Source organism: Bacillus sp. RC51 (assembly GCF_044908115.1).
GTDB lineage: Bacteria > Bacillota > Bacilli > Bacillales > Bacillaceae_G > Bacillus_A > Bacillus_A mycoides.
The window spans coordinates 455,099-512,769 of sequence record NZ_JBIYCW010000002.1; the positions used below are offsets into that span (position 1 = coordinate 455,099).

The following is a 57,671-nucleotide window of genomic DNA, read 5'->3' on the forward strand; positions in this document are numbered from 1 at the left end:
ATTTATATTATTGTTAGCAGTCATTCAAGTTATATTTCAGTTATATTATTTCATGCATATGAGTCATAAAGGGCATGAAGCGGCGAGTTTCTTCTTATACTCTGGATTGTTAATTGGTTTATTAACAATATTAGCCTTTATGACAATTGTGTGGATTTAAACAGTGATAGTAGGGGGCTCTGATTTATCATAGCCCTCTTTGTATATGAAATATAAGGATTTTGAAAAGGTAGGTGTGGAAATGGAAAACTTATGGGTATTTGGTTTTCAAGCTTTATGGAGTCCGATTTTTTTATTATTTATGATCTCGATTCTTATTAGTTATTTTTTAGTTATTGGACCATATAGAACGCGATTTGAAAATGCGACGAAGGTAAGTAAGAAGCAAATTTTTTATTTTACGACCGGGATTGTTCTTTTGTATTTTGTAAAGGGAGGACCTATTGATTTAATTGGTCATATTATATTTAGTGCACATATGCTTGAGATGGCAGTAATGTATATTGCGGTGCCTCCGTTATTACTGCTTGGTATACCCGTATGGTTATATCAATATATTACTTCTTTTAAGTTCGTTCAAATTGTGCTAAAGGTTTTTGGAAAGCCACTTATTGCGTTGTTGGTATTTAACGGTCTGTTTTCCTTTTATCATTTTCCAGTTGTTTTTGATACAGTAAAACAAAGTCAAATAGCGCATCCTATTTGCCTTGCTATATTGTTTTTTGCAGCAATGATGATGTGGTGGCCGATGTTAAATCCGCTACCAGAATATCAAACTTTAAGTGATATTAAGAAGCTTGGTTATATGTTTGCTAATGGTATTTTATTAACGCCAGCTTGTGCGTTAATAATTTTTGCGACTGCACCATTATTTGCAACATATACAGATCCGGCCGCTTGGATGAAGGCAATGGAGCTCTGTGTACCGGCGGGGACTTTATCAGATTTAAATATAACTGGACCAGAATTTTTACATTGGATGCCGGTAGTAGAAGACCAACAAACAGGCGGTATCATTATGAAAATTGTCCAGGAAATAGTGTACGGTACGATTATCGGTTATGTGTTCTTTAAATGGGCACGTAGAGAGCGTGAAAAGGATAAAGAGCAGTTGCAACAATTGCCGCCGTATTTACAGACCAAGTAAAAAAGTGTGTGGGATTCCATACACTTTTTTCTTCTTTGGTTTTAGCTAATTATAAAAGATTGAATTTTCAAACTTTTCATGTTAAGTTAGTGTAGGCATGTACTAAAGTGGATATAAAACTTACTACTAGCTTTAATACGTAATAATTCCATATGTAGTGCAAGTTTTTTAGAGAATTACAAATTTATCCCGCATTAAGGGGCAGTAAGACTCCCACCTCGAAATTTGGCGACTGCGAGGGAGTTAGGCGGGAGATCAACTCCCCGTAAAAGCCCGATTGGTGTAGGCTAATAATCAGTGGGGGATGGACAAAACCCCCACTGATTAAAGTTTCACTTTATATTGTTATCTTTAATAAACATGAACTATTTTAAGGGGGAATTTAAATGGGTAGTAGTGGAAGCATGGTAAAGCCGATTAGTGGTTTTTTAACAGCGTTAATTCAATATCCAGTACCGGTAGTAGAGTCGCGTGCAGACATTGATAAACAAATTAAACAGATCATAAAAACAATTCATTCAACGAAATCAGGTTATCCTGGATTAGAATTGATAGTATTTCCCGAATATAGTACACAGGGGCTCAATACAAAAAAATGGACTACAGAAGAGTTTTTATGTACAGTTCCTGGACCAGAAACAGACTTATTTGCTGAGGCATGTAAAGAATCTGAAGTATATGGTGTTTTTTCTATAATGGAAAGAAATCCTGATGGTGGAGAACCGTATAATACAGCAATTATTATTGATCCACAGGGTGAAATGATTTTGAAGTATCGTAAGTTAAATCCTTGGGTGCCAGTCGAGCCTTGGAAAGCTGGAGATTTAGGCTTACCTGTTTGTGATGGACCTGGAGGAAGTAAATTAGCTGTTTGTATTTGTCATGATGGTATGTTCCCTGAAGTAGCCCGTGAAGCGGCCTATAAAGGTGCAAATGTCTTGATTCGTATTTCCGGATATAGCACACAAGTTAGTGAACAATGGATGTTAACTAATCGTTCAAATGCATGGCAAAATTTAATGTATACATTGTCAGTGAACTTAGCGGGTTATGATGGTGTATTTTATTACTTTGGTGAAGGACAAGTATGTAATTTTGATGGGACTACTTTAGTGCAGGGACACCGAAACCCTTGGGAGATTGTTACTGCCGAAGTATATCCGGAGCTAGCAGATCAGGCTAGATTAGGATGGGGTCTCGAAAATAATATATATAATTTAGGTTCAAGGGGATATGTAGCGACTCCTGGTGGGGTGAAAGAAAACCCGTATACGTTTGTAAAAGATTTAGCTGAAGGTAAATATAAGGTTCCTTGGGAAGATGAGATTAAAGTAAAAGATGGATCCATTTATGGGTATCCAGTCAAAAAGACGATTCATTCTTAGGTAAGAGAAATAGAACAAGCGCATCGATATGATGCGCTTGTTCTATTTACTCAATAATTTGAAATTCTTTCAACTCTTTTTCAATATTTTGTAGGAGTTGTTCGCTTTTTTGAAGTACATTCGTTGGGAAAATCTCATCATCTCCATATTCAACGCCATGAGGATAATAATGTTTTCCTAATAAGGGTGGCAATAGTTTTACTTGAGCGTGTCTGCCGCCGATGTCACCTTCAACAGCAAATCCTTGTACACGTAAATAATAAATATCCTTTAATATTTCAAATTTATAATCATATGTAACGCGTTCGTAATCCCATTGTCCAGCAAGTACAAAATGATTGTTTTCCATAATCTCAGTTAAAAGAGTTAGATCAACGACTGCATCATTAAAGTTTGTATTTGTAAATTGCATAGAATACCTCCTTATTTTAATGTTAGTACACTATTTTTATAATAGTACGAATAATAAGAAAGTGCAATTCGTATTGCGAGAAAAGGGATAATCCAGACTTTTTTCGTGAAAATATGATATAGTGAAAAGAGTACGGTACACACAAAAAAGGAAAAAAAAGGATTTGTGTATATCTCGATTTTATGCTTTGTTCAGGAGGTATATCGTTTGAAGAAATTATTGCGTATCGTAATGATTACATTTTTAATTTTAGCTGTTGATTTATACGGGAAGTTACTCGTGTCACAATATATATTAACTCCATCTCACTCTAAGCAAGAAAATAAAATTGTGAAAAAGAAGAAGCAAGTAAATGAAGAATCCACAGACACTGTATTAAATATGATTGGTGGGGACTCTGAGAATTTATTAGCGAAGTGGGGCGAACCATCTCGAATAGAGCCTTCTGCTTATGGATATGAATGGTGGGTGTATAATCAAGATTTAGCTCAGTATGTTCAATTTGGAGTTGCTGAACGTAAAGTTGTAACGGCGTATGTTGCTGGTGAGCAAGTTAAGGTGGCTCCCTATCATATAAATGAAAAGTATGAAGAGGTATATAAAAAGAATCCACTTTCACATGAGATTTCATTAAAAAGAGGAAAGAATAGTTATCAATTTGAGTTATCTGATACGGAAGTAATGGAACAACCGCTAGTACCTGTAGAAGATGGATGGGCACAATTATACTTTGATCACTTTACACATGAGCTTGTTGGTCTTCGTTATATGGATGATGAAACGTTATTACGACAAAGACCATATCAACTTGTTTATTCAGGTGAATTAATAGCGGAACAGCCGCTGACACCAGAAAAAATGAAGCAAGTAGAAAATGGAAATATGCAACAAATTCTCGATTTAACAAATGTTATTCGAAGTCGTCATCAATTACCGTTGTTAACATTTGACCAACAAACTGCAGATGTTGCATTAGGCCATAGTAAAGATATGAAGGATAATAATTATTTTTCACACGATTCACCTACTTTTGGTACGTTAGGAGATCGCTTGCAAAGTGGGCAAGTGGCTTTTCAACTTGCTGGTGAGAATATAGCGGCGCAACATAGTGATGGAATTGCGGCGGTACAGGGTTGGTTAAATAGTGAGGGTCATAGAAAGAATTTATTAAATGAACAATTTACTGGATTAGGTGTTGGGGTATATGATAAATTTTATACTCAAAACTTTATCCGAAAATAAAATGAAACTTTAATCAGTGGGGGCATCCTTCACTGATTATTAGTCTTCACCAATCGGGCTTTAACGGGCAGTAAGACTCCCGCCTAACTTCTGCGTATTCGTAGAAGTTTAAGGTGGGAGTCTTACTGTCCACAAATAGGGAGATAAAAAGGTGCATGAATCGTCTAAAAATAGGCGAACCATGTGCCTTTTTTTTCTTACAATATAGTAGATATACATGAAGAGGTGAGGATTATGCCAACAACAAAAGGGCCGTTACATCCATCGGTTCAACAGTTTAAAGAGTTTGTAAACCATCACCCTAAAATGGTTCATGAGGTTAGAAGTGGTCAAAAAACTTGGCAGCAATTTTATGAAGAATGGTACTTACTTGGTGAAGAAGATCAAATATGGATAGCGTATAGACCTGATGGAGCACCTGCTTTTTCTTCGGTAAAAGAAAATAAAGAAGAAAAAGAAAATCGAACAGAAGAGGAAAAAACTGCTGATGTGATGGGGCAAATGCTTTCTTTCTTTAAAAAGCTAGACGTAGAACAAATGCAACATCATTTAGCAAATGTAACGAGTGCGATTGGTAGTGTGCAACAAGTTATCCAACAATTTCAAGGGAACCGTGCGCAGCAAGAACAAAGTACTTCTGAAAATAATCCTTTTTTCTTTCAAAAGGATTAGGGGGAAAGAGAATGAGAGCAGAGCTTATGGAGTTTATAAAAGCTGATGAGGATTTAGCTCGCTATATTCGGGAACAGCCATACTGGTACCGGAAATTGACGCGTAACCCAGAAGAAAAAGAAGCTTTTGAGTTAGCTGCCATGCAGCATTTCAAAAAAACGATACCAGATAAAGTGGAAAAATTTCAAAATCAATTGGCCGTTGCTTCAATTATGATTGATATGTTCCAGTATATGAAGCAGCAAAATACGACGTAATTGGAAGGGAAAACTATGTCCGTTATGCAAAACTTTTGTTACAATAGAATCGGATTATTTAAAAAAGGAGTTGCAGCATGACGGAAATTTGTTTAGTACGACATGGACAAACTGATTGGAACTTTCAAGAGATTATTCAAGGGCGCGAAGATATTCCACTTAACGAAGTTGGGAAGAAGCAAGCGAGTCAAAGTGCAGCTACCCTGCAAGCGGAATCGTGGGATATAATTATAAGTAGTCCGTTAATTAGAGCGCAAGAAACAGCTAAGGAAATTGCTGGGGCTATTGGATTACCATCTATTTTATTAGATGAGCGATTTATGGAACGTAATTTTGGGGAAGCTTCTGGGAAACCAGTTGCGGCCGTTAGAGAGTTAATTGCAGAAGGTAATATAGAAGGAATGGAGCAGGATGAAGAAATTGTAGAGCGCTGTTTTACGGCTTTACAAGAGGTTGCAGCAGCACATGGAGATAAACGTATTATCATTGTTGCGCATTCACATGCAATAAAAGCTATTTTACACGCAATTGCACCAGATGAAATTACATTTAAAACGCCGTTAAAAAACGCATGTATTAGCTACGTGAAAGAGAATAGCGGGAAATGGGATGTTCTTAAATATAATATTGCGGAGCATATTATTGTATAAGAGTGCAAGGGGATTGTATGAAAAGTAGTTAGAATTATATCTTTCTTTTAGGTGAGACACTTCAATTAGTAGTTCTGTTCCAAATGTGTTATGATGAATACTCGGAGGTGTCTCTCATGATTGTAGCGACGCTGGAAAGCGTATTGATTTTAGATAAGGCAGAGCAGCTTGCAAAAGCGATCATCTGTTCAGATATAGCAGAAGATTACCGTAAGTATTATAAGGATTTACAAGAAGATATAGAAGTCCAGACGCTAATTCAGCAATTTACAACGATGAAAGAGCGATACGAAGAAGTGCAACGTTTTGGTAAATATCATCCTGATTATACTTTCGTTTCGACGAAAATGAGGGAATTAAAGCGTTCTGTAGATATGCATGATAAGGTTGCAACCTTTAAAAGAGCAGAAACTGCTTTACAAAAGTTATTAGATGAAGTTAGTGTAGCAATTGGTTCTGAGGTGTCTTCTTCCGTTAAAGTTCCAACAGGAAATCCGTTTTTTGATGCGGGTGGCTGTGGCGGTGGGTGTGGTACCGGAGGCGGTTGTGGTTGTAAAAAAACAGGGTAATTTACCCTGTTTTTTAGAATATAGAAGAAAACGTATACAGAGTTTGTCCTTTAATGTCATAAATTTTTGATTGGTTTTCATAAAATATAAGAATATAAGTTTTTAAAAGGAGAAGATGGAGAAGATTATGTTCGGGCAACGACAAAGTATGATTGTTTATTTACATTCATTGAAACATGCCAAGATTTTAAGGAAATATGGTAACATTCATTACATATCAAAACGTTTGAAATATGCCGTTGTATATTGTGATATGGAACAAATTGAGCATATGATGCAAAAATTGAATAAACTTCCTTTTGTAAAAAAAGTAGAACAGTCGTATCGCCCATTTTTAAAAACGGAATTCGAAAATTCGCGTCCTGATCGGGCAAAAGAATACGATTATAGCTAAGTAAAAAAATCCCCTGCTAAATTTAGCAGGGGATTTTTTTACTTGAAATAACGTGTTATTTCATTGGAGGAATGAAATTGTTCATTCGTAAAATACCAATTAGATGATTAAAAAATAGTTCTTTTTCAGGGAAAGTTGTTGATGGTTTTACAGTAAAGGGAGTAACTTTTTTCCCTATTTGTTCCGCCATTTCTTCAAATAAAACGACACGTTTACTTTTTTTATTTTCAAGTACAGGAATGCCTTCACGACATATGTATAATGGTTGGAAATCACCAGTAGTTGTCGGTTTTAGTATTACAACAAGTGAACACACTTTTTTTTCGTTTTTTACAGTTTCGAATTGTAACATATGTGTTACACGTTCTTGGTTTGTTTTGGCAATTTCAAGTAATTCATATAAGTCAGAGTAGCCTTCTCCGAGTTCTATAAAGCGTTGAATCATATTTTTTTCCTCCTCTTTCTTTTACTGTACCACCTCACTTTTTAAATGAAAAGTAGACAAATAAAAAAACCCTGCAAAGCAGGGCCCTTCTAATACTAGTATGTACTACTAGTAAGAAGGCAAAGGGAGAGGAGAAACCGGAGGAAGAACTTATGGGGAAACGTAAGTCTTCTCCGCGGTTGGCAACAACATCGAAAATGATGTTGTTATATTTATTTATGTCCAATCTAAAATGAAGATATACATAATGAAATTAAAATTTATGTTAGGCTTTTTATTTTTCTTTTTTTTATTTTATGATAGGATAAAAAAGGTAAAGTGGAACTGATGTACATAGAGGGGTTTTGTTCGCAAATAGTGAGATGAACATGCAAGAAATAGCGAACGGTTATTTTAACTAAAGTTCTCTATAGGTTAAGTAACGAATTAGTGAAGAATTGTATGGTTTGGTAGCGGTTACCGACTTGAGATGCATTTACAGTAATCGCTCGATAGATTGAAATAAAGGTAGTGACAACAGATGAGAGTAGTTTCAGGAAAATGTAAAGGGCACCCACTTAAAGCGGTACCTGGTAATACAACACGTCCAACGACAGATAAAGTGAAAGAATCTATTTTTAATATGATAGGTCCTTATTATGATGGTGGTATCGCTCTTGACTTATTTGGTGGTAGTGGTGGTCTTGGAATTGAGGCCATAAGTAGAGGGATTGATAAAGCGATTTTTGTTGACCGAGATAGTAAAGCGATAAAAGTCATTCATCAAAATTTAGAAAGCTGTAGAATACAAGAACAAGCTGAAGTGTATCGAAATGATGCGGAACGTGCGGTAAAGGCGCTTATAAAGCGTGAAATATCATTCGATCTTATACTAATAGACCCTCCATATAAAGGTCAAAAAATTGTGTCTTTAATTAGTGTGATCGATCAACATGGATTGTTAAATAAAGATGGCATCATTATGGCAGAGCATGGGGATGACGTGGTTTTACCTGATTCAATAGGAGAACTTGTAAAAGTACGGGCAGAAAACTACGGGATTACAGCAATTTCGATTTATAAGTATGAAGGTGAGGGGACAGAATGACAAGTATAGCTATTTCTTCAGGGAGTTTTGATCCAATTACCCTTGGACATTTGGATATTATTAAAAGGGGAGCAAAAGTATTTGATGAAGTATATGTAGTTGTTTTAAACAATTCATCAAAAAAACCATTCTTTTCGGTAGAAGAACGCCTAGAGTTAATTCGAGAGGCGACAAAGGATATTCCGAATGTAAAAGTTGATTCACATAGTGGATTATTGGTGGAATATGCAAAAATGCGTAATGCAAATGCAATATTACGTGGTTTGCGAGCAGTTTCTGATTTTGAATATGAGATGCAAATTACTTCAATGAATCGAAAATTAGACGAAAGTATCGAAACCTTCTTCATTATGACAAATAATCAATATTCATTTTTAAGTTCAAGTATTGTGAAAGAAGTTGCGAGATATGGGGGAAGTGTAGTAGACCTTGTTCCTCCGATTGTAGAGCGTGCTTTAAAAGAAAAGTTTCAAACCCCGTTAAAGTGAACGGGGTTTTTCTTTATGAATGCGTAAAAACAATAAGATAACATATAAATATAAACAAAATAAGGTGAAGATTGGTCCGTAGTGTATAAATGATGTCCAAATATCAGTTAGTGTGTAAGAATGATTCAATAAAAATACGGGAAGATCTTCTTGCGTAGGCGAGAAAGAATGAACTTTTTCATAAAATGGCCCCCAAAATATAAAAGTGAGAATAGGAGCGAGAATACTTTGGATAATTCGAGCTAAAAAATAAGGTTTAAAGCGGATATCTGTCTCCGCTAATATGCTTGCTACTTGTGCCTGAATAGAAAGGCCGCTAAATGCTAGAATGAAGCTTGTTACCATCGCTTGTTGAAGAAGTGTTGATTCATTAATTTGACTAATCATTTGGCTTCCAAGCGTCATTTCAAAAATACCGGATAATATCGGAATATTAAATTGGGATGTAAGTTGGAAGAATGATAAAATATGTTGCATAATAAAAGAAAGCGCTTCTGTAATTTCGAAAACAGTAATCATTTTATTTAAAACAGAGAATAAAATAATAAACCCACCAATCATGAGCAATGTTTGAATAGAAGAAACGATAGCGTCACCGAGTAGTTTTCCAATCGGTCTTTTTTCTTGCATACGTGTTTGGTGGAGGATGGAAAAAGGGTTTTGAAAGGCACGCTTTTGATTCGTATGTTTGTCTTTTATGTAAGTATCGTTATTACCATAAAAGCGCATAAGTAATCCGACGATAAAGTTACTTATATAATGTGCTGCTGCTAATACGAGCCCTAATTTCGGATTATTGAAAAAACCAATAGAAACCGCTCCGAAAATAAAAAGTGGATTAGAAGAATTTGTGAAAGATACGAGTCGTTCCGCTTCGATTTGTGTTAGTTGATTGCTCTTGCGTAGTCTAGCGCTTAATTTGGCGCCGGCGGGGAATCCTGAAGCCATTCCCATTGCCCAAACAAATCCGCCTATCCCTGGAACACGAAACAGTGGACGCATTAGTGGTTCTAATATAACACCGATAAATTTTACAATACCAATACTGATTAGAAGTTCCGCAATGATGAAAAACGGTAGTAGTGAAGGGAATACAACTTCCCACCATATATTTAACCCGCGAATTGAAGCTTGCAAAGCATCTTGGGGGTGAAGTACAAGAGAAAAGGTTAAAAATAACATTGATATGGTAAGAAAAGCAGTTTTCCATTTTTCGTACATGTAAGAAAATCCCCCTTTGTCCCAAAAACGTTCATTTCAGTATACGTGGATATGTGGTGAATTTAGACCATAAGTATGAAAAAGGAATGAAAAAAATTAAAGGGTGAGAAAAATGAAGGAACCAAAAATCGGTTTAGCGCTTGGATCCGGAGGTGCAAAAGGTTTTGCTCACATAGGGGTAATAAAAGTGTTAAGGGAAGCTGGCATCCCTATTCACATGATAGCAGGTAGTAGTATAGGAGCATTAATTGGTACATTTTATGCAGCGAGTTGTGACGTTGAAAGACTGTATAGATTGGCCGCTGTTTTTAAAAGGAAATATTATTTGGATTTTACAGTTCCTAAAATGGGATTTATTGCTGGAAAACGTATCAAAGATATGATTAAAATGTTTACATATAATAAAAATTTAGAAGAGTTAGATATCCCGACGGCTGTTGTGGCTACTGACATTTTGAAGGGGGAAAAAGTTGTTTTTACAAGCGGTCCGATTGCGGAGGCGGTTCGAGCTAGTATATCTGTGCCGGGGGTGTTTGTTCCAGAGAAAATAGATGGGCGCTTATTAGTGGATGGAGGGGTAATTGACCGTATTCCCGTATCGGTTGTAAAAGATTTAGGGGCTGATATTGTTATTGCTGTTGATGTATCTCCAATTAAGGTGAATGGAGAGGTTACATCGATTTATGATGTGATTATGCAAAGTATTGAAATTATGCAACATGAACTCGTGATGAATCGGCAAATAGCATCAGATTTAATGATGCGGCCAGCAGTAGAACAATTTAGTTCGCGTGCTTTTACACATATTGAAGATATCATTCGGGTCGGAGAAGTGGAAGCAGAAAAACACATTTCAAACATTTATTTACTAATTGAGCAGTGGAAGGAGAAACATAATGTTTAAGCGTTTTCGGTTTATATATGCAATTTTAATAGGGGTTATATTGGCGATGCTACTTGTTTATGTGCGTTTGCCGTATTATGTGACAAAACCAGGTATGGCGGCGAAATTAGCGCCATACGTTCAAGTAGATGGTGGAACGAAAGAGTCTGGTGATTTCATGCTTGTCACTGTCTCAATGGGACCTGCCAATGTGGTGAACTTAATAGCCGCGCAATTTAATAAATATACACACGTTTCAAAGGCGGAAGAAATATTGCAAAAAGGCGAGAGTGATGAAGAATATCAATTTCGCCAAAATTATGCAATGAAAGATTCGCAAAATGCAGCGATCTATAATGCTTATAAACGTGCAAATCGCTCTGTTTCTTTTGAAAATAAAGGTGTACTAGTTGCTGGTGTAGCAAAGGGTATGCCGTCAGAAGGAAAACTTAAGCTTGGAGATGTTATTATAGCTGTCGATGGAAAAACATTCGACAAGACGGAACAATTTATTGAGTATATGACAGGGAAAAAAGAAGGGGACACAGTAAATATTGAATACAAGCGGGGCGGAAAACAGTTTAAAGAAAATTTAAATGTAAAGACGATCCCTAATGGGAATGGACGCGTCGGTATAGGGGTCTCTATCGTTACGGAAAGAGAGTTAGTAGTAGATCCGAAAGTGAAAATTGATTCCCATGAAATAGGAGGCCCGTCAGCAGGGTTAATGTTTACACTAGAAATTTATAATCAGCTCGTTGAAGAAGATTTAACAAACGGACATGAAATAGCTGGAACAGGTACAATCAATGATAAAGGAGAAATTGGTCCAATTGGTGGTATTCAGCAAAAAGTAGTAGCTGCTAGTGATGCGGGAGCTGAAGTGTTTTTTGCGCCAAATGAAAAAGGTGTAGAGAAATCGAATTATAAAGATGCTCTTGAAGCTGCGAAAGATATTAAAACAAAGATGAAAATTGTACCAGTGGACACACTGGATGATGCATTAACGTATTTAGAAAAAATGGGTAAAACAAAGTAAACCTCTCTGAAGAAGAGAGGTTTTTCTTATAGGAATTTTTTCATTATTTCATCATAACGAATTGGGTGATGCGTTGCGTCTTGTTTTAGCAGTTGTGTCCGCAAAGGTTCTTGCATTATGGAGAAATATACAGCATTTGATTTTCGTTCTATGTCTAAAGTTGGATGTTCGAATGTTTTTGTATGAGTAAGGATTGGGAGTTCTATTTTTTTCTTATTTCTAGAAAGATAAGTTTGTCCTTTTTGTGACATTCCGAGAAGACGGATATACGGCGCATGTTGCTCTATATTTGCTTTGTGTATTTCTTCCTTCGTTGTATTTGTTAAAATATGTGTACAAGCTCTTTGCAATCTAGTCCATGTATAACGTTTTGTTTTTAATGCTTCCATGAATGAATAGAAAGATGAACTGTTTTGTATTTTTGATAAAATACGATGCTCTAAACCTTCTTCCATTTCATATATATGCTGTAAGTCCTCTGAAGACATCGTCATAAGTTTGTATTTAAAAAATGAAAAGTATTTTTCCCAGTTATGTAACGTCCCGTAGTTTTGCTTGTAGTTTTCTAAAAGAGAAGCAGTCATTTTCGGGATAAAAGGCTCAATAGTTGTAGAGGAACTGTTTTCATTAAATAGCTGTTTGCGAATACTTGTTGCACTTGCAATATGTTGATCGTGAAATGTTTCATCATGATAATGAGAGGCGAATCTTTTTATAGTTTGTGCTTGCATCGAACTGTTTTGTAAGAGAATTGCTTTAATGTACTGTAAGCCTAAAATGTTATTTGGTTGTGACATATCTACGTTTTTTTCGGATGGTAAGATGTGTAGAAAGGCTTCAGATGTAGCTTTCGCATAACTATTACCTGCATTCATAAATTGCTTCACAAGACGATTAAAAGTCTCTTCTTCATTTTTTTGTATAGCGATGGTATTGTAGAAATTTTCAGCTTGTCCATCTTCACTACCGAAACAAATTTCAGAAACACCAAGGGCGTTTAAAATCGAAATTGCGCCATTTGCGAAAGTTTCGGCCTTTTGTGTTGCGAATGCATATGGAAGCTCTACAACAAGGTCTACGCCGTTTGTTAAGGCCATTTTAGTACGATACCATTTGGAGATGAGTGCGGGCTCACCACGCTGCAAAAAAGGACCACTCATAACGGCGATAATAATATCAGACTGTGTTAACTTTTTTGTTTGTTGCACATGATAAGCATGACCGTTATGAAAAGGGTTATATTCAACAACAATACCACTGGATTTTATGGTAATCTCTCCTTTCGATGTAGCATCTTTTTGGAAAACGTGATAGTCTATATATTATTTCCTATGATGACTTCATTATAGTGTAAAGAAAAAACATTGACAAATATAAAATGGCTAGCTATAATTTTGTTTGTTGCCTTGAGGTGATATGATATGAAATGGTCCATCCATCAATTGAATAAATTGAGAAATAAAGGATTGACATTAAATGAAATGGTAGATGTAAGTGAGCTAAAAGAGGTCGAGAAAGATATTCGTGAAATTAATCCTGCTCATGTAACAGGAAGAGTTGATTTTGGCTCCGGTAAGTTTACGTTTCATCTACATATAACTGGAAGCATGGTTTTACCATGTTCTCGCTCTTTAGTAGATGTGACATTACCATTTGACATTAAAACAACTGAGGTGTTCCAAACTTCGGAAGAAGAATTTGAAACAGAAGCTGAAATTCATTGTTTAGAAGGAGAAGTACTTGACTTACTGCCCGTAATCAAGGAAAATATACTTTTGGAGATTCCAATGCAAATTTTCAGTGATGATGTTTCTGGTGGAGCACCGATGCAAGGTCAAGACTGGCAAGTGATTTCGGAAGAAAACAAAGAAAAGACTGTTGATCCACGATTAGCAGGACTTGCAAAGTTTTTTGACAAATAATCGGAAGACTGGTTTAGGCCTTCATATGAAAATAACTATTTCTTTTAAGGAGGTGGGAAGAATGGCTGTACCTTTTAGAAGAACTTCTAAAACAGTAAAAAGAAAGCGTCGTACGCATTTCAAATTATCAGTACCTGGTATGGTAGAGTGCCCAAGCTGTGGTGAAGCGAAATTAGCTCACCGTGTATGTAAAGCATGCGGTACTTACAAAGGTAAAGAAGTAATCAGCAAGTAATTGCGGGGAAATAAACGTAGAAGATATCTTCTACGTTTATTTTTTTTTGTCTTATTCTTTATTTGTTGTATTCTATCTTTTCTAGTAACTGCATATGCTTAATAAAAAATGCATAGGGAGGACTAGAGAGATGGCGACAACAAGACAAGATGCTTGGACTGATGATGAAGATTTGCTTCTGGCAGAAGTAGTACTCCGGCATATTCAAGAAGGTGGAACGCAACTTTCTGCCTTTAAAGAAGTGGGGAGACATTTGTCTCGCACACCAGCAGCATGTGGATTTAGGTGGAATTCTTATGTTAGAAAGCAATACAAAGAACGTATTGAAGAAGCAAAGCAACTTCGTAAAGTAGAAAATTATGAAGTGAAAGAGACAAAGGTATTAGAGCCTACATCAATTACATTGAATGATGTTATTGAATTCTTGCGAAATTATAAAGATGAAAGCTCTTTAATGGTGTTGCAACAACAAATTGAATCGTTACAAACAGAGAAAGAACGTCTTCTGGAGCGATTATCAGTATATGAGGAAGAATATAGAACATTACTTGATTATATCGATCAAAAAAGAAGTGTAATGGTAGCGGAAAGAAATGGCGCTCGCTCGAATGGAGAATTAGAAAAATTAAAGAAATAAAAACAGCTGCGTAACAGCTGTTTTTTTTGTTTCTTATGCAGATTCTTCGTTTGTAATCGCATTCGAATTTGTTTCTGGATGCCAAATATAAAAATCACCATCAGTTACTGATACTGGCTGGAAACTTAATTTATCCCAAAAACCAGATGACTGGATACGTGCTATCGTTTTAATTGGGAATTGTAGTTGTTTCGCATAATTAACAAGCATTTGTCCGAATCCTTGTTTTTGAAAAGTCGGCAATACTTCAAGTTTATAAAGTTCTAGGTAAGTACCTGTAATTTCAAATGGTTCCCCGCCGTTCCTTTTCATATATAGACTCATACGTGCGATTAGTGATCCTCCATAATAAATACCGTAAAATGGAGACTCACTATCATTTTCAATAATGTTTGCTTGTAATTCTTCCAACATGGATAGTTCTTGAGCTCCGCACCCTTTGAATTTTTTAAATTCATCTAATGTTTTATAATTGATGAGCAAGCGTTCAACTTTTGGGAATCCCATTACATCACGTCCTTTTCTTATCTTGTTGAATGCAGAAAAGTTAAAATATTTATAATAATATTATAACTCATTTTTAAATTTTTATGAAGAAGATAGAATATTTCTTTCATTATTTTTTTGAGGATTTGCTAAACTAAGAATAGAACTATGTATATAGGTAGTATATACGTAGTGAAAGAAGAGGTTGCATTTGTTAAAAGATAATTGAATCCTCAACTATGTAATTGTAATTTAATAAGATATAAAGGGGGAAAGGCAAGGGAACTTATATCACTTGTTAATATGAGTTCTTTGTGTGAAGATGAAAATTGGAATTGTTGGACCGGGAGCTATTGGTCTCCTATATACATTTTATTTACAAAAAAGTAATCAAGATGTTACGTTGTTTACAAGAAACGATAAGCAAGCAGAAGAATTAAACTTAACGGGTGTAACTTGTATTAGGAATGGAGAACGTGAAACGGTATTTCCATCTATTTTACCGATAGAAAGTATGCTGGATAAACAGTTAGATTATATATTTATTGCTGTAAAGCAATATCATGTAACTGATATATTACCTTTTGTGCAGGGAGAATCGTCATTAATCTTTTTGCAAAATGGAATGTCACATCTTCACGTTATGCGAAAAATAGGAAATGAACGTATAGCAGTCGGGATTGTGGAGCATGGTGCAAAAAAAGAGGATGGACATACAGTTCGTCATACTGGAATAGGTGTTACAAAGTTTGGTGTAGTGCGTGGTCAATCTAGTTGTTTTAAAAAGGTATTTAATTGTTTTCCTTTTGATTATTTTCCGATTCAGATAGAAGATGATTGGAAGGGGATTATGCGTAATAAATTAGTAGTCAATGTATGTATTAATCCGTTGACGGCATTATTACGGGTTGAGAACGGGGAGTTAATTTCAAACCCGCTTTTTTATCAAATGATGGAGCAAGTATTTCAGGAAGTTGCATTTCTTGTTAAAGAAGAAGATAAGGAAATGCTATGGAAAATGGTATGCCAAGTATGTGAAAAAACATCCCATAATACTTCATCTATGTTAGCGGACGTAAGGGCGAATAGACAAACGGAAGTTAATGCAATTGTTGGATATGTATTAGAAGAAGCTGAGGAACAACAACAATCTGTTCCGACACTTCGATTTTTGTTCAATGCAATAAAAGGAATGGAATTATAAGTGTTTTTCTTTGCTTTTACGTGAAACATTGAATACAATGTGGGTTGGTGAGAGAACAGGATACGAAAGGAAGAATTATATGGAGATAAAAGAAATCTCTGTTCCACTACAAGGTGTTGTAGCGGACTATATGAACGGTAAAAAAGAGATACAGTCATGTTTTGATTATCTGTTAACAGAGGATGCTTTTAAACAGCGTTTACATGATTTACGTGAGAGAGAGTTTTTCCGTCAAGATTTAGTAACGCATTTATTAGAATATAATACACAATTGCAAGCGGGAGAATTTACAATTCAAAATATAAAAGCGCTTGAAGATGAAAATACATATGTAGTTATAGCTGGACAACAAGCAGGGTTATTAACTGGTCCGCTTTATACAGTTCATAAGATCATTTCAATTTTACAGCTTGCAAAAGAAAAAGAAGAGAGCTTAGGGGTTCGGGTTGTTCCTGTCTTTTGGATTGCTGGTGAAGACCATGATATGGATGAAATTAATCATACATTTGTAACGAAAAATAAAAAAATAAAAAAGACCATTTTTCATGATCGTTATCCGAAAAAGGCGAGTGCTTCTGAGTCTGAGTTTTCTATTGAAGACTGTAGAAAATGGGTCGAAGAGATTTTTAAAACATATCCGGAAACGAATTTTACAAAGGATGTATTACAATTTGTTGATGATGCTTTAGGTAAATCGCATACATATGTAGATTTCTTTGCGCACCTTATTACGAAAATGTTCGCAAATTCTGGTTTAATTCTTGTAGATTCACATCATCCTGCATTAAGAAAATTAGAAGTGCCGTTTTTACAACAAATTATAAGTAAATATAAAGAAATTCAAGTAGGGCTTCGTAATCAACAGGAAGTACTTAAGGGATTAGGATTTAAACCGATTATTGAAACGAAGACAAATGCAGTACATATATTTATGGAAATTGATAATGAGCGAGTATTGCTTGAAGAGAATCAAGGGAAGTTTATTGGAAAAGATGGAGTGCATTCATTTTCGTATGAAGAATTGATGGAAGAGATGGAAAGAAGTCCAGAACGTTTTAGTAATAATGTTGTAACGCGCCCTCTTATGCAAGAATATGTGTTTCCTACGTTAGCGTTTATTGGCGGTCCAGGGGAGTTAGCTTATTGGAGTGAATTGCAACAAGTGTTTCATACGGCAGGTTTCCAAATGCCACCTGTTGTTCCGCGCCTTACAATTACTTATATGGAGCGAGATATAGCGACAGATTTATATGATTTAGATTTGCAAGAAATTGATCCATTTCTAAATAACATAGATAATCTGCGTGACAATTGGCTTTCTAATCAAATAGAGGAACCGATAGACGAGCGATTTATAGAAGCGAAAAAAGAAATAATGGATATTCATACATCATTACAACAATTCGTGAAAAAAATAGATCCAGGGTTAAATGAGTTTGCTGGGAAAAATGAACTGAAAATTAATGAGCAAATTGAACTGTTAGAAAAAATGTTGAAAAGAAATGTTGAGAAGAAACATGAGGTTCAACTGAATAAATTCCGCCGTTTACAATTTGCGCTTCGTCCATTAGGAGCACCGCAAGAACGTGTGTGGAATGTTTGTTATTATTTAAATCAGTTCGGCCTTGATTTTGTTGACCGGGTAATGGAACAATCTTTTTCGTGGGATGGAAAACATCATGTAATAAAACTATAGAATCTTGCTCTTTTGAGCAGGATTTTATTTTTATTCTGTTGAATTAACTGTGAAGTGAAATATTTCTGAATTATCCATCTTATGTTAATGTAATGAATCGCTATGTATCAGGTATATATATATGACAAAATAGCACAAAATGTAAACGGATTATTATCTTTTTCGACAGGTTTTTGTTTAAATTCCCGCAAAAAATGATAAAATTTAGTATATAATAAAATAAAATAGCGATTTGTATAGCGTACTACCTTGTTGGAAGTTAAATGAGTCGTTCTTTAGTAGCATTTCATCCTCTAGTAGTAAATTGTGTTTGTAGAGTGAGAAATGTATTTAACATAATTAATTGGAAAAAGAGTAGGTGCAGCAATGTTCAAACACGTAACAGTACTTTTGAAAGAAACAGTAGATGGCTTAGATATAAAACCGAGTGGTACATATGTAGATTGTACACTGGGTGGAGGAGGACATAGTTCTTATTTACTATCTCAGCTAACAGATGGTGGAAAGTTAATAGCATTTGATCAAGATGAAATAGCGATTCAAAATGCGAAGGAAAAATTTTCTTCTTATGGTGAACAATTTGTAACAGTGAAGAGCAACTTCCGTTATTTATCTGAAAAACTACATGAATTAGGTATTACAGAAGTAGACGGGATTTTATTCGATTTAGGTGTTTCATCCCCACAATTAGATACACCAGAGCGTGGCTTTAGTTATCATCATGATGCACCGTTAGATATGCGGATGGATCAAGATGCCCCATTAACAGCATATGATGTTGTGAACAGCTGGTCATATGAACAACTCGTAAGAATTTTCTTCCAATACGGAGAAGAAAAATTTTCAAAGCAAATAACAAGGAAAATTGAAGCTTATCGCGAGAATAAGGCTATTGAAACGACAGGAGAATTAGTGGAATTAATTAAAGAAGGTATTCCAGCTCCGGCACGTAGAACAGGTGGACATCCTGCGAAGCGAGTATTTCAAGCGATTCGTATTGCTGTAAATGATGAATTAAAAGTATTTGAAGAAGCGTTGGAATCTGCAATTGATATGGTCAAGCCTGGTGGAAGAGTTAGTGTTATAACATTCCATTCTTTAGAAGATCGTATTTGTAAAACGACGTTTAAGCGAAATAGCACAACGCCGCAATTACCACAGGGACTACCGATTATTCCGGATGAATTTAAGCCGAAATTAAAGCTTATTACAAGGAAACCGATTTTACCTTCTGACATTGAATTAGAAGAAAATAATCGAGCGCGTTCTGCGAAGTTGAGAATCGCTGAAAAACGATAAAAAGGAGAGAGAGGTATGACTAATTTAGCTGTAAAGTATAAACAACAGGCGCAAGAAGAGGTACAAATTCAAGCGCCGCCACAGCAGATGGTTAAGCCAAAAGTTAAAACGAAAATTACAAGAATTGAAAAGCTATTGTACGTAACGTTTATTGGATTTTTATTATATGCCTGTGTAGCTTTTATTGGGAATAAAGCGGGCCTATATCAAGTTAATGTAGAAGCAGCGACGATAGAAGAACAAATTGTAAAAAAACAAAAGGAAAATCAAGAATTGCAGGCTGAAGTAGAGAAGTTAAGTCGTTATGAACGTATCGCTGAAGTTGCAAAAAAACACGGGCTAGAAATTAATGCGAATAACGTGAAAGGCCTAAAGTAAGGCAAATAGGTGTGAAGAAAAGATGAAGAGAAATATGACCAAATTTCATACCAATAAGGGAGCAGGTTATTTTATGATATTTTTCCTCCTGCTCTTTTTGCTGTTATTAGCCCGATTTTTTTACATACAAGTAACAGGAACAGTGGACAATCATGATTTGAAAAAACTTGCTGAGCAGAAACATAGTAAAAAAGGAGTTCTCGAAGCGAATCGAGGAACAATTTATGATCAAAATGGTCATGTACTAGCGCAAGACGCAAATTCTTATAAACTTGTAGCCGAGTTAAAAGGAGCTAACGCCGTTAAGGATAAAGGGGATACTGCAAAGAAAATCGCAGGAGTACTCGGAAAAGATGAAGATAAAATTTTAGCTGCTTTAAATAAAGAAGGCAAAAGTCAAGTGGAATTTGGAACATTGGGTAAAGACTTGACGAAAGAAAAGAAAGAACAAATAGAAGCATTGAAATTGCCGGGAATATCTTTTATTACCGAAAATGCGAGAGTTTATCCAAACGGTGATTTTGCATCTTACGTCATAGGTCATGCGAAACCTGATGAAAATGGAATCTCAGTCGGTCAATTTGGCTTAGAAAAGAGTTTGGATAAATATTTAGGTGCTTCTAATGGTGAGGTAGCTTATACAGGTGACCGTAAAGGAGTATCTCTTGACGGTGGGAAAGTGAATGTAAAGGCACCTAAAAATGGAGATAATGTGTATTTAACGCTTGACCAACGTATTCAAAGTTATTTAGAAGACGCAATGAAAGAAGCGAGTAAACATTATGAACCAGAAAATTTAATAGGGATTGTTGCGGATCCGAAGACAGGGAAAATATTAGCGATGTCTAGTAAACCTAGTTATGACCCTAATGATCGTCAAATTAAATATTTCTTCAACGACGCCATTGCAAATGCGTTTGAACCGGGATCAACAATGAAGATTTTCACATTAGCGGCGGCGATTAATGAAGGTGTATACAATGGGCAAGACTTTTATCAGTCTGGTACATATCAAGTTGGTAATCGCAAAATAAAAGATCATAACGGCGGCGCCGGATGGGGTTCTATTACTTTTGATGAAGGGGTAGAGCGATCTTCAAACGTAGCGTTCGCAATTTTAGGGGATCAAAAACTTGGTCCAGAGCGTTTTCGAAAATATATTCACGGTTTTGGATTAGATGAAAAAACAAACATTGATTTATCTGGTGAAGGGTCAAATACAATTTTATTTGATCAACAAATACAACAAGTAACAACGGCATTTGGACAAGGTTCTACAGTTACACCAATTCAACTTGTACAAGCTGCAACAGCAATTGCAAATGATGGTAAAATGATGAAACCTTATACAATTGATAAAATTGTGGATCCAATAACAGGTAAAGTACAGCTAGAGCATAAACCAGAAGAAGTAGGAAAACCTGTTACCAAAGAGACAGCCGCACAAGTAAGGCAATTACTAGAACGTGTTGTTACATCACCGAAAGGAACAGGAACTGCATATAAAGTTGATGGGTATTCAGTCGGGGGGAAAACAGGTACAGCACAAATTCCTGACGGGAAAGGTGGCTATATGACGGGAAGAGAGAATTATATATTCTCATTCTTAGGTATGGCACCGATGGACGATCCGCAACTTGTTGTGTATGTGGCCGTTAAACAACCAAAATTAAAAGATGATGAAAACGGGGCTAAACCTTTAGCTGATATCTTTAAATATGTAGCGAAAAATAGCTTAGAGTACTTAAAGATTAAGCCGAATGAAGTAAAAGACCCGAAAAAATATGTGAAAGAACAACAAACTGTCGTTCCAGATGTAACCGGAAAAACGATGGAAGAAGCGAAAAAAACAATTGATAAAGCAAAACTTCGTCCAATCGTATTAGGTGAAGGTAAAGTGCAGCAGCAAGTGCCAAAAGCAACTGAACAAACATTAAAGGGTGATCGAGTCTTCTTAGTAGGAGATAAGCCTACAATGCCAAATATACAGGGATGGGCACTGCGTGATGTTATGAATTTAGCAAAAACATTAAAGCTTAACTTAAAACCTTCTGGTACAGGATATGTAACGGAACAAAGTGTGGCGGAAGGGACATTGTTGCAACCTGGTACAGAATTAGGTGTAACACTCGTACCACCACTTGAACCGCAACAAGAAGCAGAAAAGCCATAATGGTAATAGGGAAGAAGTTCTAATTAAATAAGTACAAGCATATATTGGAACAAGCTAGGCGTAAGGGAGGCTTGTTCCAATATGCGTGTATCAAATGTAACAGTTAGAAAACGACTTATTTTTATACTTATATCGGGTATACTCATTTTCACCATTATCGATATTCGTCTTGGATATGTGCAATTTTTTCTTGGAAATATGTTAACGGATCGTGCGAAGGATTCATGGAGTCGTAATATTACTTTTGAACCAGAGCGAGGGAAAATTTTAGATCGAAATGGTGTGGAGCTTGCTACGAATAAAAGTGCACCGACCGTCTTTGTTGTGCCGAGGCAAATTGAAAAACCAGCAGAGACTGCAGAGAAGTTAGCTGCAGTATTAGGTGTGGAAAAAGATGATGTTTATAAGCGGATTACAAAAAAAGAATCGATTGTAAGGCTTGATAAAGGCGGAAGGAAAATATCGCATGACAAAGCGAAAGAAGTACGCGGATTAAGTTTAAAGGGTGTGTACATCGCAGAGGATTCTATCCGGTACTATCCATTCGGTAATTTTTTATCACACGTATTAGGATTTGCGGGCAGTGATAATCAAGGGCTTATGGGACTAGAGAAATATTATGATAAAGAGCTAAATGGTGATAAAGGTCATGTGCGATTTTTTGCAGACGCGAAAGGACAGAGAATGCCTAACGTTGGAGATGATTTCAAAAAACCAGAAGCCGGTTTGAATTTAGGATTAACAATTGATTCACGCATTACGAGGATTATGGAAAGAGAAATGAATATTGCGGAATCAACGTATAATCCTGACGGTATGATAGCAATTGCAATGAATCCGAAAAATGGTGAAATTTTAGGTATGTCAAGTCGACCAAGTTTTGATCCAGCAGATTTCCAAAGTGTTTCTCCGGAAGTATATAACAGAAACTTACCTGTATGGAGTACGTATGAGCCGGGGTCAACATTTAAGATTATTACATTAGCTGCAGCCTTGAATGAAAATTTAGTAGACTTAGAGAAAGATACATTTTATGATGATGGGGCAGCTGAAGTTGGTGGAGCTAGATTGCGGTGTTGGAAAGCTGGAGGCCATGGTAGCCAAACGTTTTTAGAAGTAGTTCAAAACTCTTGTAACCCAGGATTTATTGAACTCGGTGATCGTCTTGGTAAAGATCGATTGTTTAAATATATTCGCAATTTCGGGTTTGGACAGAAGACCGGAATTGATTTACAAGGTGAAGGTAGCGGGATTTTATTTAATTTAGATAAAGTTGGTCCAGTCGAGCAAGCGACGACTTCATTTGGGCAAGGTGTTTCTGTTACACCGATTCAACAAGTGGCAGCTGTAGCGGCCGCTGTAAATGGTGGAACTTTGTATCAGCCATATATAGCGAAGGAATTTATTGATCCGAAGAATAATCAAGTTGTCAGCAAAAAGACACCTGTTGCGAAAAGGGAAGTTATTTCCAAGGAAACTTCTGAGAAAGTTCGTTACGCATTAGAGAATGTTGTAGCGAAAGGTTCGGGTAAAGGGGCTTATATTGATGGATATCGTGTAGGTGGAAAAACTGGAACTGCTCAAAAGGTGAAAGATGGAAAATATTTAGATAATAACTATATTGTATCATTTATCGGTTTTGCTCCAGCTGACGATCCGCAAATTGTTGTTTATGTAGCAGTGGATAATCCAAAAGGAGTCACTCAATTTGGTGGAGTTGTAGCAGCACCTATTGTTGGGAATATTCTTCGTGACGCACTTCCTGTAATGGGAGTGGAACCGAGAAAAGAGCAAGTTGAGAAAGAATATAAATGGGGCGATACACCAACTGTGGAAGTTCCAAATTTAATTGGTATGAAAAAGAAAGATTTACAAACGCAACTTGTAGACTTGAAGCTTGATATAAGTGGTGATGGTGGGAAAGTAATTAAACAATCACCAGAAGCAGGAGCTAAAGTAAAAGAGGGTTCAAAAGTTAGAATTTACTTCGGGAATTAAAGGTAACTGATTGTGTTTTATGGTACAATTGGTGGAAGTGAGTTCTTTATAGAAAAATTGCTTTATTTGAGACGATAAGTGTCTCATTAATAAATAAATCTATTGATTAGACTATAGTAGCACTTACCTCCTATTTTTATATAACTAGGAGGTAACGTGTTACTTGCTAAAATAAGAGATAAATAAACAATGTAGAGAGGGTTTAGTGAAATGAAGTTGCATACACTTGTATCATGTTTGCATGATTTTCCAGTTGTTCCAACAGAAAATCCAGAAATAACATCTATTGAAGCGGATTCACGTAAAGTGAAAGAGGGAAGCTTATTTATATGTATGAAAGGATATACGGTTGATAGCCATGACTTTGCTAAGCAAGCAGCCGCACAAGGAGCGGCTGCTATTGTTGCGGAAAGACCAATTGATGTTGACGTTCCAGTTGTACTTGTGAAAAATACTTTTCGTTCGCTAGCGGTTTTAGCTGATTATTTTTATGGCCAACCAACACACAAGTTACATTTAATCGGTATTACAGGTACAAATGGAAAGACAACAACATCGCATATTATGGATGAAATTATGCGCGCACATGGTCATAAAACAGGGCTAATTGGAACGATTAATATGAAAATCGGTGATGAAACATTTGAGGTGAAAAATACAACACCAGATGCACTAACACTTCAACAGACATTTTCAAAAATGGTTGAACAAGGTGTGGATAGCACAGTAATGGAAGTTTCGTCTCATGCTTTAGATCTTGGCCGTGTACACGGGTGCGATTATGATGTTGCAGTATTTACGAATTTAACACAAGATCATTTAGACTATCATAAAACGATGGAAGAATATAAACATGCGAAAGGGTTGCTTTTCGCACAGCTTGGCAATAGTTATCATCATAATCGTGAAAAATACGCTATATTAAACAGTGATGATCCAGTAGCAGAAGAGTATATGAGAAGTACAGCAGCTACTGTTGTAACATACGGTATAGATGTTGCAAGCGACATTATGGCACGAGATATCGTAATGACGAGTGGCGGTACAACATTTACACTTGTAACACCGTATGAAACTGTAAATGTTACGATGAAATTAATTGGTAAGTTTAATGTATACAACGTGTTAGCTGCTACAGCAGCAGGTCTTGTTTCAGGAGTGAGCTTACAAACAATTATTGATGTAATTAAAGAGCTTGCTGGCGTTCCTGGACGTTTTGAAGTTGTTGATGGTGGACAAAATTACACAGTTATTGTTGACTATGCGCATACACCTGATAGCTTAGAGAACGTACTAAAAACAGCAAAACAATTTGCAAAAGGCGATGTATATTGTATCGTTGGTTGCGGTGGTGATAGAGATAGAACGAAAAGGCCAATAATGGCAAGTGTCGCAACCGAATATGCAACTCACGCAATTTATACATCAGATAATCCAAGAAGTGAAGATCCGAAGGCTATTTTAGATGATATGGTAAATGATGTAAATAGGGATAATTATGAAGTAATTGTCGATCGAAAAGAAGCGATACGTTCCGCTATCTCGAAAGTAAAAGCAGAAGATATTATTATTATTGCTGGTAAAGGGCATGAAACGTATCAAATTATTGGTAAAGAAGTTCATCATTTTGACGATCGTGAAGTTGCTAAAGAAGCAATCACGGAGCGTTTAAACAACGAAGTGTAACAGCATGAGAGGAGGACTACATGTGCTTGAACAAGGTTTATTAGTAACGGCTGGGGTAGCATTCTTAATTTCTGTTGCCCTTTCGCCATTATTTATTCCATTTTTAAGAAAGCTAAAGTTCGGACAGAGTATTCGTGACGAAGGACCGAAGTCACACCAAAAGAAATCAGGGACACCAACGATGGGTGGTATTGTCATATATGTATCTATGATGGTGACTACGCTTATTATGGCGATTAAATTTAACAATTTAGGTGCAGAAGTATCATTGTTATTATTAGTTACATTTGGGTACGGATTAATCGGATTTTTAGATGACTACATAAAAGTAGTAAAGAAAAGAAATCTTGGTTTAACATCAAAACAAAAATTGATTGGTCAGCTTGTAATTGCTATTGCGTTCTTTTTAATTGGAAAAGGGCAAGCATTTCACACTTATATCATGATTCCGGGAACTGATGTTAAATTTGAATTAGGTTGGGCGTATTTTGTTCTCGTATTATTTATGCTTATTGGTGGATCAAATGCGGTTAATTTAACAGATGGTTTAGATGGTTTATTATCAGGAACAGCTGCTATTGCATTCGGAGCATTTAGTATTATTGCTGTAGCTCAAGAACAATTTGGGGTAGCGATTTTCTGTATGGCAGTTGTAGGAGCTGTACTTGGATTTTTAGTATTCAATGCGAATCCAGCGAAAGTATTTATGGGGGATACAGGTTCTCTAGCTTTAGGTGGTGCTATCGCAGCTGTAGCGATTTTGTTAAAACAAGAATTGTTACTCGTTATTATTGGCGGTGTATTCGTAGCGGAAACTTTATCTGTTATTATCCAAGTTATTTCGTTCAAAACAACAGGAAAGCGTGTCTTTAAAATGAGTCCATTACATCATCATTATGAATTATGTGGTTGGTCAGAGTGGCGCGTTGTTGTAACGTTTTGGTCTGTAGGATTTTTATTAGCTGTGCTAGGAATTTATATCGGGGTGTGGATGTAATTGAAAACTGTAACTGAATATCAAAATAAAAATGTTCTTGTATTAGGTATTGCTAAAAGTGGTTATGCAGCAGCTACTTTATTAAAAAAATTAGGGGCAAACGTCATTGTAAATGACGGGAAACCATTAGCGGGTAATGTGCTTGCAGCTGAGTTACAAGCGGAAGGAATGGATGTTGTATGTGGTGGGCATCCATTAGAATTGCTGGAGAGAAACATTTCGCTTGTCGTAAAAAATCCAGGAATTCCATATTCTAATCCACTCTTAGTGGCGGCGAAAGAAAAACAAATTCCAATTGTAACTGAGGTTGAATTAGCATATTCCATTTCAGCAGCACCGTTTGTTGGGATTACGGGATCTAACGGTAAAACAACAACGACAATGTTAACGTTTGAAATGTTAAAAGAAGGACAAAAGTACCCAGTTATTGCGGGGAATATAGGTACTGTAGCTTGTGAAGTTGCACAATTGGCGAAGGAAAATGAAGTTGTCGTTACGGAACTTTCATCGTTTCAATTGATGGGAGTGGAATCGTTCCAACCAAAAATTGCAGCCTTTTTAAATTTATTTGAAGCGCATTTAGATTATCACGGGACGAAGAAAGAGTATGGTTTGGCGAAAGCGAATATTTTCAAAAACCAAACTGAAACAGATTATAGTATAATTAACGCAGATGATGCAGATGTCATGGCGTTATCGGCATATAGTAAAGGAAAGAAAGTATTATTTTCGGCGACGAAAATAATTGAAGATGGTGCGTATATAAAAGATAACGCTCTTTATTTTAAAGGCGAAAAAGTAGTTAAAGTAAGTGATATTGTTTTACCTGGTAAGCACAATTTAGAAAATATTTTAGCAGCAATGAGTATTGCTAAATTATTAGGTGTTTCTAATGAAGCAATTACTGCTGTGTTAAAAAGTTTTACAGGTGTAAAACATCGCTTAGAATATGTAACAACGATTAATAATCGTAAATTTTATAATGATTCAAAAGCGACGAATATGCTAGCGACAGAAAAAGCATTATCTGCATTTACACAACCGATTGTATTATTGGCTGGTGGACTTGATCGTGGTAATGAATTTGATGATTTAATTCCATACTTTAAACATGTCAAAGCGATTGTGACATTTGGACAAACTGCACCAAAATTAGTAAGAGCGGCAGAAAAAGCAGGATTAGATGTAATTGAAAGTGTCGATACTTTAGATGATGCAGTAGTGAAGGCGTATGCTCATTCTACCGATGGTGATGTTATTCTTCTTTCACCAGCATGTGCAAGCTGGGATCAATTTAAAACATTTGAAGAAAGAGGAGACATTTTTATACAAGCTGTGCATAAACTTATATAAAGTAAATCAAAACATCAGTAGGCTAACACCTACTGATGTTTTGTTACATAGGGCAAAGGTTCTGCCCAAAGAGGTGGTGTTCATGGGTAATGAAGAAAACGCCTGATTTTATTCTCATCATCGTTACACTTGCATTGTTAACAATTGGAATGATTATGGTTTATAGTGCGAGTGCGGTTTGGGCCTCTTATAAAATGGGGGATTCATTCTTTTTTGCAAAAAGGCAATTGTTATTTGCAAGTCTTGGGGTAGTAGCTATGTTTTCTCTCATGAAAATTGATTATTGGGTGTGGCGTACGTATTCAAAAGTAATTTTACTAGTTTGTTTCGTTCTTCTTATTCTCGTTCTTATTCCTGGAGTAGGTCTCGTTCGTGGAGGGGCGCGAAGTTGGATTGGAATTGGAGCATTTTCTATCCAACCGTCAGAGTTTATGAAATTCGCGATGATTATTTTCTTAGCAAAATTTTTAGCGGAACGACAAAAATTAATTACATCTTTTAAACGAGGTTTACTACCGGCTCTTAGTTTTGTATTTCTTGCTTTTGGGATAATTATGTTACAGCCAGATCTTGGTACGGGAACGGTAATGGTTGGGACATGTATTATTATGATATTCATTTCGGGAGCAAGGGTCTTTCACTTTGCAATGTTTGGTTTGCTTGGTGCAGCGGGATTTGTAGGGTTAATCGCATCAGCACCATATCGAATGAAACGCATTACATCATATTTAGATCCGTGGTCGGATCCGCTCGGAAGTGGATTTCAAATTATCCAATCGTTACTCGCAATTGGACCTGGTGGTTTATTTGGGCTTGGACTTGGACAAAGTAGACAAAAATTTCTTTATTTACCTGAACCACAAACAGACTTTATATTTGCGATCTTATCCGAGGAATTAGGTTTTATTGGTGGTTCATTTGTGTTATTATTATTTAGTCTATTATTATGGCGCGGGATTCGTATAGCATTAGGAGCGCCAGATTTATATGGTACGTTTTTAGCAGTAGGTATTGTGGCGATGATTGCGATTCAAGTAATGATTAATGTTGGTGTTGTAACAGGACTGATGCCTGTTACGGGTATTACTTTGCCATTTTTAAGTTATGGTGGATCAAGTTTGACCTTAATGTTAATGGCAGTAGGTGTATTATTGAATATAAGTCGCCATTCTCGCTATTAAACCCTGTTTAAAAGACAGGGTTTTTCGTGTGTGTGTGAAAATGCAATATGTATATAGAAATAAATACGATTGAATAAGAACAGAGAAGTGGAGGAATCAGTAGTGCGAGTATTAGTAAGTGGTGGGGGTACTGGAGGACATATTTATCCAGCTCTTGCTTTAATTAGAGAAATAAAAAAACTAAATCCTGAAGCAAGATTTTTATACATTGGTACAGAGAATGGATTAGAGAGTACCATCGTACCGAAAGCGGGTATTCCGTTCCAGTCTATTGTTATAAGTGGATTTAAACGAAAAATATCTCTTGATAATGTAAAAACAGTGATGCGTTTCCTAAAAGGTGTTCAAGATAGTAAACGATATATTCGTCGTTTTAACCCTGATATTGTGATTGGTACGGGTGGATACGTATGTGGGCCAGTTGTATATGCTGCGGCTAAATTAGGTATTCCGACTATTGTCCATGAACAAAATAGTGTACCTGGTGTAACGAATAAATTTTTAAGTCGTTATGTCGATAAAGTTGCAGTTTGTTTTGAAGCAGCTGCAGAACATTTTCCACAGTCAAAAGTGGTTATGACAGGTAATCCACGTGCATCAGAAGTAATGGACCAAAATGGAATGAAAGGAAAACGTTCGGTAGGACTATCCCTTTCTAAAAAATCCGTGCTTATTTTTGGTGGGAGCCGCGGGGCTAGACCGATTAACGATGCTTTTGTAGAAGCGATTGAACAATTTGGGAATAAAAGTTACGAAGTATTATATGTAACAGGCGAAGTACATTATGATAAAGTTATGGAAGCCGTGAAACAAAAAGGGAATCCGAATAATGTTATTATTAAACCTTTTATTCATAATATGCCAGAGGTACTGACGGGTGTAGATCTTGTTGTTTCAAGGGCAGGGGCTACAACGCTTGCAGAATTAACAGCGTTAGGAAAACCGAGTGTATTAATTCCAAGTCCGTACGTAACAAATAACCATCAAGAAAAAAATGCACGATCAGTTGTTGATAAAGGAGCAGCTAAAATGCTACTTGAAAAAGATTTAACATCTGAAACGCTTATTCGTGACATTGATGAGATTTTATTGGATACACAAACATTACAAAATATGAAACTGGCTACTAAGCAACTTGGTATTCCAGATGCAGCAAATAAGCTATATGAAGTAATGAACAAGCTTATTAAAAAATAACATTAGGTGAACGCCCTGCATATTACTGTAATAAGGAGACTTGATATGGGGGAGATTGTCTATGGAACAATTAGTAAAAGAGCTTTTAGAAGCAAATGTTGGTCGCGTGCTAGTTAATGAACCGTTAGCGCGTTACACGACTATGAAAATAGGCGGACCAGCTGATATTTTAATTGTACCAAAGCATGTTGCTGGTATTGAGAAGACTCTAGAGTTAGTAAAGAAGTACAAGACAGGGTGGACTGCAATTGGTCGTGGTTCAAATCTTCTCGTATCTGATCAAGGTATAGAAGGTGTGGTTATTCGTTTAGGAGAAGGATTAGACCATTTAGAAGTCGAAAAACATAGAGTAAGAGTCGGTGCTGGATATCCCCTTATTAAATTGTCAACTTTACTTAGTCGACAGGGATTAGCGGGCCTGGAATTTGCAAGTGGTATTCCAGGAAGTGTTGGCGGTGCAGTGTATATGAATGCAGGCGCTCATAAGTCCGACATATCGAGTGTATTAACGAAAGCTCGTATTTTGTTTGACAATGGAACAATTAATTGGTTGACGAATACCGAAATGGGCTTTTCTTATCGCACATCTGTATTGCAAATGAAACGCCCTGGTATTGTTTTGGAAGCTGAATTCCAATTGGAGGTAGGCGAACGCGAGGGAATTGTAAGAAGCATGCAAAAGAATAAAGAGTATCGCCGTGAAACGCAGCCTTGGAATCACCCTTGTGCAGGAAGTATATTTCGAAATCCAGTCCCCTATTTTGCAGGAGATTTAATAGAAAAATCAGGGCTTCGTGGTTATACAATAGGTGGAGCTCAAATTTCTGAAATGCATGGGAATTTTATTGTTAATACTGGTGTGGCATCAGCGCAAGATGTATTAGACTTAATCGCATTGGTAAAGCGTACAATTAAAGATAAATTTGGTGTTGATATGCATACAGAAGTAGAAATAATTGGAAGATAACGGTTGTTCGTTCCGCTCATTATCATTTATGTTATAATAAGAAGATAAGAACGGCATGAGGAACATGCCGTTCTTTATGTTACATAGGGGGATCGTACATGAAAAATAGTAAAGTGATTAAACTACAAGATCGTGTACCAAAATTAAAGAATCAAAATAAAAAAAATAAGAAACCTGTTAATCATCGGTTAATTTTATACATATCGATTTTATTTTTATTAGTACTCTTTTTAATTTATTTTCGGTCTCCGCTTAGTAATATAAAAAAGATAAGTGTCTTTGGAAATCATTATATGACAGATGAACAAGTTATGAAGGAATCAGGTGTGACATATGATACGAGTTATTTCCGAGTAACAGCACATAAAGCAGAAGAAAACTTAACGAAACGAAAAGAAATTAAAGAGGTAAATGTAAAAAAACGTTTCCCAAACAAAATTGATGTTCATATCGAAGAATATTTAACAATTGGCTATATAAACAAAGATGGGAAATTACAACCGTTATTAGAAAATGGGAAAACACTCGATGTACTTCCGAACGGAAAGCTTCCAGTTGCAGCACCAATTTTTGAACCATTTAAAGAGGAAAAAATGAAGGAATTAATTGCAGAACTAGAAAAATTAACGCCAACTATTTTAAGGTCTATTTCTGAAATTCGTTATACACCAACGAATGCAAATGAAGATCATCTTACTTTATATATGAATGAAGGATATGAAGTGAGCACCACTATTCAAAATTTCGCAAAGCGAATGGAAGCTTATCCACTTATTTTAAAAACAATTGAACCTGGTAAGAAGGTTTTAATTGACTTAGAAGTGGGGGCATATACGAAGGAACTAGGTGCTGAAGAAAAAAAAGAATAGAATGATAGTTTTTACTGCGTTATTACGTATGAAATGAAACAAACGTTCTTTTATATGGATGCTAATTTGCAAGAATGCTTAATTTGATGAAAAAAATGTAAATTTTCTTAGATTCATACTAGGATTGGTACAAGTTTCACTTTTCTACAAGTACATCTTAGTGTAGACTTATACTTGGCGGTAATCTTTACACTTGAAATATAATTATTTCAAGATAGAGCAGTTATTTACAGGTTACTGCGATATTCTTAAATGAATGTTAAATAAAAATAAGAAAAATATAGGGTTAAAAAAGGGAAACGTATAAAGACGTTGAATATTTTTCTTATAAATAGTAAAGTTGCGATTGTTGTTCCATATATTGAGTTGTATGGTATAAATAAAGAAGGAGGTGCCAAAGAATGAACAGCAATGAAATATATGTTAGTCTTGACATCGGTACATCCAATGTTAAAGTCATCATTGGTGAAATGGTTAATGATAGCTTAAACATTATTGGTGTTGGAAACGTAAAATCAAATGGTTTGAAAAAGGGATCGATAGTTGATATAGATGAAACTGTTCGATCAATTAAAAAAGCAATTGAACAAGCTGAGCGCATGGTGGGTATCCACATTGAGCAAGTTGTAGTAGGTGTCAATGCAAACCAGGTACAGTTGCTCCCGTGTCACGGAGTAGTCGCTGTTTCAAATGAAGATCGTGAAATCGGGAATGAAGATGTCTTACGCGTTCTAGATGCAGCGCAAGTTGTGTCAATTGCTCCTGAACGTGAATTTATTGATGTGGTACCTCGACAGTTCATTGTAGACGGTCTTGACGAGATTAACGATCCACGCGGGATGATCGGTGTAAGATTAGAAATGGAAGGTACACTTATTACAGGCTCGAGAACTTTACTACATAACCTACTTCGTTGTGTAGAAAAAGCAGGTCTTGAAATTGTTGATATTTGTCTGCAACCTTTAGCGGCAGCGACAGTTGCGTTATCTTCGGATGAAAGAAATAGAGGGGTAGCACTTGTTGATATGGGTGGAGGATCTACAACCTTATCTATTTTTAAAGATGGAGAGTTGCAAGCAACGAGCGTATTGCCATTAGGTGGAGATCATATAACGAAGGATATAGCGATTGGGCTGAAAACTTCAACAGAAAATGCAGATCAAATTAAGCTGAAATATGGACATGCTTTTTATGATACAGCATCTGAAGAAGAGATGTTTACGGTTCCTATTATGGGAAGCGATCAAACAGAACAATATTCTCAGTTGGAATTATCGGATATAATAGAGGCTCGTGTAGAGGAAATTTTAATGTTTGTTCAAGATGAAGTGCATAAGTTAGGAGTAAAGCAAGCTGCTTCTGGATATGTACTAACTGGTGGGATAGCTTCTATGCCAGGTGTTCTTGATCTTGCATACGATATTTTACATGAAAATGTTCGTATAGCAACTCCTGATTATATTGGTGTTCGTGAGCCTCAATATACAAGTGGAGTTGGATTAATTAAACATTCTTATCAAAAAGCTAAATTACGTGGGAAAAATGTGCAGGAAAAGCAAGAACATTTTGAACCAATACCAGCACCAATGCCGGTACAACAGCAACCTGCGAAACAAAAAACTCGTAATCAAAACAATACTAATCAAAATGATGACCGCATGATGTCAAAAGTAAAACGTGCATTCCGTTATTTATGGGATTAAAATTGGACACGAAAAATGAGGTTCTAGGGGGATTTCGACATGTTAGAGTTTGATACTACTCAAGATCAATTAGCGAATATAAAAGTTATCGGTGTCGGCGGTGGCGGAAACAATGCTGTAAACCGTATGATTGAACACGGTGTACAAGGTGTAGACTTTATCGCTGTGAATACTGATGCACAAGCATTAAATCTATCAAAAGCTGAAACGAAAATGCAAATTGGTGGAAAATTAACGCGTGGACTTGGTGCAGGCGCAAACCCTGAAGTAGGGAAAAAAGCTGCAGAAGAAAGTAAAGAACAGATTCAAGAAGCGCTTCGTGGCGCGGATATGGTCTTCGTAACTGCTGGTATGGGCGGTGGAACTGGAACTGGTGCAGCTCCAGTTGTCGCTCAAGTTGCAAAAGAACTAGGCGCGTTAACAGTTGGTGTTGTAACACGTCCATTTACATTTGAAGGGCGTAAACGTGCAACTCAAGCTGCATCTGGTATTGCGTCATTTAAAGAAAATGTAGATACACTTATCGTAATTCCAAATGATCGCTTATTAGAGATTGTTGATAAAAATACGCCAATGTTAGAAGCGTTCCGTGAAGCAGATAACGTATTACGTCAAGGTGTTCAAGGTATTTCTGATTTAATTGCTACACCAGGTCTAATTAACTTAGACTTTGCAGACGTAAAAACAATTATGTCTAATAGAGGTTCTGCTTTAATGGGTATCGGTTCTGGTAATGGTGAAAATCGTGCTGCTGAAGCTGCGAAAAAAGCGATTTCTAGTCCATTACTAGAAACATCTATTGATGGAGCTCAAGGTGTTATTATGAACATTACGGGCGGCGCAAACTTAAGTTTATATGAAGTACAAGAAGCAGCAGACATTGTAGCTTCAGCTTCGGATCCAGAAGTAAATATGATCTTCGGTTCTGTTATTAATGAAGGATTAAAAGATGATATCGTTGTCACTGTAATTGCAACTGGTTTTGATGATAGTGCTTCGACACAACCACCAAAACCAATTATCCGTCCGACTGCGAATCACACGCAACAGCAACAACAACCAGTAGCTCAACCTTCAAAACAACGTGAAGTTAAGCGTGAAATGAAACGTGAAGAGCCGGTTATGCATGATCGTCATACAGATTCAGATGACATCGATATTCCAGCATTCTTACGTAACCGTCGTAGACGATAAAAGAAAAGGAGCTTTTATGCTCCTTTTTTTGTTGTCTAAATGGAAAAGATCTGCTAAGCAGATCTTTTTTTATTATTTTGCATATGGAGAGCCCAGTCCTATTTTTAAGCCATAAGCTGTGATAAATAAATTGAAACTTTAATTAATCGGGGGTGTTCATCCGAAAATGATTGTTAGCCCGACTCTCACTTAACTTCTGTACTTTTTTATAGTTGAATTTTGAGGCAGGGTCTTACTGCCCGCAAATAGCAAGATAGACTTTGTATATATATAATTCAATTATTATGTATACAAGTAAGAAATTTATATTATTCTATGAAAAATACATTTTTATTTTTTACCGACAGATTATGTCTAGAAATCACAAAATAACAAAAAAACCCCTCCACCAATTGACACACTTTCCTATTGGATATGCATTATACTAGTCTCAACTCAAAAAAAGAGGTGAATTGTTTGGTTGTTTACGCCGACATTGTTTGGTTGTTAAACGCCTGCATTGATTTTCTTTTACTTTTATTAACAGCCACCGTGTTAAAAAAGAGAATCAAAAGATGGAGGCTTGTGTTAGGGGCATTTATAGGTTCAACTATTGTTATTTTCGCCTTTACGCCTTTTGCTTCTATGATGACACATCCAATTATGAAACTATTGTACTCGTTACTTATTGTGTATACAGCATTTGGGTTTTCGACATTTAGAAATTATACACAAACTGTTTTTACTTTCTATTTTGTAACCTTTATGGTTGGTGGAGGATTAATTGGAACGCATTATTTTTTGCAAACGAACGAAATGGTAAATGGGTTAGTTCAATCTAAATCAGTTTCTTACGGTGATCCAATTAGTTGGTTGTTTGTTATTTTTGGTTTTCCAGTAATTTATTATTTTTCTAAAAAGCGTATAGAAAGCGTAGAGGTCACAAAGATACACTATGATCAAATCGTGAAAGTGAAAATTCAATTAGCTGGAGAGGAACTAGAACTAGCAGGTCTAATTGATAGTGGGAACCAACTTTATGACCCGTTAACGAAAACACCCGTTATGATTATGCATATTTCATCATTAGAACATTGTTTGCCAGCTTGGTTAACAGAACAAATTTATTCCAAAACAGAAATTCCTCAAATACCAGAAAATGATTCTGGGTGGGCGACGAAACTACGTTTAATTCCTTTCCGAGCAGTAGGAGTAGAGAATCAATTTTTATGGGCAATTAAGCCAGATTGTGTGCAAGTTCATCATGAAGGTTGGGTTGTTGTAAACAAAGTACTGATTGGATTAAATACACAACAATTATCTACCAATGGAGAGTATCAATGCATTGTACATCCGAAAATGTTGATTTCGCAAAAGATGGTAATTGCTTAATTATGAGAGGCGGGATAATATGGTGAAATTTAAATTTTATTTGGTATACCTTTGGTATAAAGTATTGCTGAAATTAGGAATTAAGACCGATGAAATTTATTATATTGGTGGAAGTGAAGCGTTGCCACCGCCGTTAACGAAAGAAGAAGAGGCAGTTCTTTTGAATAAATTACCAAATGGAGATCAAGCTGCGAGGTCGATGCTTATTGAACGTAACCTAAGGCTTGTTGTATATATAGCAAGAAAATTTGAAAATACAGGGATCAATATTGAGGATTTGATTAGTATAGGAACAATTGGTCTTATTAAGGCAGTGAATACATTTAATCCAGAAAAGAAAATTAAATTAGCAACATATGCATCTCGTTGTATAGAAAATGAAATTTTAATGCATTTGCGTCGAAATAATAAAAATCGTTCGGAAGTTTCTTTTGATGAACCGCTTAACATTGATTGGGACGGAAATGAACTGTTATTATCAGATGTTTTAGGTACAGATGATGACATTATTACAAAAGATTTAGAAGCTACTGTAGATCGTCATCTTTTAATGAAAGCATTGCATCAATTAAATGATCGTGAAAAACAAATTATGGAGCTTCGGTTTGGACTCGCTGGTGGCGAAGAGAAGACACAAAAAGATGTGGCTGATATGCTTGGGATTTCACAGTCTTATATTTCTCGTTTGGAAAAAAGAATTATAAAAAGATTACGAAAAGAATTTAATAAAATGGTGTGAAGAATAAGACCAGTCGGTATCTAGACTGGTCTTATTCTTTTTTTGTGCATTAGGAAATATGATATTTGTGAAAAATGATGGAAAAACCGTATGCATAAAATCCCCTTCAAAGGAAATACTTTACACTGTACAGCAACTCCCGATAGGAGGGAACACTTTGACGAGAAACAAAGTAGAAATTTGCGGTGTTGATACAGCTAAACTTCCAGTACTAAAAAATGAAGAGATGCGTAAATTATTTCGTGAAATGCAAAGTGGAGAGATAAGCGCCAGAGAGAAATTAGTGAATGGAAACTTACGTCTTGTACTGAGCGTCATCCAAAGATTTAATAACAGAGGAGAATATGTTGATGATTTATTTCAAGTTGGTTGCATTGGACTTATGAAATCCATTGATAACTTTGATTTAGGCCAAAATGTAAAGTTTTCAACGTATGCTGTGCCGATGATTATTGGAGAAATACGCAGATATTTGCGTGATAACAATCCAATTCGTGTATCTCGCTCATTACGAGATATTGCGTATAAAGCGTTGCAAGTAAGAGAAAAATTGATTGCTGAAAATTCAAAAGAACCAACAGCAATGGATATTGCGAAAGTTCTTGAAGTGACACATGAAGAAATTGTTTTTGCGTTAGATGCTATTCAAGACCCAGTTTCATTATTTGAACCGATTTATAACGATGGAGGAGATCCTATCTTTGTTATGGATCAATTAAAGGATGAAAAACAAAAGGACGAGCAGTGGGTTGAAGAACTAGCGTTGAAAGAAGGGATGAAGCGTTTAAATGATCGTGAGAAAATGATTATTCGAAAACGGTTCTTCCAAGGAAAGACACAGATGGAAGTTGCCGAAGAAATTGGGATTTCTCAAGCACAAGTATCACGTTTGGAGAAGTCTGCTATTAAGCAAATGAATAAGACGATTCAAGGATAAGGTCCTCACCAGCTATGGTGAGGCCTTTTTTATATATAATATTTTGCGCTCATAGTAGAGTGGGGAGGTTCATATAATGAAAATAAAATGGATGTTCTATTAGTAGCGGTTATATACTGTTTATCCACTTCAAAATTCGGCTGAAGTAAGAAGAGCCGGAGCTACCCGTAAAAATCCGATTAGCATGGACTAATAATCAGTAGGGATGGGGAAAATCCCACTGATTAAGGTTTCACTTTATTTGAGAGCGTACTTACGATTTATGATATAAGGGAGAGGATGGAACATGATACGAATTTCGGATTTTCAAATGAAGGATGTTGTAAATATTTCAGATGGAAAAAGGCTTGGAAATATTGGAGATATTGATTTTGATATAGACACAGGAAAGATTAGGGCAGTTATTATTTCCAAGCAGACACGTATGCTTGGACTCTTTGGAAAGGAAGTAGAATTTGTGATTCCTTGGGAGCGAATTATGAAAATTGGGGAAGATGTCATACTTGTCAGAGTAGATAATATTAATTCTGTAACAGAATCAATACAAACACCGACAATTTCATAAAGAATATTACAGATTCCTCTTTTTTTTTCAGTTGTCATTATGAAAAAATAAAAGTATGGTAAAATAGACAGGAAGTACCATGCTTTTTTCTGTTATTTTAATTAAAAGGAGTCGCTTTATGAGAGAACCATTTAAATATGCGGACGGTATACTGTATTTACAAGCGTGGAAAGAACTTGGAAACATTACTGTTGGATTTACGACAAAAGATGGTGGAGTAAGTACAGGCTCCTTTCATGCGATGAATTTAGGATTACATGTGAATGATATCGTGGAGAATGTTCATGAAAACAGACGCATTTTAGCGAATAAGTTACAAAAACCATTAGAAAAATGGATTTGCTCTGAACAAGTTCATGACCATCATGTTGAGAAAGTAGGACTGCAAGAAAAAGGGAAAGGCGTTTATTCATATGAAGACGGTATTCCGAAAACGGATGGCATTTATACGACTAACAAAGATGTTCTCTTAACATCTTGTTACGCTGATTGTGTTCCGCTCTATTTTTATGCACCATCACATGATATGATAGGACTTGCGCATGCTGGGTGGAAAGGGACTGTAACAGAGATTGCGAAAGAAATGATTCAAAAGTGGAATGCAGAAGGTGTTTCAAGTGATGAAATTCATGTCGCAATTGGTCCTGCAATCGGATCATGTTGTTATGTTGTTGATGATCGTGTATTAACAGCAGCAAAGCAAGTAGTAAACGGATCTGTTCCCTATAAATTAATTTCTGATGGTCAGTATGCAATTAATTTAAAAGAAGTTAATCGTATATTATGTGTACAAGCAGGCATAAAAGAAGAACATATTGTAATGTCATCTCTTTGTACAAGCTGTGAAGAACAATTATTTTTCTCTCATCGTCGTGATCAAGGTAAGACGGGGAGAATGTTGAGTTTCATAGGTTTTAAGGAGGAGTGAAGTAAGTGACAGTGCAAGGGAATTTAGCAGATGTAAACGAAGTAATTAAAGAATCTTGTGTACGAGCTGGACGTTCGATGAAAGATATTAAGCTCGTTGCAGTTACAAAAACTGTAGGGATTGAAAAAACAAGCGAAGTAATTGAAACAGGAATTATTGATTTAGGTGAAAATAGAAATGAAGGTTTCTTACAAAAATACGAGCATTTCGGTTCAAAAGTGAATTGGCATTTTATTGGATCATTGCAAACGAGAAAAGTAAAAGAAATCATTAATGAGATTGATTATTTACATTCATTAGATCGTCTTTCGCTTGCAAAAGAAATTCAAAAACGTGCTGATAAGAAAGTTAAATGCTTTATTCAAGTGAAAACATCATCTGAAGAATCAAAGCAAGGATTGGCGATAGAAGAAACAATTTCTTTTATTCAAAGTTTGCAAGAATTGGATAAGATTGAAGTGGTAGGATTAATGACAATGGCTCCGTTTACAGGAGAAGAGGAAGAGATTCGTCGCTGCTTTAAGGAATTGCGCATGCTACAGACAGAGGTGCAGGATCTAGAATTATTACATGCACCATGTAAAGAATTATCAATGGGAATGTCAAATGATTACACGATTGCAATTGAGGAAGGCGCTACATATATTCGTTTGGGAACGGTTTTAGTAGGAAAAGCGTAGGAGGAAGGAGAAAGTTATTATGAGTTGGTCAAAAGTAAAATACTTCTTTTTTGACACACCGGAAGAAAAAGAAGCAGCTCAATATAGTTATGAAAAGGAGCAAACAGACATGAAAAAGCAACAAGATCCCCCAGAACAACAAGATGTTCCGTTTGCGAAAGTGCAACCGAAGCAAAATGTAGTGAGTATTGAAACAGCGAAGCAATCTTCAAAAGTTGTTTTACTAGAACCACGTACATATTCGGAAGCGCAAGGCATTTCGGATCACTTAAAAGGTAGACGAGCTGTTGTAATTAATTTGCAAAGAATGTCTACAGATCAAGCTGTACGTATCGTTGACTTTTTAAGTGGTACTGTATACGCTATAGGCGGGGATATTCAAAAAATAGGCCCGAAAACATTTATGTGTACACCTGAAAATGTTGATATCGTTGGTGCGATTTCAGAGTTATTCGGTGAAGAAGAAGAGACAAATATAAAGAGGTGGTAATACGCCATGACAACAGTTTTAACAGTGTTACTTACTGCTATCGAGATTTACTCGTGGGCACTAATTATTTACATTCTCCTATCATGGTTTCCTGGCGCAAAGGAATCAGCTTTTGGAGATTTTCTTGCGCGTATTTGCGAACCGTATTTAGAGCCATTTAGGAGGTTTATTCCACCATTTGGTATGATTGATATTTCTCCACTTGTTGCTATTGTTGCCTTGAAACTTGCTAGAGGTGGTTTAGTGAGTTTATTCAACTATTTTTTATAGTGTGAGGTTAAATACATGAGCATCTATGAGCATTTTAGACCTGATGAAGAGGTCTTTGTGGATAAAGTATTAGAGTGGAAACAGGCTGCTGAGTACCATCAAGTCAAGTTAACAGATTTTCTTGATCCAAGACAGCAACAAATTGTTTCTATGGTAATAGGGCAAGGAGATGTAGCTGTACGGTTTGATGGTGCGATGCCTGAAGCCGAACGGAAAAGAGCACTAATTTATCCAGATTATCTAGAATTAAATGAAGAGGAATTTCAAGTAGAAGTATTAGAAATTGACTATCCTTCCAAGTTTTTCACGCTAGAACATAGGCAAATATTAGGTGCATTCATGTCGCTTGGTTTAACAAGGGAAAAATGTGGTGATATTTTGCTTCAAGAAGACCGTGCCCAAATTGCAGTTGCCAAAGAAGTTGTATCGTATATTGAAATGAACTTACAATCAATAGGGAAAATGAAAGTCACACTCTCTCCTATACAAGTAGAGAAAATTTTGCGTGTAGGTGAAAAATGGGGAGAAAAATCTGGGACTGTTTCGTCACTTCGTCTAGATGTTTTATTAGCTGAAATGCTACATATATCTAGGCAGAAGGTACAGCCTCTTATAAAAGGTGGCTTAGTAAAAGTCAATTGGAAAACAGTAGAGCAAACTTCGTATGAATGTTTTCCTGGGGATGTTTTCTCGGTTAGAGGGTATGGACGAAGTAAATTATTTTCTGTAGAAGGTAAAACGAAGCGCGACAAATGGAGAGTTTTGTATGGTATACTAAAATGATTGGTTTTTTAGAAGGAAATTCTCTTATTTTGTCGAAGAAAAGATATAATTGAAAGAGGAAATTTAGATAACTACTTGGAGGTGGCGTTGTGCCGTTAACACCATTAGATATTCATAACAAAGAATTTGGTCGCGGGTTTCGTGGCTACGATGAAGATCAAGTAAATGAGTTTCTTGATCAAATCATCAAAGATTATGAATTAGTCATTCGTGAGAAAAAAGCTTTAGAAGAAAAGGTTGCACAATTAGAAGGAAAGTTAGATCATTTTTCTAATATTGAAGATACGCTGAACAAATCTATCATTGTCGCACAAGAGGCTGCTGAAGAAGTGAAGCGTAATGCACAAAAAGAAGCAAAATTAATTGTACGTGAAGCAGAAAAAAATGCAGATCGTATCATTAATGAAGCGTTAGTGAAATCAAGAAAAGTTGCTTTTGATATTGAAGAGTTGAAGAAACAAGCGAAAGTATTCCGAACTCGTTTCCGTATGTTATTAGAAACACAACTTGAAATGTTAAACAACGATGATTGGGATAAACTAATTGAATTAGAAGACGAAGTGGACGAACTGTTGAAAAAAGAAGAAACAGTGTAAGCTTGACGTTTTTCTCATTATTACATATAATTTTAAACAACATATTTATTAAGAAAAACGAAGATAGGGATAAGTACCTTTTTCATACCTTATATAGCGAACTGAGGATGGTGTAAGCTCAGGATAAGGAGATGATGGGAATATCACCCTGGAGTTCCGCGCTGAACAAATTTAGTAAGCGTAGGCGTATATTCGCGTTAAGAATATAAAGAGGACCTTATGCATTTGTATATGGTCTACTAGGGTGGTACCGCGGGAGACTTTCTCGTCCCTTTTTGGGGATGAGAGGTCTCTTTTTTATTCCCTTTTTTAAGGTCTGTCGTTTATATATTTAAGGAGGAATTGAGCATGGAGTACAAAAATACATTACTAATGCCAAAAACAGAGTTCCCAATGCGTGGGAATTTACCAAAACGTGAGCCTGCAATGCAAGAAAAATGGGCTGAAATGAATATTTATGAAAAGGTACAAGAACATACGAAAGGCCGTCCTTTATTTGTACTACATGATGGACCTCCATATGCAAATGGTGATATCCATATGGGACACGCACTAAATAAAGTGTTAAAAGACTTTATTGTTCGTTTTAAATCAATGACTGGATACTGTGCACCATATGTACCAGGTTGGGATACACACGGTTTACCAATTGAGCAAGCTTTAACAAATAAAGGTGTAAAGCGTAAAGAAATGACAGTTGCTGAGTTCCGTAAGTTATGCGCAGAGTATGCATATGAGCAAGTAGAACGTCAACGTGAACAATTTAAGCGTTTAGGTGTACGTGCAGATTGGGATAATCCATATATTACTTTAGAGCCAGCTTATGAAGCACAACAAATTAAAGTGTTTGGTGACATGGCGAAAAAAGGTTATATCTATAAAGGACAGAAACCAGTTTACTGGTCTCCAACGAGTGAATCAGCTTTAGCAGAAGCTGAAATTGAATACCAAGATAAAAAATCAGCATCTATTTACGTAGCATTCCCTGTAAAAGATGGAAAGAACGTATTAGAAGGTGATGAGAAATACATTATTTGGACAACAACGCCTTGGACGTTACCTGCAAACTTAGGTATTTCTGTTCACCCAGAACTTGAATATGCTATTGTGAAAGTAAATGATGAGAAATATATCATCGCTTCTGAACTATTTGAGACAGTTGCAAAAACGTTAGAGTGGGAAAATGCTGAAGTTGTGAAAACGGTAAAAGGTAGCGAACTTGAGTATACAGTTGCAAAACATCCATTCTACGATCGTGACTCATTAGTTATGCTAGGAGAGCACGTAACAACAGATGCAGGTACAGGTTGTGTTCATACAGCACCAGGACACGGGGAAGATGACTTCGTTGTTGGTAAAAAGTATGGCTTAGAAGTACTTTGCCCAGTCGATGATAAAGGTGTATTAACAAATGAAGCACCTGGATTTGAAGGCTTATTCTATGATAAAGCTAACAAGCCAATTACGGAAAAATTAGAAGAAGTAGGCGCGTTACTGAAACTAACATTCATTACGCATTCATACCCACATGATTGGAGAACGAAAAAACCAATTATTTTCCGTGCGACAGCGCAGTGGTTTGCATCTATTGAAGCGTTCCGTAAAGAATTATTAGAAGCTGTTGCGGAAACAAAATGGGTACCAGCATGGGGAGAAACTCGTCTTCATAATATGGTTCGTGACCGTGGTGACTGGTGTATTTCTCGTCAGCGTGCATGGGGTGTGCCAATTCCTGTATTCTATGCAGAAAATGGTGATCCAATTATTACAGATGAAACAATTAATCATGTAGCAGATTTATTCCGTGAGCACGGTTCTAACGTATGGTTCGAGCGTGAAGCGAAAGATTTATTACCAGAAGGATTTACACATACAGGTAGTCCAAATGGTGAATTCCGTAAAGAAACAGACATCATGGATGTATGGTTCGATTCAGGTTCTTCTCACCAAGCGGTATTAGAAGAGCGCGAAGACTTACAACGTCCAGCTGATTTATATTTAGAAGGATCTGACCAGTATCGTGGTTGGTTTAACTCTTCATTATCAACAGCAGTTGCTGTAACTGGTAAAGCTCCGTATAAAGGCGTACTAAGCCATGGTTTCGTACTAGATGGTGACGGACGTAAAATGAGTAAGTCCATTGGAAACATCGTCGTACCGAAGAAAATTATGGATCAATTAGGCGGAGACATTTTACGCTTATGGGTATCTTCTGTTGACTATCAATCTGATGTACGTATTTCAGATGATATTTTAAAACAAGTAGCAGAAGTGTATCGTAAAATCCGTAACACATTCCGTTTCTTATTAGGAAACTTAGATGATTTTAATCCAAGTGAAAATACAGTAGCGGTAGCTGAACTTCGTGAAGTAGATCGTTACATGTTAGTGAAGTTAAATGACTTAATTACAAAAGTAAAAGATGCATATGAAACATATGACTTTGCTGCTGTATATCATGCAATTCACAACTTCTGTACAATTGATCTAAGTTCATTCTACTTAGACTTTGCAAAAGACATTTTATACATTGAAGGTGCAGATCACGCGGATCGTCGTGCAATTCAAACTGTATTATATGATGTTCTTATTGCATTAACGAAACTTGTAACGCCAATCTTACCTCATACAGCTGATGAAGTATGGCCATATGTTCCTGGTGCAGAAGAAGAAAGCGTACAGTTAACTAATATGCCAGAAGCTACAGAAGTAGAGGGTTCAGAAGCGTTAAGAGCAAAATGGGATGCATTTATGACATTACGTGATGACGTTTTAAAAGCGTTAGAAGTAGCTCGTAATGAGAAGGTAATTGGTAAGTCATTAAATGCGAGCATTACGCTATATCCGACTGCAGAAATGAAGGCTATGTTAGAGTCTATTAGCGAAGACTTAAAGCAATTATTCATCGTCTCTGAGTATAAACTTGGTGGTACAATTGAAGAAGCACCAACAGAAGCACCAAAGTATGAGCATACAGCTGTAGTTGTAGCACAGGCGACAGGTGAGACGTGTGAACGTTGTTGGGTTGTTTCAGAAACAATTGGTAAAGATGCAGAACATGAAACATTATGTGAGCGTTGTGCAACGGTTGTTAAAGAAAATTATGTAAAATAATGAAAAAAAGCTGACTGCTCATAATAGCAGTCAGTTTTTTGTTGATGATATATCGAAATAACTTTCACTCTCTTTCCTATGAAGGAAAAATGTGTGTGAGGTAAGCGTGGAAATTTCGGACACACTAATTGTACATTGCAGCTGGGAGGAATGTACACGTGAATGAAATTTATATGGAAATAAAAGAAGAATTGCAATTGATGAGAAAAGAGTTGCAAGATAGACTGGCTAAAGAAGCAATGCACACATACTATATGGAATTTGGGCAAGAACTTGGATACGAAATAAAGGAAGAGACAAAGAAAAAATTGCTATTACATGATATAAAAGAGGATTTAAAAGATGTAGAACGTGCATTGTTTAAAATGGAAATAGATATGTACGGTATTTGTGAAGAAACTGGAAGAGCGATTTCTACAAAACAAATGAAAACAATGCCGACTGCTCGTACTATTCATGAATTTTTCTATGAAAAGGTAAATGTATGAATACGCACAACGATATTATGTTACCTTTTTTTAATTTATTTTATTCTTCTACAAAGGTTCATTGTGAAAAGGTAGCAGCTATGCTAAAATTTTGAGGTACACTGTCTTTGTGGGGGAAATGAAAATGATATATTATGTAATAGCGTTATTTGTCATTGCCATCGATCAAATATCGAAGTGGCTAATTGTAAAGAACATGGAATTGGGTACGAGCATTCCGATTATCGATAATGTATTATACATAACATCTCATCGAAATAGAGGAGCTGCCTGGGGTATTTTAGAAAATAAAATGTGGTTTTTCTACATTATTACAGTCATTTTCGTAGCATTTATCGTATTTTATATGAAAAAATATGCGAAAACGGACAAGCTTCTAGGTATTTCATTAGGTCTAATTTTAGGCGGAGCAATTGGCAATTTTATTGATCGTGTATTTAGACAAGAAGTAGTGGATTTCATTCACGTGTATATTTTCTCGTACAACTATCCGGTATTCAATATAGCTGACTCAGCATTATGTATTGGAGTTGTATTAATTATTATTCAAACAGTATTAGAAGGAAAGAAAGCGAAGGAGTAATTGAATGAGTGAAGTAGTACAAGTAACAGTTGCAGAAGAACAAAAAAGCGAGCGAATTGATAAATTCGTTGCAGAAATAAACAGTGAATGGTCACGTTCACAAGTGCAGCAATGGATTAAGGATGCTGTTGTGACAGTAAATGGGAAGTCGGTTAAAGGGAATTATAAAGTAAAAGTAAATGATGAAATTACAGTAACAATTCCCGAGCCAGAAGAGTTAGATATTCAACCGGAAGATATGAATTTAGAAGTTTATTATGAAGATGCCGATGTACTAGTTGTAAATAAGCCGCGTGGCATGGTAGTACATCCAGCACCAGGGCATACGAAGGGTACGCTTGTAAACGGACTTATGCATCATTGTACAGACCTATCAGGTATTAACGGTGTAATGCGTCCTGGTATAGTGCACCGTATTGATAAGGATACATCTGGATTATTAATGGTTGCTAAAAATGATGTGGCGCATGAATCACTTGTAAATCAACTTGTAGCAAAAACGGTAACAAGACGCTATAAAGCGATTGTACATGGTGTAATTCCACATGATAAAGGAACAATTGACGCTCCAATTGGTCGTGATAAAAAAGAACGTCAAAGTATGACTGTTGATGAAAATGGTAAGAATGCAGTTACACATTTCCAAGTGTTAGAGCGATTTAAGGATTTCACACTTGTAGAATGCCGCTTAGAAACGGGACGTACACACCAAATTCGTGTTCATATGAAATATATTGGTTATCCACTTGCAGGGGATCCAAAGTATGGTCCGAAGAAAACATTAGATATGAATGGACAAGCACTTCATGCAGGGATTTTAGGTTTCGATCACCCTCGTACTGGTGAATATATTGAGTTTGAGGCACCGATTCCAGAAGTGTTTGAAGAAGCGCTAAATATTTTACGGAAATAGTGTTGACAAATCATAAGAAAACTGAGATACTGACAACAGTTAAATAATGATCCTTTAACACAGCCCCGTGAGGTTGAGAAGGTAACGGTTTGAAATACTTAGGGTATGTTGTACCCTTTTTTCAAAAGTCCTCTCGCACACGCTGAGAGGACTTTTTTTTATACCATTACTCTCACGCAAGAAAAAAAGCTTGGAGGTGTAGAGCATGCAAGAGAAAGCTGTCGTTTTAGATGACCAAATGATTCGCCGCGCTTTAACACGAATTAGTCATGAAATCGTGGAACGAAATAAAGGTGTCGATAATTGTGTTCTTGTCGGAATAAAAACACGTGGAATTTTTATTGCACAACGTTTGGCAGAACGAATTGGTCAAATTGAAGGAAAAGAGATGGAAGTAGGAGAGTTAGATATTACGTTGTATCGTGATGATTTAACACTACAATCGAAACATAAAGAACCACTTGTAAAAGGTTCTGATATTCCTGTAGATATTACGAAGAAAAAAGTTATCCTTGTGGATGATGTGTTATATACAGGAAGAACAGTTCGAGCAGCAATGGATGCTCTTATGGATTTAGGTAGACCATCACAAATCCAATTGGCTGTTCTTGTTGATAGAGGTCATCGTGAATTACCAATTCGCGCTGATTATGTAGGAAAGAACATTCCAACATCTAGTGAAGAGCGTATCGAAGTTGATTTGCAAGAGACAGATCAACAAGATCGAGTAAGCATATACGATAAGTAAAGCCCTTTTAAATGTAGTCCTGTGAGGCTGCCAAAGGGTCTTGGCTTTCATATGTCAAATTTGGCATACGAAAGTGTAGGACTCTTTGTGCACAGGCACAAAGAGTTTTTTTATTGCAAAGAATTAAACTGAAGGAGGATGTAACAATGGAACAAAAGCCAGTGTTAGACGTTAATGAAGTACCGAAACCGGGAAAATGGTTATTTTTAAGTATACAACATTTGTTCGCGATGTTTGGATCAACAGTGCTTGTTCCGTTTTTAACAGGATTGAATCCGTCAGTAGCATTAATATCAAGTGGATTAGGAACGCTAGCGTTTCTTCTTATAACAAAAGGTCAAGTACCTGCCTATCTAGGATCATCATTCGCCTTTATCGCACCGATTATAACAGCGAAAACAGCAGGTGGACCTGGAGCAGCAATGCTCGGTGGTTTGTTTGCAGGACTTGTGTACATCTTAATCTCACTCGGAATTAAGAAGTCAGGATCAGGGTGGATTATGAAATTACTTCCGCCAATCGTAGTTGGTCCAGTCGTAATGGTAATCGGTCTAGCTTTAGCACATACAGCAGTTAATATGGCGATGAACGGTGCGGATGGTAAGTATAGCATTACACACTTTTCAGTAGCATTAGTAACATTAGCAATTACAATCATTTGCTCCATATTCGGGAGAGGATTTTTCAGTATCATACCAGTGCTACTTGGAATCATCGGCGGGTATATATTCGCTTACTTCCAAGGGCTAGTAGATTTAAAGCCAGTAGCTGAGGCAAAATGGTTTGTCATACCAGACTTCACAGTACCGTTTGTAACATACACTCCGGAGTTTTCATGGAAAATTGTACTCTTAATGGTACCAGTTGCACTAGTAACAATTTCAGAACATATCGGACATCAAATTGTACTTGGAAATGTTATTAAAAGAGATTTAATTGAAAAACCAGGCTTACACCGTTCAATATTCGGTGATGGGGTAGCGACATTAATCGCATCACTAATAGGTGGACCACCGAATACAACGTACGGTGAAAACATCGGTGTGCTAGCAATTACGAGAGCATACAGTGTATACTTATTCATCGGTTCAGCAGTGTTCGCAATTATGTTTGGATTTATCGGGAAAATTTCAGCACTGATTCATTCGATTCCAACACCAGTTATGGGTGGTGTATCAATCTTACTATTCGGTGTAATCGCATCAAGCGGTTTACGCATGATGGTAGATGATAAAACAGACTTAAGTGACAAACGAAACTTAATGATTGCATCAGTAATACTAGTAATCGGTATTGGCGGGGCGGTACTGCACGTAGGTGAATCGTTCCAAGTAGAAGGAATGGCGCTAGCAGCAATTGTAGGTGTACTATTAAATCTACTACTACCGGAAACGAAACAAATAAAACAATCTAAGCGGATTGCTTCATAATAATAACCTTTTAATTCAGTCCTGTGAGACCGGAAAGGGTGGCTTCTTTCATGCACCCTAGTCTCACACGACTAGGGTGTTTTTATACAGGTATTGTTATAAAAATACAAAAGTGGTAACATAAAAATCAGAAAGATGAGGGATGACGATGAGCCATTTGTTAACGATGAGTGAATTATCGGAAGTAGAAATTTCAGAAATTCTAAAAGACGCAGAAGATTTCGCGAATGGAAAAGAGAGCAAAACGACAGAGCAAACATTTGTTGCGAATTTGTTCTTTGAGAATAGTACGAGGACGAGATTTAGCTTTGAAGTTGCTGAGAAGAGATTAGGGCTTGAAGTATTAGACTTTTCCGCAGATGCATCTAGCGTACAAAAAGGAGAAACTTTATACGATACGATAAGAACACTAGAATCAATCGGAACAAAAGCGGTAGTCATCCGCCATGAGCAAGATCGTTACTTCGATGAATTAAAAGATCAGGTGAATATTCCAATCTTGAACGCTGGAGATGGATGTGGAAATCATCCAACGCAATGTCTACTCGATCTTCTAACAATTAAACAAGAGTTTGGAAGATTTGAAGGTTTGAAGATTGCAATAGTTGGGGATGTTCGGCATAGCCGAGTAGCACGTTCTAATGCAGAAGCATTAACGAAACTGGGCGCGACAATTTACTTTGCAAGCCCAGAAGAGTGGAAAGATGAAGAGAACACATTTGGAACGTACAAGAGTTTAGATGAACTTGTTCCAGAAGTGGATGTGATGATGTTACTTCGTGTACAACATGAGCGTCATGACCATTATGAAACAGACATTATGAAAGAATATCACGAGCAACATGGGTTAACAGTTGAAAGAGAAAAACGTATGAAAGAAGGAAGCATTATTATGCATCCAGCCCCTGTAAACCGTGATGTTGAAATTGCAAGTGAACTTGTCGAGTGTGAACGCTCACGCATATTCAAGCAAATGGAAAACGGGGTCTACGTAAGAATGGCTGTACTAAAACGCGCATTACCAAATGTATTAGGAGGAATGAAACATGAATTATTTGTTTAAAAACGGTCGTTATATGAATGAAGAAGGAACAATTGTAGCAACAGATCTTCTCGTACAAGACGGTAAAATTGCGAAGGTAGCAGAAAATATTACGGCAGATAATGCTGAAGTAATCGATGTAAATGGAAAGTTAATCGCACCTGGATTAGTAGATGTACACGTTCATCTTCGTGAACCAGGTGGTGAACATAAAGAAACAATTGAAACAGGAACACTTGCAGCAGCAAAAGGTGGATTTACTACAATTTGCGCAATGCCAAACACACGCCCAGTACCAGATTGTAAAGAACATATGGAAGACCTGCAAAAGCGTATTAAAGAAAAAGCACATGTAAATGTATTACCATATGGAGCAATTACAGTACGCCAAGCGGGTTCTGAAATGACTGATTTTGAAACGTTAAAAGAACTTGGAGCGTTTGCTTTCACTGATGATGGCGTAGGCGTGCAAGATGCAAGCATGATGTTAGCTGCAATGAAGCGTGCATCGAAATTAAATATGGCAGTTGTTGCACACTGTGAAGAGAACACACTTATTAATAAAGGATGTGTACATGAAGGGAAGTTTTCTGAGAAACACGGATTAAACGGTATCCCATCAGTATGTGAATCCGTACATATTGCCCGGGACATCTTACTTGCGGAAGCTGCAAATTGTCACTACCACGTATGTCACGTAAGTACAAAAGGATCTGTACGTGTAATCCGTGACGCGAAACGTGCTGGAATTAAGGTGACAGCAGAAGTAACACCGCATCACTTAGTATTATGTGAAGATGATATCCCATCGGCTGATCCTAACTTTAAAATGAATCCACCGCTTCGAGGAAAAGAAGATCATGCAGCGTTAATTGAAGGACTATTAGATGGAACAATTGATATGATCGCAACTGACCATGCACCGCATACTGCAGAAGAGAAAGCACAAGGGATTGAAAGAGCACCGTTCGGAATTACTGGTTTTGAAACAGCATTCCCGCTTTTATATACAAACCTTGTGAAAAAAGGAATCATTACATTAGAGCAACTGATTCAATTCTTAACAGAAAAACCGGCTGACACATTCGGTTTAGAAGCAGGGCGCCTAACAGAAGGTAGAACAGCTGATATTACAATTATTGATTTAGAACAAGAAGAAGAAATTGATCCAACAACATTCTTATCAAAAGGAAAAAATACACCATTCGCAGGTTGGAAATGCCAAGGTTGGCCGGTTATGACAATCGTTGGTGGTAAGATCGCATGGCAAAAGGAGAGTGCATTAGTATGAAAAGACAACTTATCTTAGAAGATGGAACAGTATTAATTGGAAAAGGTTTCGGAGGAGAAATCGAAAAGTCAGGTGAGGTTGTATTTACAACTGGGATGACTGGATATCAAGAAACTTTATCTGATCCATCATACTGCGGTCAAATCGTAACATTTACGTATCCATTAATCGGAAACTATGGCATTAACCGTGATGATTTTGAGTCAATCCACCCATCTGTAAATGGTTTAATCGTAAACGAAATTTGTGATCACCCATCAAACTTCCGTAATGAAATTTCATTAAATGATTACTTGAAAGAAAGAAATATCCCAGGATTAGCAGGAATTGATACGAGAAAATTAACAAGAAAAATTCGTCAATATGGAACTTTACGCGGACGTCTTTGCAATATGGATGTGGATGTAGAGGACATCGTTAGCCAATTGAAAGCAACTGTCTTTACAGATCATGTGAAACGCGTATCAACAAAAGATCCATACCCAAGTCCAGGCCGTGGACATCGCGTTGTACTTGTAGACTTCGGAATGAAACATGGTATTTTACGAGAATTAAATAAGCGTGATTGTGATGTAATTGTTGTACCTTACAATACAACAGCAGAAGAAATTTTACGCCTTAGCCCAGATGGAATTATGTTAAGTAATGGACCTGGGGACCCAAAAGATGTACCAGAAGCAATTGAAATGTTAAAAGACATTATTGGTAAAGTTCCTTTATTCGGGATTTGCTTAGGACATCAATTGTTCGCCCTAGCATCTGGTGCGAATACTAGTAAGTTAAAATTCGGTCACCGTGGTTTAAATCATCCAGTAAAAAATCTTGCAACTGGAAAAGTAGCAATTACATCTCAAAACCATGGTTACGCAGTAGAAGAAGAATCAGTTGGAAATACAGAACTTGAAATTACACATGTTGCTTTAAATGATGGAACAGTAGAAGGTCTTCGTCATACGAAGTTCCCAGCATTTACAGTGCAATACCATCCAGAAGCTTCTGCAGGACCAGAAGATGCAAATGATTTATTCGAAGATTTCTTAGCAATGATTGAAAACTTCAAGAAAGAAGGGGAAGAGTTATGCCAAAACGCCTAGACATTAACACAATTTTAGTAATCGGATCAGGACCAATTGTAATTGGGCAAGCAGCAGAGTTTGATTACTCTGGTACACAAGCTTGTCAATCTCTTAGAGAAGAAGGTTACAAAGTAATCCTTGTTAACTCTAACCCAGCAACAATTATGACAGATACTGCAACAGCAGATAAAGTATATATAGAACCATTAACATTAGAATTCGTAAGCCGTATCATTCGTAAAGAACGTCCAGATGCACTCCTACCAACATTAGGTGGTCAAACAGGCCTAAACATGGCGGTTGAACTTGCGAAATCAGGCATACTTGAAGAGTGCGGAGTTGAAATTTTAGGAACAAAATTATCAGCAATCGAGCAAGCCGAGGATCGTGACTTATTCCGTACATTAATGCAGGAATTAAATGAACCAATTCCATCTAGCACGATTATTCATACGCTGGAAGAAGCGCATGAATTTGTAAAAGAAATTGGTTATCCAGTTATTGTTCGCCCAGCATTTACAATGGGGGGAACAGGTGGCGGAATCTGTAATAATGAAGAAGAACTAATTGAAATCGTATCAGGTGGATTAAAACATAGTCCAGTAACACAATGTTTATTAGAAAAGAGTATTGCTGGTTGTAAGGAAATTGAATATGAAGTAATGCGCGATTCGAATGATAACGCGATTGTAGTATGTAACATGGAAAATATCGATCCGGTCGGGGTTCACACAGGTGATTCTATCGTTGTAGCACCGAGCCAAACATTAAGTGACCGTGAGTATCAAATGTTACGAAACACTTCATTAAGAATTATTCGTGCATTAGGAATTGAAGGTGGATGTAACGTTCAGCTTGCACTTGATCCACATAGCTTCCAATACTATGTAATCGAAGTAAACCCGCGTGTAAGTCGTTCATCTGCACTAGCATCTAAAGCAACTGGATATCCAATTGCGAAGCTAGCGGCAAAAATTGCAGTCGGTTTAACATTAGATGAAATTATAAATCCAGTAACACAAAAAACATACGCTTGTTTCGAACCAGCATTAGACTATGTTGTTTCAAAAATTCCGCGCTGGCCATTTGATAAGTTTGAATCAGCAAACAGAACACTTGGTACACAAATGAAGGCAACTGGTGAAGTTATGTCAATCGGACGTAACTTAGAGCAATCATTATTAAAAGCGATTCGTTCTTTAGAACTTGGCGTTTATCACCTAGAGTTAGACCACTTAAAAGAGCTTGATAAAGAAACTATGAAAAAGCGTATTATAAAAGCTGATGATGAGCGACTGTTTATTGTAGCGGAAGCAATTCGTCAAGGTGTAACGAAAGAAGCAATCAACGATTGGTGTGAAATGGACTTCTTCTTCTTACAAAAAGTTGAAAATATCGTAAACATGGAACGCGAAGTAAAAGAAAATGTAGGAAATATGGAAGTATTACAATCAGCGAAAGAAATGGGCTTCAGTGACCATTACATCGCTAATGCTTGGAACAAAACAGAGCGTGAAATTTACGATATGCGCAAAGAAAGCAATATAACTCCTGTTTATAAAATGGTAGATACTTGTGCTGCAGAGTTTGAATCTGCAACACCATACTACTACAGCACATATGGTGACGAGAATGAATCGGTTAGAACAGATCGTAAGAGTGTAGTAGTTCTAGGATCTGGTCCAATCCGTATTGGTCAAGGTGTTGAGTTTGACTATGCAACAGTTCACTCTGTATGGGCAATTAAAGAAGCGGGATATGAGGCAATCATTGTTAATAACAATCCAGAAACAGTTTCAACAGACTTCAGTATTTCTGACAAATTATACTTTGAACCATTAACAATCGAAGATGTAATGCACATTATCGATTTAGAAAAGCCAGAAGGTGTTATCGTCCAATTCGGTGGACAAACGGCAATTAACTTAGCGGCTAAATTAGAAGCACACGGTGTGAAAATTTTAGGAACATCACTTGAAGATTTAGACCGTGCAGAAGATCGTGATAAGTTTGAAGCAGCTTTAACAAAGCTTGGTATCCCGCAACCAGTTGGTAAAACAGCAACGACTGTAGAGCAAGCGGTAGCAATCGCTGACAAAATTGGTTACCCAGTATTAGTAAGACCATCTTACGTACTAGGTGGACGCGCGATGGAAATCGTATACCGTCAAGAAGAACTGCTGCACTACATGAAAAATGCGGTTAAAGTTCACGCAGATCACCCAGTATTAATCGACCGTTATATGGTTGGTAAAGAAATTGAAGTAGATGCAATTTCAGACGGTGAGAATGTATTCATTCCAGGTATTATGGAACATATCGAACGCGCTGGAGTTCACTCTGGGGATTCAATTGGAGTATATCCACCACAGAGCTTATCTGAAAAACTAAAAGAACAAATTATTGAACATACAATTGGGCTTGGAAAAGGTTTAAACATTGTTGGATTACTAAACATTCAGTTTGTAGTATTCAAAGATGAAGTGTATGTAATTGAAGTAAATCCACGTGCGAGCCGTACAGTACCATTCTTAAGTAAAATTACAGGCGTACCGATGGCAAATATCGCAACGAAAGTTATTTTAGGTCAAAACCTTGTAGAACAAGGATATGGAACTGGCTATCACCCAGAAGAGAAGGAAGTGTATGTAAAAGCACCGGTATTCTCATTTGCGAAACTACGCTCAGTTGATACAACATTAGGGCCTGAAATGAAATCAACAGGGGAAGTAATGGGTAAAGATTTAACGCTTGAAAAAGCATTATATAAAGGACTTGTTGCTTCAGGAATTAATATTCCAACGCACGGATCAGTAATCATCACTGTAGCGGATAAAGATAAAGAAGAAGCGCTGGAAATTGCAAAACGCTTCCATGAAATCGGCTATAACTTATTAGCAACAGCAGGAACAGCACAATCGCTAACAGAACAAAACATTCCGGTGCAAGTTGTAAACAAAATTGATTCTGAAGACTACAACTTACTTGATATTATCCGTCAAGGGAAAGCGCAGTTTGTAATCAATACATTAACAAAAGGAAAACAACCAGCGCGTGATGGTTTCCGCATTCGCCGTGAATCAGTAGAAAATGGTGTGGCTTGCTTAACATCACTTGATACAACGAGAGCAATCTTGAGAGTATTAGAATCTATGACATTCTCAGCTCATTCAATGAAAGAAATTACGCAAACGAAGCGTCACGAGGTGGTACATGCATGATGCAAAAGCAAAATATGATCGTCGTTAACCAAAAAGAAATCGCAAAAAATATTTACGAATTAGTGCTTCAAGGGGATTTAGTGCAGCAAATGAACGATCCAGGGCAGTTTGTACACATTAAGGTAGCAGAGGGCATTACGCCCCTTCTGCGCCGCCCAATTAGTATTTGTAATGTCGATCAAGACAAGAACGAATTTACAATGCTATATCGTGCGGAAGGACAAGGGACAAAAACATTAGCGAAAAGAAAACAAGGTGAACTTGTAGATGTTTTAGGACCACTTGGTCATGGATTTCCTGTAGAAGAAGCGGAATCTGGACAAACGGCTCTATTAGTTGGTGGGGGAATTGGTGTACCACCACTATATGAATTGTCACAGCGTCTTGTAGCAAAAGGAGTACGCGTTATTCACATCTTAGGTTTCCAAACGAAAGATGTTGTCTTCTATGAAGAGAAATTCGCAGAACTTGGTGATACGTATGTTGCAACAGTTGATGGTACACATGGTACACAAGGGTTTGTAACAGATGTAATCGATAGCTATGGAATTGACTTTGACATTCTCTACTCATGTGGACCTTTAGCGATGCTTCGTGCATTAGAAGGACGCTATAAGGAGAGAAAAGCCTACATTTCATTAGAAGAACGTATGGGCTGTGGTATCGGAGCATGTTTCGCATGTGTATGCCATTTGCAAGCAGATCCGAGTGGACATTCTTACAAGAAGGTGTGTAGCGACGGACCAGTATTTCCAATCGGGGAGGTTGTACTATGAACAGATTGCAAGTTGAATTACCAGGGTTATCATTAAAAAATCCAATCATCCCAGCATCTGGTTGCTTCGGATTTGGTCGTGAGTATGCACAGTTCTATGATTTAAGTGTACTTGGATCAATTATGATTAAAGCGACGACAGAACAACCTCGTTATGGAAACCCAACGCCTCGTGTTGCTGAAACACCAGGCGGAATGCTAAATGCAATCGGGCTTCAAAATCCTGGATTAGAAAAGGTAATGAATTCTGAATTACCTTTTCTCGAGCAATTTGATCTTCCGATTATTGCAAACGTTGCGGGTTCACAAGCTGAGGATTACGTAGCGGTTGCGAAGGCAATTTCAAAGGCACCTAATGTTCATGCGCTAGAATTAAATATTTCTTGTCCAAACGTAAAAACGGGTGGTATCGCTTTTGGTACAAATCCTGAAATTGCTGCTGATTTAACGAAGCGAGTAAAAGAGGTTTCTGAAGTACCGGTATATGTGAAATTGTCACCGAACGTGGCAAACATTGTGGAAATTGCAAAAGCAATTGAAAATGCGGGTGCGGACGGTTTAACGA

General features: G+C 36.7%; 58 protein-coding genes and 1 other annotated feature (2 of these 59 running past the window's edge). Of the genes, 53 read left to right on the top strand and 5 right to left on the bottom strand.

All coding sequences use genetic code 11. The features are described 5' to 3' along the window. From ctaF to ABH959_RS07205, 3 genes are all read left to right on the top strand, one after another. Positions 1 to 160, top strand: partial view of a cytochrome c oxidase subunit IVB gene (ctaF, locus tag ABH959_RS07195; protein WP_002014776.1) — the 3' portion only. Its footprint begins 173 nt before the window's first position; 160 of the gene's 333 nt are visible here — the last part of the coding sequence; its start codon lies beyond the left edge, outside the window; it ends in the stop codon at positions 158 to 160. A gap of 81 nt (positions 161 to 241) precedes the next feature. Beyond that, the gene (ctaG, locus tag ABH959_RS07200; RefSeq protein ID WP_113937205.1) at positions 242 to 1,147 is read left to right on the top strand and encodes a cytochrome c oxidase assembly factor CtaG; all 906 of its coding nucleotides are present in this window, start codon (positions 242 to 244) and stop codon (positions 1,145 to 1,147) included. Positions 1,148 to 1,533: 386 nt separating this feature from the next. Then, positions 1,534 to 2,532: a formamidase gene (locus ABH959_RS07205; protein WP_000535796.1), complete on the top strand. Its 999-nt coding sequence runs from the start codon at positions 1,534 to 1,536 to the stop codon at positions 2,530 to 2,532. Positions 2,533 to 2,578: 46 nt separating this feature from the next. Here ABH959_RS07205 and ABH959_RS07210 read toward each other — a convergent pair whose 3' ends face one another. Beyond that, a complete protein-coding gene (locus ABH959_RS07210; RefSeq protein WP_002066906.1) occupies positions 2,579 to 2,944 on the bottom strand; it encodes a YugN family protein in 366 nt (121 codons plus the stop codon). Between the two features lie 207 nt (positions 2,945 to 3,151). Here ABH959_RS07210 and ABH959_RS07215 point away from each other — a divergent pair, with 207 nt between their 5' ends. The 6 genes from ABH959_RS07215 (at position 3,152) to ABH959_RS07240 (ending at position 6,728) form a co-directional block, all read left to right on the top strand. Further along, positions 3,152 to 4,186: a CAP domain-containing protein gene (locus tag ABH959_RS07215; protein ID WP_404492407.1), complete on the top strand. Its 1,035-nt coding sequence runs from the start codon at positions 3,152 to 3,154 to the stop codon at positions 4,184 to 4,186. A 234-nt stretch (positions 4,187 to 4,420) separates the two neighbouring features. Next, a complete protein-coding gene (gene ylbD, locus ABH959_RS07220) occupies positions 4,421 to 4,858 on the top strand; it encodes a YlbD family protein (RefSeq protein ID WP_002138106.1) in 438 nt (145 codons plus the stop codon). 11 nt (positions 4,859 to 4,869) lie between these two features. Further along, positions 4,870 to 5,115 (top strand): YlbE-like family protein, encoded by a 246-nt coding sequence (locus ABH959_RS07225; RefSeq protein ID WP_002014770.1) that lies wholly within the window; start codon positions 4,870 to 4,872, stop codon positions 5,113 to 5,115. Between the two features lie 77 nt (positions 5,116 to 5,192). After that, the gene (locus ABH959_RS07230) at positions 5,193 to 5,765 is read left to right on the top strand and encodes a histidine phosphatase family protein (protein WP_002066909.1); all 573 of its coding nucleotides are present in this window, start codon (positions 5,193 to 5,195) and stop codon (positions 5,763 to 5,765) included. A 116-nt stretch (positions 5,766 to 5,881) separates the two neighbouring features. Continuing rightward, entirely contained in the window at positions 5,882 to 6,334 is a 453-nt protein-coding gene (locus ABH959_RS07235) for a YlbF/YmcA family competence regulator (RefSeq protein WP_002066910.1), read from the top strand. A gap of 127 nt (positions 6,335 to 6,461) precedes the next feature. After that, on the top strand, positions 6,462 to 6,728 hold the full coding sequence (locus tag ABH959_RS07240) for a YlbG family protein (RefSeq protein ID WP_002088292.1): 267 nt from the start codon (positions 6,462 to 6,464) through the stop codon (positions 6,726 to 6,728). Between the two features lie 55 nt (positions 6,729 to 6,783). On the opposite strand, the gene ABH959_RS07245 is transcribed toward ABH959_RS07240, so the two are convergent. Then, a complete protein-coding gene (locus ABH959_RS07245; RefSeq protein ID WP_002014762.1) occupies positions 6,784 to 7,173 on the bottom strand; it encodes a DUF7147 family protein in 390 nt (129 codons plus the stop codon). Positions 7,174 to 7,693: 520 nt separating this feature from the next. Here ABH959_RS07245 and rsmD point away from each other — a divergent pair. Together rsmD and coaD are read left to right on the top strand one after the other, a co-directional pair. After that, positions 7,694 to 8,260, top strand: coding sequence for a 16S rRNA (guanine(966)-N(2))-methyltransferase RsmD (rsmD, locus tag ABH959_RS07250; RefSeq protein ID WP_002066890.1), 567 nt, complete (start codon positions 7,694 to 7,696; stop codon positions 8,258 to 8,260). Continuing rightward, complete coding sequence (coaD, locus tag ABH959_RS07255) at positions 8,257 to 8,748, top strand: pantetheine-phosphate adenylyltransferase (protein WP_002088286.1); 492 nt, start codon at positions 8,257 to 8,259, stop codon at positions 8,746 to 8,748. Before rsmD ends, coaD begins: the two co-directional genes overlap by 4 nt. Here the strand turns inward: coaD and ylbJ are convergent. After that, positions 8,740 to 9,969 (bottom strand): sporulation integral membrane protein YlbJ, encoded by a 1,230-nt coding sequence (ylbJ, locus tag ABH959_RS07260; protein WP_113937190.1) that lies wholly within the window; start codon positions 9,967 to 9,969, stop codon positions 8,740 to 8,742. The two genes, coaD and ylbJ, sit on opposite strands and share 9 nt — an antisense overlap. Positions 9,970 to 10,081: 112 nt before the next feature. Here ylbJ and ABH959_RS07265 point away from each other — a divergent pair, with 112 nt between their 5' ends. Both ABH959_RS07265 and ABH959_RS07270 read left to right on the top strand, forming a co-directional pair. After that, positions 10,082 to 10,873 carry a patatin-like phospholipase family protein gene (locus ABH959_RS07265; protein ID WP_033707141.1) on the top strand — a complete coding sequence of 264 codons (792 nt, stop codon included), beginning with the start codon at positions 10,082 to 10,084 and terminating at the stop codon, positions 10,871 to 10,873. After that, on the top strand, positions 10,866 to 11,891 hold the full coding sequence (locus ABH959_RS07270) for a SepM family pheromone-processing serine protease (protein WP_113937191.1): 1,026 nt from the start codon (positions 10,866 to 10,868) through the stop codon (positions 11,889 to 11,891). The genes ABH959_RS07265 and ABH959_RS07270 overlap by 8 nt, the downstream gene beginning before the upstream one ends. 26 nt (positions 11,892 to 11,917) lie before the next feature. Here the strand turns inward: ABH959_RS07270 and ABH959_RS07275 are convergent, their stop codons facing one another. Next, positions 11,918 to 13,159, bottom strand: coding sequence for a nucleotidyltransferase (locus tag ABH959_RS07275; RefSeq protein WP_204354038.1), 1,242 nt, complete (start codon positions 13,157 to 13,159; stop codon positions 11,918 to 11,920). Between the two features lie 153 nt (positions 13,160 to 13,312). Here ABH959_RS07275 and ABH959_RS07280 point away from each other — a divergent pair, with 153 nt between their 5' ends. From ABH959_RS07280 to ABH959_RS07290, 3 genes are all read left to right on the top strand, one after another. Beyond that, positions 13,313 to 13,813, top strand: coding sequence for a YceD family protein (locus ABH959_RS07280; protein ID WP_002014753.1), 501 nt, complete (start codon positions 13,313 to 13,315; stop codon positions 13,811 to 13,813). Positions 13,814 to 13,874: 61 nt separating this feature from the next. Next, positions 13,875 to 14,048, top strand: a complete 174-nt coding sequence (gene rpmF / locus ABH959_RS07285; RefSeq protein WP_001984764.1) for a 50S ribosomal protein L32 — start codon at positions 13,875 to 13,877, stop codon at positions 14,046 to 14,048. A 130-nt stretch (positions 14,049 to 14,178) separates the two neighbouring features. Then, positions 14,179 to 14,685, top strand: coding sequence for an RsfA family transcriptional regulator (locus ABH959_RS07290; RefSeq protein WP_002066865.1), 507 nt, complete (start codon positions 14,179 to 14,181; stop codon positions 14,683 to 14,685). Between the two features lie 33 nt (positions 14,686 to 14,718). Here the strand turns inward: ABH959_RS07290 and ABH959_RS07295 are convergent, their stop codons facing one another. Then, positions 14,719 to 15,192, bottom strand: coding sequence for an N-acetyltransferase (locus ABH959_RS07295; RefSeq protein ID WP_002014751.1), 474 nt, complete (start codon positions 15,190 to 15,192; stop codon positions 14,719 to 14,721). Between the two features lie 295 nt (positions 15,193 to 15,487). Here ABH959_RS07295 and panE point away from each other — a divergent pair, with 295 nt between their 5' ends. From panE to pyrD, 37 genes are all read left to right on the top strand, one after another. Beyond that, complete coding sequence (panE, locus tag ABH959_RS07300; RefSeq protein WP_002066866.1) at positions 15,488 to 16,375, top strand: 2-dehydropantoate 2-reductase; 888 nt, start codon at positions 15,488 to 15,490, stop codon at positions 16,373 to 16,375. Between the two features lie 79 nt (positions 16,376 to 16,454). Further along, positions 16,455 to 18,071, top strand: coding sequence for a bacillithiol biosynthesis cysteine-adding enzyme BshC (gene bshC, locus ABH959_RS07305; RefSeq protein ID WP_033707127.1), 1,617 nt, complete (start codon positions 16,455 to 16,457; stop codon positions 18,069 to 18,071). 366 nt (positions 18,072 to 18,437) lie between these two features. Next, entirely contained in the window at positions 18,438 to 19,370 is a 933-nt protein-coding gene (gene rsmH / locus ABH959_RS07310) for a 16S rRNA (cytosine(1402)-N(4))-methyltransferase RsmH (RefSeq protein ID WP_002014746.1), read from the top strand. Positions 19,371 to 19,385: 15 nt separating this feature from the next. Further along, positions 19,386 to 19,748: a cell division protein FtsL gene (ftsL, locus tag ABH959_RS07315; RefSeq protein ID WP_002014745.1), complete on the top strand. Its 363-nt coding sequence runs from the start codon at positions 19,386 to 19,388 to the stop codon at positions 19,746 to 19,748. Positions 19,749 to 19,770: 22 nt separating this feature from the next. Then, positions 19,771 to 21,921: a penicillin-binding protein gene (locus ABH959_RS07320; protein ID WP_483862346.1), complete on the top strand. Its 2,151-nt coding sequence runs from the start codon at positions 19,771 to 19,773 to the stop codon at positions 21,919 to 21,921. A gap of 81 nt (positions 21,922 to 22,002) precedes the next feature. Then, positions 22,003 to 23,919: a stage V sporulation protein D gene (locus ABH959_RS07325; protein ID WP_002014741.1), complete on the top strand. Its 1,917-nt coding sequence runs from the start codon at positions 22,003 to 22,005 to the stop codon at positions 23,917 to 23,919. Between the two features lie 210 nt (positions 23,920 to 24,129). Then, positions 24,130 to 25,605 carry a UDP-N-acetylmuramoyl-L-alanyl-D-glutamate--2,6-diaminopimelate ligase gene (locus ABH959_RS07330; protein ID WP_002066869.1) on the top strand — a complete coding sequence of 492 codons (1,476 nt, stop codon included), beginning with the start codon at positions 24,130 to 24,132 and terminating at the stop codon, positions 25,603 to 25,605. Positions 25,606 to 25,627: 22 nt separating this feature from the next. Then, positions 25,628 to 26,602 (top strand): phospho-N-acetylmuramoyl-pentapeptide-transferase, encoded by a 975-nt coding sequence (mraY, locus tag ABH959_RS07335; protein WP_002014738.1) that lies wholly within the window; start codon positions 25,628 to 25,630, stop codon positions 26,600 to 26,602. Further along, on the top strand, positions 26,603 to 27,955 hold the full coding sequence (gene murD / locus ABH959_RS07340) for a UDP-N-acetylmuramoyl-L-alanine--D-glutamate ligase (protein ID WP_002066871.1): 1,353 nt from the start codon (positions 26,603 to 26,605) through the stop codon (positions 27,953 to 27,955). An 89-nt stretch (positions 27,956 to 28,044) separates the two neighbouring features. Next, the gene (spoVE, locus tag ABH959_RS07345; RefSeq protein ID WP_002066872.1) at positions 28,045 to 29,136 is read left to right on the top strand and encodes a stage V sporulation protein E; all 1,092 of its coding nucleotides are present in this window, start codon (positions 28,045 to 28,047) and stop codon (positions 29,134 to 29,136) included. A gap of 102 nt (positions 29,137 to 29,238) precedes the next feature. Continuing rightward, on the top strand, positions 29,239 to 30,333 hold the full coding sequence (gene murG / locus ABH959_RS07350) for an undecaprenyldiphospho-muramoylpentapeptide beta-N-acetylglucosaminyltransferase (protein WP_002088269.1): 1,095 nt from the start codon (positions 29,239 to 29,241) through the stop codon (positions 30,331 to 30,333). Positions 30,334 to 30,394: 61 nt separating this feature from the next. Then, entirely contained in the window at positions 30,395 to 31,300 is a 906-nt protein-coding gene (gene murB, locus ABH959_RS07355; protein WP_002014734.1) for a UDP-N-acetylmuramate dehydrogenase, read from the top strand. A 98-nt stretch (positions 31,301 to 31,398) separates the two neighbouring features. After that, positions 31,399 to 32,169 carry a cell division protein DivIB gene (divIB, locus tag ABH959_RS07360; protein ID WP_002014733.1) on the top strand — a complete coding sequence of 257 codons (771 nt, stop codon included), beginning with the start codon at positions 31,399 to 31,401 and terminating at the stop codon, positions 32,167 to 32,169. Positions 32,170 to 32,570: 401 nt separating this feature from the next. Next, positions 32,571 to 33,872, top strand: a complete 1,302-nt coding sequence (gene ftsA / locus ABH959_RS07365; RefSeq protein WP_113937194.1) for a cell division protein FtsA — start codon at positions 32,571 to 32,573, stop codon at positions 33,870 to 33,872. 39 nt (positions 33,873 to 33,911) lie between these two features. Next, on the top strand, positions 33,912 to 35,066 hold the full coding sequence (gene ftsZ, locus ABH959_RS07370) for a cell division protein FtsZ (RefSeq protein ID WP_002066873.1): 1,155 nt from the start codon (positions 33,912 to 33,914) through the stop codon (positions 35,064 to 35,066). Positions 35,067 to 35,522: 456 nt separating this feature from the next. Next, on the top strand, positions 35,523 to 36,437 hold the full coding sequence (gene spoIIGA / locus ABH959_RS07375; protein ID WP_404492409.1) for a sigma-E processing peptidase SpoIIGA: 915 nt from the start codon (positions 35,523 to 35,525) through the stop codon (positions 36,435 to 36,437). 19 nt (positions 36,438 to 36,456) lie between these two features. After that, positions 36,457 to 37,176 carry an RNA polymerase sporulation sigma factor SigE gene (gene sigE, locus ABH959_RS07380; RefSeq protein ID WP_002128857.1) on the top strand — a complete coding sequence of 240 codons (720 nt, stop codon included), beginning with the start codon at positions 36,457 to 36,459 and terminating at the stop codon, positions 37,174 to 37,176. Between the two features lie 157 nt (positions 37,177 to 37,333). Beyond that, positions 37,334 to 38,113, top strand: a complete 780-nt coding sequence (gene sigG, locus ABH959_RS07385) for an RNA polymerase sporulation sigma factor SigG (RefSeq protein ID WP_002014725.1) — start codon at positions 37,334 to 37,336, stop codon at positions 38,111 to 38,113. 286 nt (positions 38,114 to 38,399) lie between these two features. After that, positions 38,400 to 38,678, top strand: a complete 279-nt coding sequence (locus ABH959_RS07390) for a YlmC/YmxH family sporulation protein (protein ID WP_002066875.1) — start codon at positions 38,400 to 38,402, stop codon at positions 38,676 to 38,678. A gap of 118 nt (positions 38,679 to 38,796) precedes the next feature. Further along, complete coding sequence (pgeF, locus tag ABH959_RS07395) at positions 38,797 to 39,606, top strand: peptidoglycan editing factor PgeF (protein ID WP_033707129.1); 810 nt, start codon at positions 38,797 to 38,799, stop codon at positions 39,604 to 39,606. A 5-nt stretch (positions 39,607 to 39,611) separates the two neighbouring features. Further along, entirely contained in the window at positions 39,612 to 40,286 is a 675-nt protein-coding gene (locus tag ABH959_RS07400; protein ID WP_113937195.1) for a YggS family pyridoxal phosphate-dependent enzyme, read from the top strand. Positions 40,287 to 40,305: 19 nt separating this feature from the next. Then, the gene (locus ABH959_RS07405) at positions 40,306 to 40,776 is read left to right on the top strand and encodes a cell division protein SepF (protein WP_002014721.1); all 471 of its coding nucleotides are present in this window, start codon (positions 40,306 to 40,308) and stop codon (positions 40,774 to 40,776) included. A 6-nt stretch (positions 40,777 to 40,782) separates the two neighbouring features. Beyond that, a complete protein-coding gene (locus ABH959_RS07410; RefSeq protein WP_002014720.1) occupies positions 40,783 to 41,046 on the top strand; it encodes a YggT family protein in 264 nt (87 codons plus the stop codon). A 15-nt stretch (positions 41,047 to 41,061) separates the two neighbouring features. Further along, a complete protein-coding gene (locus ABH959_RS07415) occupies positions 41,062 to 41,829 on the top strand; it encodes a YlmH family RNA-binding protein (protein ID WP_002033759.1) in 768 nt (255 codons plus the stop codon). An 89-nt stretch (positions 41,830 to 41,918) separates the two neighbouring features. Next, positions 41,919 to 42,425 carry a septum site-determining protein DivIVA gene (gene divIVA / locus ABH959_RS07420; RefSeq protein WP_001131609.1) on the top strand — a complete coding sequence of 169 codons (507 nt, stop codon included), beginning with the start codon at positions 41,919 to 41,921 and terminating at the stop codon, positions 42,423 to 42,425. 51 nt (positions 42,426 to 42,476) lie between these two features. After that, positions 42,477 to 42,701, top strand: a binding site (T-box leader). Between the two features lie 72 nt (positions 42,702 to 42,773). Next, a complete protein-coding gene (gene ileS2, locus ABH959_RS07425) occupies positions 42,774 to 45,539 on the top strand; it encodes an isoleucine--tRNA ligase (protein ID WP_404492410.1) in 2,766 nt (921 codons plus the stop codon). 158 nt (positions 45,540 to 45,697) lie between these two features. Next, positions 45,698 to 46,027, top strand: coding sequence for a TraR/DksA C4-type zinc finger protein (locus tag ABH959_RS07430; RefSeq protein WP_033707130.1), 330 nt, complete (start codon positions 45,698 to 45,700; stop codon positions 46,025 to 46,027). Positions 46,028 to 46,151: 124 nt separating this feature from the next. Beyond that, on the top strand, positions 46,152 to 46,610 hold the full coding sequence (gene lspA, locus ABH959_RS07435; RefSeq protein WP_002128849.1) for a lipoprotein signal peptidase LspA: 459 nt from the start codon (positions 46,152 to 46,154) through the stop codon (positions 46,608 to 46,610). 4 nt (positions 46,611 to 46,614) lie between these two features. Continuing rightward, positions 46,615 to 47,523, top strand: a complete 909-nt coding sequence (locus tag ABH959_RS07440; protein ID WP_113937196.1) for an RluA family pseudouridine synthase — start codon at positions 46,615 to 46,617, stop codon at positions 47,521 to 47,523. 205 nt (positions 47,524 to 47,728) lie between these two features. Then, positions 47,729 to 48,271 carry a bifunctional pyrimidine operon transcriptional regulator/uracil phosphoribosyltransferase gene (gene pyrR, locus ABH959_RS07445; RefSeq protein WP_001156489.1) on the top strand — a complete coding sequence of 181 codons (543 nt, stop codon included), beginning with the start codon at positions 47,729 to 47,731 and terminating at the stop codon, positions 48,269 to 48,271. A gap of 146 nt (positions 48,272 to 48,417) precedes the next feature. Then, positions 48,418 to 49,701, top strand: coding sequence for a uracil permease (uraA, locus tag ABH959_RS07450; RefSeq protein ID WP_404492411.1), 1,284 nt, complete (start codon positions 48,418 to 48,420; stop codon positions 49,699 to 49,701). Between the two features lie 148 nt (positions 49,702 to 49,849). Beyond that, on the top strand, positions 49,850 to 50,764 hold the full coding sequence (gene pyrB / locus ABH959_RS07455) for an aspartate carbamoyltransferase (RefSeq protein WP_033707132.1): 915 nt from the start codon (positions 49,850 to 49,852) through the stop codon (positions 50,762 to 50,764). Next, positions 50,748 to 52,034 (top strand): dihydroorotase, encoded by a 1,287-nt coding sequence (pyrC, locus tag ABH959_RS07460; protein ID WP_033707133.1) that lies wholly within the window; start codon positions 50,748 to 50,750, stop codon positions 52,032 to 52,034. Before pyrB ends, pyrC begins: the two co-directional genes overlap by 17 nt. Then, complete coding sequence (locus ABH959_RS07465; protein WP_002121861.1) at positions 52,031 to 53,128, top strand: carbamoyl phosphate synthase small subunit; 1,098 nt, start codon at positions 52,031 to 52,033, stop codon at positions 53,126 to 53,128. The genes pyrC and ABH959_RS07465 overlap by 4 nt, the downstream gene beginning before the upstream one ends. Next, the gene (gene carB, locus ABH959_RS07470; protein WP_404492412.1) at positions 53,113 to 56,331 is read left to right on the top strand and encodes a carbamoyl-phosphate synthase large subunit; all 3,219 of its coding nucleotides are present in this window, start codon (positions 53,113 to 53,115) and stop codon (positions 56,329 to 56,331) included. The genes ABH959_RS07465 and carB overlap by 16 nt, the downstream gene beginning before the upstream one ends. Further along, a complete protein-coding gene (gene pyrK, locus ABH959_RS07475; protein WP_002137972.1) occupies positions 56,328 to 57,107 on the top strand; it encodes a dihydroorotate oxidase B electron transfer subunit in 780 nt (259 codons plus the stop codon). Before carB ends, pyrK begins: the two co-directional genes overlap by 4 nt. Then, a protein-coding gene (gene pyrD / locus ABH959_RS07480) for a dihydroorotate oxidase B catalytic subunit (protein WP_002088238.1) crosses the window boundary here: on the top strand, positions 57,104 to 57,671 show its 5' portion. The gene runs 362 nt beyond the window's last position; the window shows 568 of its 930 coding nt (coding positions 1-568); the start codon lies at positions 57,104 to 57,106; the stop codon falls past the right edge of the window. The genes pyrK and pyrD overlap by 4 nt, the downstream gene beginning before the upstream one ends.

Bases quoted from the DNA above. Each gene is read 5' to 3' on its own strand.
- ctaG (WP_113937205.1), top strand. From the start codon at position 242: ATGGAAAACTTATGGGTATTTGGTTTTCAAGCTTTATGGAGTCCGATT.
- ABH959_RS07205 (WP_000535796.1), top strand. From the start codon at position 1,534: ATGGGTAGTAGTGGAAGCATGGTAAAGCCGATTAGTGGTTTTTTAACA.
- ABH959_RS07210 (WP_002066906.1), bottom strand. From the start codon at position 2,944: ATGCAATTTACAAATACAAACTTTAATGATGCAGTCGTTGATCTAACT.
- ylbD (WP_002138106.1), top strand. From the start codon at position 4,421: ATGCCAACAACAAAAGGGCCGTTACATCCATCGGTTCAACAGTTTAAA.
- ABH959_RS07225 (WP_002014770.1), top strand. From the start codon at position 4,870: ATGAGAGCAGAGCTTATGGAGTTTATAAAAGCTGATGAGGATTTAGCT.
- ABH959_RS07230 (WP_002066909.1), top strand. From the start codon at position 5,193: ATGACGGAAATTTGTTTAGTACGACATGGACAAACTGATTGGAACTTT.
- ABH959_RS07235 (WP_002066910.1), top strand. From the start codon at position 5,882: ATGATTGTAGCGACGCTGGAAAGCGTATTGATTTTAGATAAGGCAGAG.
- ABH959_RS07240 (WP_002088292.1), top strand. From the start codon at position 6,462: ATGTTCGGGCAACGACAAAGTATGATTGTTTATTTACATTCATTGAAA.
- ABH959_RS07245 (WP_002014762.1), bottom strand. From the start codon at position 7,173: ATGATTCAACGCTTTATAGAACTCGGAGAAGGCTACTCTGACTTATAT.
- rsmD (WP_002066890.1), top strand. From the start codon at position 7,694: ATGAGAGTAGTTTCAGGAAAATGTAAAGGGCACCCACTTAAAGCGGTA.
- coaD (WP_002088286.1), top strand. From the start codon at position 8,257: ATGACAAGTATAGCTATTTCTTCAGGGAGTTTTGATCCAATTACCCTT.
- ylbJ (WP_113937190.1), bottom strand. From the start codon at position 9,969: ATGTACGAAAAATGGAAAACTGCTTTTCTTACCATATCAATGTTATTT.
- ABH959_RS07265 (WP_033707141.1), top strand. From the start codon at position 10,082: ATGAAGGAACCAAAAATCGGTTTAGCGCTTGGATCCGGAGGTGCAAAA.
- ABH959_RS07270 (WP_113937191.1), top strand. From the start codon at position 10,866: ATGTTTAAGCGTTTTCGGTTTATATATGCAATTTTAATAGGGGTTATA.
- ABH959_RS07280 (WP_002014753.1), top strand. From the start codon at position 13,313: ATGAAATGGTCCATCCATCAATTGAATAAATTGAGAAATAAAGGATTG.
- rpmF (WP_001984764.1), top strand. From the start codon at position 13,875: ATGGCTGTACCTTTTAGAAGAACTTCTAAAACAGTAAAAAGAAAGCGT.
- ABH959_RS07290 (WP_002066865.1), top strand. From the start codon at position 14,179: ATGGCGACAACAAGACAAGATGCTTGGACTGATGATGAAGATTTGCTT.
- ABH959_RS07295 (WP_002014751.1), bottom strand. From the start codon at position 15,192: ATGGGATTCCCAAAAGTTGAACGCTTGCTCATCAATTATAAAACATTA.
- bshC (WP_033707127.1), top strand. From the start codon at position 16,455: ATGGAGATAAAAGAAATCTCTGTTCCACTACAAGGTGTTGTAGCGGAC.
- rsmH (WP_002014746.1), top strand. From the start codon at position 18,438: ATGTTCAAACACGTAACAGTACTTTTGAAAGAAACAGTAGATGGCTTA.
- ftsL (WP_002014745.1), top strand. From the start codon at position 19,386: ATGACTAATTTAGCTGTAAAGTATAAACAACAGGCGCAAGAAGAGGTA.
- ABH959_RS07320 (WP_483862346.1), top strand. From the start codon at position 19,771: ATGAAGAGAAATATGACCAAATTTCATACCAATAAGGGAGCAGGTTAT.
- ABH959_RS07325 (WP_002014741.1), top strand. From the start codon at position 22,003: ATGCGTGTATCAAATGTAACAGTTAGAAAACGACTTATTTTTATACTT.
- ABH959_RS07330 (WP_002066869.1), top strand. From the start codon at position 24,130: ATGAAGTTGCATACACTTGTATCATGTTTGCATGATTTTCCAGTTGTT.
- spoVE (WP_002066872.1), top strand. From the start codon at position 28,045: ATGAAGAAAACGCCTGATTTTATTCTCATCATCGTTACACTTGCATTG.
- murB (WP_002014734.1), top strand. From the start codon at position 30,395: ATGGAACAATTAGTAAAAGAGCTTTTAGAAGCAAATGTTGGTCGCGTG.
- divIB (WP_002014733.1), top strand. From the start codon at position 31,399: ATGAAAAATAGTAAAGTGATTAAACTACAAGATCGTGTACCAAAATTA.
- ftsA (WP_113937194.1), top strand. From the start codon at position 32,571: ATGAACAGCAATGAAATATATGTTAGTCTTGACATCGGTACATCCAAT.
- ftsZ (WP_002066873.1), top strand. From the start codon at position 33,912: ATGTTAGAGTTTGATACTACTCAAGATCAATTAGCGAATATAAAAGTT.
- sigE (WP_002128857.1), top strand. From the start codon at position 36,457: ATGGTGAAATTTAAATTTTATTTGGTATACCTTTGGTATAAAGTATTG.
- ABH959_RS07390 (WP_002066875.1), top strand. From the start codon at position 38,400: ATGATACGAATTTCGGATTTTCAAATGAAGGATGTTGTAAATATTTCA.
- pgeF (WP_033707129.1), top strand. From the start codon at position 38,797: ATGAGAGAACCATTTAAATATGCGGACGGTATACTGTATTTACAAGCG.
- ABH959_RS07405 (WP_002014721.1), top strand. From the start codon at position 40,306: ATGAGTTGGTCAAAAGTAAAATACTTCTTTTTTGACACACCGGAAGAA.
- ABH959_RS07410 (WP_002014720.1), top strand. From the start codon at position 40,783: ATGACAACAGTTTTAACAGTGTTACTTACTGCTATCGAGATTTACTCG.
- ABH959_RS07415 (WP_002033759.1), top strand. From the start codon at position 41,062: ATGAGCATCTATGAGCATTTTAGACCTGATGAAGAGGTCTTTGTGGAT.
- ileS2 (WP_404492410.1), top strand. From the start codon at position 42,774: ATGGAGTACAAAAATACATTACTAATGCCAAAAACAGAGTTCCCAATG.
- lspA (WP_002128849.1), top strand. From the start codon at position 46,152: ATGATATATTATGTAATAGCGTTATTTGTCATTGCCATCGATCAAATA.
- ABH959_RS07440 (WP_113937196.1), top strand. From the start codon at position 46,615: ATGAGTGAAGTAGTACAAGTAACAGTTGCAGAAGAACAAAAAAGCGAG.
- pyrR (WP_001156489.1), top strand. From the start codon at position 47,729: ATGCAAGAGAAAGCTGTCGTTTTAGATGACCAAATGATTCGCCGCGCT.
- uraA (WP_404492411.1), top strand. From the start codon at position 48,418: ATGGAACAAAAGCCAGTGTTAGACGTTAATGAAGTACCGAAACCGGGA.
- pyrB (WP_033707132.1), top strand. From the start codon at position 49,850: ATGAGCCATTTGTTAACGATGAGTGAATTATCGGAAGTAGAAATTTCA.
- pyrC (WP_033707133.1), top strand. From the start codon at position 50,748: ATGAATTATTTGTTTAAAAACGGTCGTTATATGAATGAAGAAGGAACA.
- ABH959_RS07465 (WP_002121861.1), top strand. From the start codon at position 52,031: ATGAAAAGACAACTTATCTTAGAAGATGGAACAGTATTAATTGGAAAA.
- carB (WP_404492412.1), top strand. From the start codon at position 53,113: ATGCCAAAACGCCTAGACATTAACACAATTTTAGTAATCGGATCAGGA.
- pyrK (WP_002137972.1), top strand. From the start codon at position 56,328: ATGATGCAAAAGCAAAATATGATCGTCGTTAACCAAAAAGAAATCGCA.